This window comes from Streptococcus sp. 210928-DFI.4.42 (assembly GCF_020554365.1).
GTDB classification, from domain to species: Bacteria; Bacillota; Bacilli; order Lactobacillales; family Streptococcaceae; genus Streptococcus; species Streptococcus parasanguinis_S.
In genome coordinates, this window is the sequence record NZ_JAJCHF010000007.1 from 1 (window position 1) to 57671 (window position 57671).

The window sequence follows — 57671 nt, forward strand, 5'->3', positions numbered from 1 at the left end:
GACGACGAAATCGAATTCTAACGAATTACCGATTTCTGTCCCACTCTCTTTTTGAGGTTAAGATGACCTCAATCTATCTGTGCCTGATGATGTATTGATCATGGTAAAACAAATCTTCGTGAGAAAGCAAGTCTACTCATTTTTTTGAATGATTAGTTCTCCAGATCTAATTTCCCAGACCTGGTCAAAGTTCTTTAGTGCTTCATTCTGTCGGTGTAAAGTAATGATGACAGCACACGGTAAGTCTAGTACTTTTTTCAATTCTGCCTCGAACTGATGAGCATCCAAGGCTGAAAAAGGTTCATCCATAATAACTAATGGACTCTGGCGGTTTTTTTCTCGATTGAGGTACATACGTTGTTGTTGACCACCTGACAGGGATTGAGGAGGTGTTGCTTCGAATTCCGCATCCTTAAACTCTGCGGGGAAAGTATTGAATAGCGTAACATTATTTTCATAACTAGAGATGAAGCTATGCTCTTGTTGCAAGATCAGGCCAAATCTTCCCCAAAGCTGATTTAGGGGAAGATCATTCAGCAAGATCTCACCTTGGAAATCCTCATCCGTACCATTTAAAATATTGAGTAGGCTACTCTTACCTGATCCGTTCTCTCCTATGAGGGCAACCTTATCTCCTTTGTGAATGGTGGCAAAAGAAATCTTCAATGTTGATTCCCCAAGTTGTTTAGAAAGATTCTTCAATGTGATCGTTTCAAAGGAAGGCTGTGGTGACTGAATTGAAGATGGATGCTTAACAATAGTTTGAAAGCTTTTAATTACAGGTTTTACCGACTCCAACATTTGCAGATCGTAAAGGATTTCTTGAATTGGTTCTGAGAAGGCTGTAATATAACCAAAACTGGCCACCACCTCAGGGATACCAATTTGCTGATGATATAGAGAGTAAGCTAGATAAGAGAAGAGAATAAGGCTAATGAATTCAAAAGAAATACCCGTCAAGAGAATACCTGTAATTTTAGTCAAACCATACCCAAGATACTTATCCTGCAAGTTTTTGAGAGAACTTCTTTGTTGCTCTATAAAATGAGGTAGAGTGAGTTTGTTAACTAGGTGATGTCCTCGGAATAGATCCTCCAAGGTCCGATAATAATCAGCTTGCTTTTCAAGATAGGTTTGTCTACGCTTCGCAGTCAATTGACCAACGATCTTTGGAATTTGAATACTGATGGCTGTTGAAATCAGTAGGATCAGTGCCACTATAGGATTGATCGTTCTGGTAATAATGACGGTATAAATCAAAATTCGTAGAATCTGCTTAAAAAAACTCATCAGTGGAGGTAGATAATCTTTTTCCAGTGAATCAAGATCATTAGATTGATAAGAAATGTATTCTGCGACTGTTTTCTGCTTGAAATCATGGTGGGCAAGTCCTAAAAGAGATTGAAACCAATCGTTCTTTAGATTTGTCGAAAAGAGAATGGCCTGTTTCCAGTCAAGGCGCATTTGGATGTAGTTGCAAGTCAGGTAACCTATAACTGCGATGCAATAACCTGACAAAGCTATTTGATAGTGGCCACGAATTAATTCTTGTGTAAAGTATGGAAGAAGAGCAGTACAAATATTGGACAGTCCACTAAAGAGAAAATTAAAGAAAAGATACCAGCGCAGAGGCTTAAGGTATTGAAGCATAGACGAAACTCCTTGATAAAGCATAACATCAAACTGATAATGAAATAACAGCACCGTTGCATCAATGAGCAAATAGGGGCATTAGTTAGAAACTTTCATTTTTGTAAAATATAACTAAATTATAGCATATGATGAAGTCAGTTTATTAATTTAGAAGAAGTTTGTCTATGTATTTCTCAAAAAAATTTGATATTAGGATGATTCTGTAGGCGTGTTAATTTAAACAAAAGAACTGCTAGCGACAGGAGATGTTATCATCATCGAACATACGCAAAACGACGCTTACTGGGCTGATGGTGGAGATGGCTCTGGGAAGAACAAGCTAGGCCTTCTCTTAATGCAAGTGCGGGAAGAGTTGAAAAACCCAAACCCGTAACCTCTCTTCAAGCTATTCCATTTAACACCCTAAGTTTGGTATGAATGCCGCAATGATCAATAATATGGAACTCAAGTCAGTCGGCTTGAGTTTTTTTGCGTGAGCGAATGTGCTGGGAATACCACTAACTAGGCTTTTTTATAGCTGTGAAAGATGTTATAATATGAAAAAATTAAAAGGAGAAATGAATGGGAGATAAATACACAGTAAAAAGTGATCTTTCGGTGGCTGCTAAGCATGCTACTGCAATAGGATCTGCCAATGATCATCCGGCTATAACAGTCCAAAGAGATGAACAAACGACAGTTGCTGGTAATAATAGTGCAAAAAATGGTATTAGTCAATTTGAGAATCTTCAGACTCAACTATCGAATCATATTGTGAATATGATTCAAAATATCCATAGCTTAGCCGACCAATTTGAAGATAAGGATGCCATGATTCGTCAAAACTTAAATATTTTGAATACTATTCAGTCTAAGCCGTCATTCTCAAATGAAGCGAAATCAAAATACTTAGATGTATTAGAGGATTAGATATGAGTGCAGAAGAGACATGGAATAAGCTCCATGAGAAAGAACTACAACTTTCAGATAAGGAGTGGGACTTATATCAGCGAATAGAAAAATTAGATTCGAAGAAAATGGAAGTAATGGATCAGCTGTTGAATGATTCACATTGGTTAAATGATCTAGATTTTCTTTTCGAAGGTAGTAGATATCAAAGTCAAATGATGAATGACCAGTTAGAATTCCAGCATCAAGTGAGAATAATGGAATACAGTCTGGATGAAGAATTAGAAAAACTTCGGAAAGAACATAAATCTATTGAAATGAAGTTAGATTCGATTCACCAAGAAAAAAGACGATTAGTGACGGAGGAAATCACATGAGTATAGATATGTATCTAGAATCCGCCAGAAGTCAGGCAACTAGTTTATCTAGTATATCCGCCCAGTGCGTGCAACAGAATATTGAATTGATTAAAGTTCTTGAAAATTTTGTAGCTGAAGAAGAGTTAAAAGGGCATGCTTACGACTCAGCAAAGGCGCATATTACAAGTACTGTAATTCCATTAATTCAAGGGATTGTCTTATACCAAGAATCACTGGCGGAGGAGTGTCAAAAATTTGTCAGTCAATATACCTCTGACGTAGATAGTAAAAGTTGGCGTCAAGTTGATTTAGAAGAAAAAATTAGGGAAGCAGATCAAAAGATTTCTAATCTACGACAGTTAATGGAAACAAAATCGGATGATAAGATTTCAGCTTTTCTAAATCTTTCGCTATCTATAGCCGTATTAGAAGGAGCAAAACAAAAATTACAGAAAATATTAATTAGCCTGCTTACTTTTAATGCAGTCTCTCCAACTATCTTTTTAAATTCAGAGCAGTATTTATTGGCCGTTCAAAATGGTTTTGCCCAAGCTGCACAATCATGGGATGCTGCCAGTGGAACCTACTTGCCCCCAAGTAATGGAGCTGATCTATCATGGAAGCAAACAATCTCTTTAGGATGGCAAAAACGACAAGCAGTCCTGAACAAAGTGAAGAACCCGAAGGTTGAAACGTTAGAGGAAAAACTCTCAAAAATGTCACGTGCAGAACTGGAGGAAGAGTATGGTTCTGTGATTCAATCATATAAAAGGTTTCTTACAATGGGACAAGGCGATAATGTGACTGCTACTATGGATTATGAGGATGTGAAACTAATTTGGAAGCGATATAATGAAGTGAAGAATGATCACTTAGGATTATTACCTTCAGAATTAGCCAAGGTGGACCCGAAATTTAAGAAACGTATCGATGCAATGGATCAAGAAGCGTTAGAAGAGGCCTACCCAGAACTTAAAACATTGATCTCCATGGCCCATGTGAATCCCTATGCACAACTATTTAAATCTGAAACAGAACGCGCTAATTATGATTACCTACTAGATCGCTATTTCCTTTTAGATAGTCAAAAAATGCTTAGTTGGCGAGATCCCGCCTTTCAAACTAAATATGATTATTATATAATTGAAGAAGGAATTGATCCTTTTACAGGCAAACCTGCTACACAGGAAGAAATCAATCGGGCAAAAGATATCAAAAAGGTGAGAACTGTTACTGAGAGCTTCCAACTAGCAAGTACCTTGTATACCTCTTATGTTGGCTATAATCAGTACTACAATAAACCCTATACAACGTTCTCGGATGTATTTAGTAAGGTAAAAGGAAAGATTCCTTTCTCCAATAGGAAAATTGAAAGTTGGAATCGGAATGTTTCTGAATTCAAAATGTACAATTTGGATGACTTAGCAAATCTCAAACATACAGAGAATTTTACTGAGAAGTCTTTGAGCCACATTTTTGAAGGTGATATAAATAGGAGAGGACAAGCAGGTGGCTATCATTATGATATGGTTGAAGGGACTTCTGGAAAAATTATCGAAGGTACGAAAGGACCCGCCTTAAATGATGCCGGGGTTTATGAAGCGAAAGTTGAAGTAAATGGAACTCTTAAGAAAGCCAATGGAGGGAACTCCACCTTCTTCCCTGACCATATGAGCCCTCAGGAGGTTGTAGATACCATTAATGAGGCATATGAAGCAAGGGTATTTGACACTAACTCAAGAAACATTTATGAAGGTATAAGTAAGAATGGAATGAAAATTACGATGTATTTAGACTCTAATGAAAAGATTATTTCAGCTTTTCCTAGCAGTAAATAAATAGAAAGATATAGGACGTAACAAATGTTAAAAAGACAATATGGAATATTTAAATATCCTAACGGTGATATTAGATTATCGATAAAATTTTTGGATGAAAACTATCAAACTTTAGGTGAGTTTTTTATTATTGAGGTTAATACTTTTTACCCTCACATTTATAAAGAATTAGAGGCGGTTGTTACTGGTCAAAAAGAAGCGTCTGATTTTGGTGGTAATATGCTCAATATTGATATAGGTAAAGAAGAAACAGAAGTATATTATCAAATGGATGATGAAAGTCTTGGGGAACCTTGCTTTATCTCAACGGATGAACTATATAAATTAGTTATTGAGTGGAAAGAAATGGAAGATAAAATGTACAGTGGCGCAGATATTTTTCCGGTGACTTTAGAGGATTGACGTTGAAATAATTCCCCAAATAATGGAGAAGTGATGAACAATAAAGAATTAGAAGATTTGTTTTATAAAGTCCCTGAAGGGGTTGATTATGCAGATATATTGGAAGATGTTGATCTAGAGGATGTTCCTGAAGAAACGATTCAAAAGTTGACTTCATTATTGGACAGTGATGATGACCATTTACGCTATCAAGCCTCTAGATTGTTGACCATTTGGGGTATCAGAGAAGGCTTTGATGTCTTGACTCAGATGTACAGTCAAGGGCAATTAGAAGGAATGATTTCGCATCGTCTGCATGGCTATGATGATACCAATCGGATTTTTCTATATGATATCGTATATTATTGGGCGAGTCGGTATGATTTGAGCGAAGAGAAGATAGCTAGAGGGGAAATTTATCCTTATGTTTGTAAAATCATCGAACAGGCTGAGGCCGGATATTATGATATTTCAAAAATATATCGACTGGTTAGCGAGGAACATTATACGGAATACATCCCCTACCTGAAACACTTCCTTTCAACCATTATGGACAAACCTGAGGATAATTATTGGCGAATTCATGATACCTTGAAGCTATTCTTAAAGGTAGAGCCTGATTATGTGACACAGTTATTAAAAGAAAAGCAAAAATCATTAGGAGATTTTGGAATCGAGGATAAAGGTGAAAGAAATTAAATTTTATAAAGTAAATGATGAGTATGGTTTTATGTCCAATTTTGCTCCCTACCCTTTTTCAGATGATAGCAAAATCTGGCCAACTTCAGAGCATTATTTTCAAGCACAAAAGTTTTTAGTACCCGAAATTCAAGAGAAAATTCGTCAGATAGCCTCTCCAATGGATGCTGCCTTAGAGGGACGCAATCGTCAAAATCCCTTGAGATCAGATTGGGAAGAGGTCAAAGATGAGGTGATGCATCAAGCCCTTCGAATGAAATTTAGACAAAATCCAGATATCGCTAAAGAATTGCTGGCGACAGGAGATGCCATCATCATCGAACATACGCAAAACGACGCTTACTGGGCTGATGGGGGAGATGGCTCTGGGAAGAACAAGCTAGGCCTTCTCTTAATGCAAGTGTGGCAGGAGTTAAAAAACTCTACCTTGTAACCTCTCCTCTAGCTATTCTCCCCATTTCATGCTAGAATAAAGAAAAACACATTTGGAGGCATTATGAATCAGACAGTGACTTATTTGCAGGAATTGACAGCCATTCCTTCCCCGACCGGTTTTACACGAGAGATTGCAGACTATTTGGTCAAAACCATTGAAGGCTTTGGATACGAAGTAACCCGGACTGCTAAGGGCGGCGTGAATGTGACCGTTCCTGGTGTGATCACAGACAAGCAACGCTATGTCACAGCCCATGTGGATACCTTGGGAGCTATTGTCCGCGCGGTGAAAGAAGATGGCCGCCTCAAACTGGACCGAATCGGTGGTTTCCCTTGGAATATGATTGAAGGGGAAAATTGTACAGTCCATGTAGCCAATACAGGAAAGACCCATTCGGGTACGATTTTGGTCCATCAGACTTCTTGCCATGTCTACAAGGATGCGGGTACTGTCGAGCGGACCCAGGACAATATGGAAGTCCGTCTGGATGAAAAAGTAACCAATGAAAAAGAAACCCGTGCCCTTGGCATTGAAGTGGGTGATTTTGTCAGCTTTGATCCCCGAACAATTGTGACAGATACTGGCTTTATCAAATCTCGCCACTTAGATGACAAGGTGAGTGCAGCGATTCTCTTGAATCTTCTGCGCGTGTACAAAGAAGAACAGATCCAATTGCCAGTAACGACCACCTTTGCCTTTTCAGTCTTTGAAGAAGTGGGGCATGGGGCTAATTCTAGTATTCCAGCTGAAGTGGTCGAATACTTGGCAGTGGATATGGGGGCTATGGGAGATGACCAAGCGACGGATGAATACACGGTATCCATCTGTGTCAAAGACGCTTCTGGACCATACCACTACGAATTCCGTCAGCATTTGGTAGCTCTTGCAAAAGCTCAAGAAATCCCTTATAAGTTGGATATCTATCCTTTCTATGGATCAGATGCCTCTGCAGCCATGAGCGCAGGAGCAGAAGTCAAACATGCCCTCCTCGGAGCAGGGATCGAATCTAGCCACTCATATGAGCGGACTCACTTGGATTCTGTAGTCGCAACAGAGCGCATGGTCGATGCCTACCTCAAGAGCGACTTAGTAGAGTAAAAAATGGAACTACTCTCCGGAGTAGTTTTTTTTCATAATACAAAAATTTTCTGAAAATTCCTTTTCTTCTGAAAACCTTTGTGGTATAATCTTAAAATAAACTTAAAATTTCTTGAGGAGTTTTACATGAAAAAAAGAAATGTCATTGCACTTGCGGGGGTTGCCCTCCTTTCAGCAGGTATCCTAGCAGCTTGTTCGGGTGGTTCTAAATCATCTAGCTCAAGTAAAGGTCAAAAATTCTCATATGTCTATGAGACTGAGCCAGAAAACCTAAACTATATCACATCTGGTAAAGCAGCAACCCACGATATCACTGGAAACTTGATTGATGGTTTGTTTGAAAATGATAAATACGGGAACTTGATTCCATCTCTTGCAAAAGATTGGACAGTTTCGCAAGATGGCTTGACTTATACTTATAAACTTCGTGACGATGCTAAATGGTATGATTCAGAAGGCGAAGAGTATGCGGATGTAACAGCTAAAGATTTCGTCACAGGGATCAAATATGCGGCTGATAACAAATCAGAAATGCTCTACATCATCCAGGATTCTATCAAAGGCTTGAATGACTACGTCAGTGGTAAAAATAAAGATTTCTCAGCTGTAGGAGTAAAAGCAGTTGATGATCATACCCTTCAAATCACTTTGAACCAACCAGAATCTTACTGGAACTCTAAATTGACTCTTGGGATCACTTTCCCTGTCAACGAAAAATTCGTGAAATCAAAAGGGGATAAATTCGCTCAAGCAAGTGACACTAGCTCCCTTCTTTACAATGGTCCTTACATCTTGAAGAGCTTTACTTCAAAATCTTCTATCGAAATGACCAAGAATGAAAACTACTGGGATAAAGACAAGGTCTACATCTCAGATGTGAAATTGGAATTCTACGATGGACAAGACCAAAGTAAATTGGCCAAATCATTCGGTGAAAATGCTCTTAGCTTGGCAAAACTCTTCCCAACTGGATCTGGTTACTCAGAGCAAGCCAAAGAATTCAAAGACGAAATCACCTACACTCCTCAAGACGCTGCTTCTTATGTTATTGGTACCAACATCGACCGTCAATCTTACAAACACACTGCTAAGAAGACCGATGAAGAAAAACAATCTACTAAGAAAGCTCTCTTGAACAAGGACTTCCGTCAAGCGATCAGCTTTGCCTTCAACCGTGAAGCGTATGCTGCTCAATTGAACGGAAAAGACGGAGCAAGCAAGATCATCCGTAACCTCTACATTCCACCAACATTTGTCCAAGCTAATGGCAAGACCTTTGGTGAAATGGTGAAAACTCAATTGGATACCTACGGAGATGAGTGGAAATCTACTAAACTAGACGATGGTCAAAATGGTCTCTTCGATGCTAAGAAAGCGAAGGAAGAGTTTGCAAAAGCGAAGACTGCCTTGGAAGCAGAAGGTGTGAAATTCCCAATTCACATCGATATGCCTGTAGACCAAACCACACCATCAAGAGTTCAACGGGTACAATCATTCAAACAATCAGTTGAAGAAGCACTTGGTAAAGAAAATATCGTCATCGATATCCAAATGCTTTCGAAAGAAGACCTTCAAAATGTGACCCTCTTTGCGCCAAATGCGGCCGGCGAAGACTGGGATCTCTCTGATAATGTTGGATGGAGCCCTGACTACCAAGACCCATCAACTTACATGGATATCTTGAAAGCTTCATCTGGTGAAAATACTAAGACTTTCCTTGGATTTGACCCAAGTGAAAACAATGAAGCAGCTAAAAAAGTTGGTCTGTACGACTTTGAAAAGATGATCAAAGATGCTGGTGCAGAAACACAAGACGTCAACAAACGCTATGAAAAATATGCGGCAGCGCAAGCTTGGTTGACTGATAGCGCCCTTGTTATGCCAACTTCTTCATCAACTGGACGTCCATTCTTGACACGTATCGAACCATTCTCAGCTCCATTTGCATGGACTGGTGGTAAAGGAAAAGACCACGTGATCTACAAAGGAATGAAACTCCAAGATAAAGCTGTGACAACTGCTGACTACAACAAAGCCCTTGAAAAATGGCAAAAAGAACAAGCAGAGTCAAACAAAAAAGCACAAGAAGATCTTAAGAAACACGTCAAATAAGGATCGATAACCGAGGCTGATGCCTCGGTTTTTTTTGGATCAGATGAACATCTGTTTGATATAAAAACGCTTACATAGTATAATAGGAGTGTTGATTACAAAAAGTGAGGAGATTGACATGAAAAAGAAAACAATGGTTTCCATTGTCGCATCAAGTTTATTGATCGCGCCGATGGTCTTGCATCAAGTAGCAGCAGCAGATGAGCAGACAGAAGAGCTAGCCCCATCGACAGAAGTGGTCCATGCTCCATCTACTGAAGCAAGACCGACAACAAGTGACGCAAGCACTGCCACTAGTGAAGAAGCTGCAAGCTTGAGTGAGGTATCGCTGGATCGGACGGCAGGTGCCAATCAAGTAGCCCCTGCAACAGAAGCGCGCGCAGCACAAAGTGAGCCTACGGTTCCAGTAGCAAGTCCAGCAACAACAAACAGGGAAGCTGCACCTCAATCTGCTCCTCCTTCAGAAGCTCCGGCAACAAGTCAGGATTTGGCAAAGGTTACAGGTTCAACCCATGCAGCGGATCAGGCCTCTAAAGAGTTGACGGTCCAAGATGCTGTTAATGGCTTGCTTCAATGGGCAGCAACAGATCCTAGCCAATTGGGCAAAAGTCAAGCAGATCGCGAACGCTTTGCCAAGAGTTTAGGCTTGATTGAAAAATCTGATGATCTGACTCGTAAGGTTAGTCATCCAGAATTGGCCAAGATGTATGAAACAGCTAAGAAACTCTACGATGCCTATCGTGCTGAAAAGAAAAGCCCGCTCTTTTTAAATGGTCGTGCCCAGCCTATTTTCCCTTATACGACGGGAGAAAAAGCAGACCAAGACTACAAATATGAGGACAGCCAAATTGTGCGCTTCCCAGTCTATGTCGAAACGGACTACGATACCGATGCAGATGGCAAACCAGACTTAGTCAAAGCCATTGTTCAATTACCAAAAGCCGTAGCGCAAGGTGATTTTAAGGCAGCCACTATTCTCGAAGCGCGTCCTTACGTAGCGGGGACGCTCGATGAAAACTATGTGACTCTTGAAAGTTTGGGGCTTCCAACGGACGGTAGCTACGATATGAAGAAACTGCACAGTCAACCTGCAAAGAGACAGCCAGTAAGCAGTGAAACAACAGTAGAAGCAGCCAAAAAAGCCAAGGCGTCGGATTGGTATTACTACAGTCCCTACGAGTATATCTATGACTACGAAGATCTGAACTGGTACGACTATTTCTTGGTCAGAGGCTATGCCTTTATCTCCAGCGCTGGACTTGGTACCAAGGGATCAGAAGGATTTAACACGACGGGATCCGATCTCGAAATCAATGCCTTCAAGAATATTATCGAATGGGTCAATGGCAAGCGCAAGGCCTACACCGATAAGACTAGCAATGTCGAAATCAAGGCAGACTGGGCAACAGGCAATGTCGCTATGACCGGTCTCTCCTGGGCTGGAACCACGACCTTTGGTGTGGCGGCAACAGGCGTAGAAGGCTTAAAGACCATCGTTCCGGCAGCAGGAATTGCCTCTTGGTATGATTATTTCAATAGCCAAGGAACCCAATTTGGCAATGCACCTTATAGTGACCTTTCATGGCTCTCCCTCTACGTTAGCACACGGATGCTGGACCAAGACGACTGGGCAGGGATTTGGCAAAACTATTCCAACTACATCAATCAATTGAACAAGGACCAGTACGCTCATGATCGCAACTACAGTGATGTCTGGAAGGAGCGGGATTATACCCTTCATCCAGAAAATCTCAAGACCAGCGCCCTGATCGTCCATGGCTTGAATGATGACAATGTCAAGACCAAACACTTTGAACTCATGTACGATGCCCTCAAGAAAGCAGGACAAGATGTTAAGCTCTATCTCCACCAAGGAGATCACGTCTATCCAGCGGCTATGTCACGGGGATACGGCATCACCGCCAATGGTCAGGACTTTTATGACCTGCTCAATACCTGGCTGACCCATTACCTCTACGGAGTGAACAATCACGTCGAAAGTTTGCCAGCGGTTCTAGCTCAAAATAACTATGATCCAAGCAAATGGACCAGCTATGATAACTGGAAGAGCAGTCAACGTCTCTTCTTGAATGCAAGCTCGAAACGCCTAGAAGAAACCATTTCTAGTGATTATGCGGCTGCAGGTGTTGAGATCGCTAACCGTAATGAAACAGTCAGCAAATCCTCCTCTAAGGCCAATCTGACCTTCGTTTCTGATGTTACTGAGGACACTACGATCAAGGGCCACATCCCCGTTCATTTCAAGGCAGCTCTTGCCAAAGGTCAAGGAAAGAATTTCCAAATCAACGCCCTCTTGGTAGATGTGGCAGATGAGGATTTTGACGTGGTGGGAAATGGTAGCGTCAAGCAAGATAAAACAGCAGACGGTTTCTGGATGGGAAGCAATTTAAGCAACCTATCTGTTGCCGAATACGAAACCATCAAGACCAAGTACAAGGTGATCGCAAAAGGGTGGATCAATCTTGCGAACCCTGAGTCTGGCTACGATTCAGCAAGCTCACGAGCTAGCATCGAGCCAAAAGTTGGGGAATACCACGATTACACGGTTTATCTCCAACCAAATCTCTATACGGTTAAGAAAGGTCACAAGTTAGCTCTAGTCTTTAACACCTATGACCCGTCTGATTTAACGGTGGAGCATCCATATGAAGTGACCTTCAAGACAGATTCTATCCAGGCTGCGATTCCAATTGTTGAAAAGACCCGCGCCCAAAAGGCAGCCTATGTACCAAGTGCAACAGATACTGACTATGCGAAATTGCCAGAAATAGAAGGAACTGCTCTAGTCGCTCCAGAAGTGCACTACAAGGAAGAATATACGCTTCCAACTCCAGAACACCTTGTCCAACCAAGCCAAACTCTTCCTGAAAAAGATGAACAGATGCAAACAGGATCAGCAAGACAAGAGCAATCTCATCTTACACTAGCTGTATCTTATGGACCTCAATTTGTTTCACAAGGATTTGTAGAAGATCCTCAAGAAGTGACTCCTGCAGTAGGAGGAGAGCAGGTAGACCATACCCTTCCTCAAACAGGGAGCAAAGACCATGCTCTGGGTCTCTTAGGTATGATCAGTCTAACAGCTTCTAGCCTCATCTTTTGGCGCAAAAAGAGAGAAGATGCCTAAGGAGTCCCCGTAGCAAATATTTCTAAAATGACATCTTTTAGTGTAAAATAAAAGTAGAAATGCAGAATCAGTAGTCACTACTGAAAAAGGAGGAAATATGGCACACGTAATCACAGATGCAACTTTTGAACAAGAAACCAGCCAAGGCCTTGTCTTGATTGACTTTTGGGCAACTTGGTGCGGTCCATGCCGCATGCAAGCTCCAATCTTGGATCAGTTGGCAGAAGAAGTACATGAAGATGATTTGAAAATCTGTAAGATGGATGTAGATGAAAATCCAAATACAGCACGTCAATTCGGTATCATGTCGATCCCAACTCTTCTCTTTAAAAAAGATGGACAAGTTGTCAAACAAGTAGCTGGAGTTCATACGAAAGCGCAATTGAAAGAAATCATTGCAGAATTGAGCTAAAATGAAAACTCGTTTTCCATATTGGAAAACGAGTTTTTTGATGCTCTTTATTTCTTTTAAATAGACGCGACACCCATTGACAGCGCTTTCTTATAGTGCTAAAATGAAACTGTATTTCCTATAAAATTTTTACAGGAAAAAATTCTCCTAGGAAGATGTCGATCCTAGGAGAAAATTACATATAAAGGTTATTGGCCCTCTGTATCTTGGGCTACCCAGACACTGACGGAGCGCTCTGCCACTGGGAATTCAGCAGTACCGTCTTCTTGAACTTGGACAGTTTCGCTACAATTTTCTAGGACATCATAGTAGGTGAGACCTGCGTAGGATGAGCCGATCTCCATGACTTTTGTATCAGCTTGGTTATTGGAAATCAAGCAGGCGATTGGTGCTGATTCTTCTGTACCTGAACGTGTCCAACCGATGCAATTAGGATCATCGAAGTAGTCCGTCTGTTCCCCATAGGCCAGATCTTTACGAACCCATAAGAGACGATCGAGAACCTCTTGGAAACTTTCTTGCGCAAATTTGCCCTCGATACCGTAGTAGTCTCCAAAGAAAACACAAGGCAAACCAGCTTCACGAAGTAAGATCAAAGCATAGGCTGCAGGCTTAAACCATTCTTCAATGGTAGATTCCAAGGCTTGCCCTCGTTGGGTATCGTGGTTGTCCACAAAGGTCACGGCCTCTTCAGGATGATTGAGCGCTAGTGTTCCATCAAAAATAGTTCGAAGGTCGAAATTTTCACCCTCTTGACTAGCTCTGAAGAGATTTTGGTGGAGGGCTACATCGATCAGGTCATACAAGTAGTCAATGCTTTCCAAGTACTCATCGTTGGTTTCTGTGTCGCCATTCCAAAATTCACCAAAGACGTAGAAATCTTCACCATATTTTTTGGTGATATTGTGGATGAAATTCTTCATAAAGAAGGAGTCAATGTGCTTGACGGCATCTAGACGGAAGCCCTCAACCCCTGTCGTTTCGATAAACCATTCAGCCCATTGGTCGAGATTTTCTACAACTTCGGGATGTTTGAAATCGATATCGGCATACATGAGGTAATCGTAGTTTCCGTTTTCCTTGTCAACCAGATCTCCATGAGCCCAACCTTTGTTGTCCCCTTGGATTTGGTAGATCCCATTCTTATTACGTGAAGCATCGTAGTCCGTACCGGTAAAGTGGTACCAATGCCAGTGGAAGTCATTATAGGCGCCATTTCGGCCATCAAAGGTGAATTTGGTCCATCCTTGAATGGTGAAGGGTTCAGTGAGAACCTTGTTTCGATCCATAGGATCGACCTCAACGACCTCGAATTCCTCTAAGCCATCAGCAGCAGCCTTATGGTTGAGCACGACATCGGCCGTTGGTTGAATCCCTGCATCTTTGAGGGCTTGAATGGCTTGAAGATAATCATCTTTGAAACCGTATTTGGTACGAACTGTTCCTTTTTGATCGAACTCGCCCAAATCAAAGAGGTCATAGACTCCGTACCCAACGTCATTGTTAGAAGTAGCTTTAAAGGCAGGCGGCATCCAGACCTTGCGAATACCCAAGTCTGCTAAGTGTTGCGCATCCTCAGCAAGACGCGTCCAGTGGTTCCCATCAGCGGGCAAATACCACTCAAAATATTGCATTAAGGTTTGATTTTCCATTTTTATTTCTTCTTTCATGTGAATGTCCCTATTTTACCAAAAATAGTTGGATGCCACAAACGTTTGCGCTGGAAGCAAGCCCTTTCTAAAAAAGAAATCGCATACATGAAAGAAATGAAGTGAGAATATAAAAAGTAGTATTTTATTTACGTAGAAATATCAGTCTGATACATATATTTCTATTCATTTTATAGTTTGATCATATCAAAGGAGGATTGGTTTGAAAGTGAAAACCACCAATAGAGAGAGCATCGAAAAGATTTTTACCGAAGCCTTGGCGATTCCGAGCTTCACCAATACTGAGACCGAGCAAGGGATCGAAGCCTACCTGGATCAACGGATTGCCCAGATCCCTTATTTCAAGGAACATCCGGACCATTTTGGGCGCTACCAGGTGCCACAGGATCACTTGCATCGGTCGGTCAATTGGGCCTTGGTTGATAAGGGCAAGAAAAAAACAGTGATCCTTTTCCACCACCATGATACAGTCGATTTAGAAGACTATGGAAACTTGTCGGAAATCGCACTCGATTCTGATCAAGTAGCAGAAGCTTTGAAAAGACTGGATAGACGTCCAGATATGCAGGAAGATTTAGCTTCTGGGGATTGGAAATTTGGCAGAGGATCTTGCGATATGAAAGCAGCCCTAGCCCTTCAATTGGGGGTTCTGGAAGCCTATGCAGCAGACCCCTCAGAAGGTCAGGTCAATCTGCTCTATCTCTCTGTTGGAGATGAGGAATCCTATTCACGTGGGATGCGAGGAGCCTTGGGCCTCCTCACAGATTTGCAGGAAACCTTTGATCTGAATTATGTATTGGCAGTGGATTCAGAGCCCTTTGAATCAGAGGTAGGAAAAGAAAAGGTCCTTCACATTGGCACAGTCGGCAAACTCATGCCGGTCGTTGTGGCGCAAGGTGTCTTGTCCCATATGAAGGAGCCCCTCAAAGGGATCAATGCCTTGTCGCTCCTAGTAGCCATCGCAAGCCAGCTAGATCTTCATCCCGATCTGGCAGATCAGGCCTTGGGAGAAACGTCTCCCCTTCCTTCTTGGTCCTATCTCAGAGATTTGAAGGAGCAGTACGATGTATCGACCGTGCTGTATGCGGCTGGTTATTTCAGTGTGTTGCATTTGAAGAAAACACCCCAAGAGCTCTTGCAACGAATCTATGAGCATAGTCAAGAGGCCTTGGACGCCTTTTACAAGAAGTACGAGCATTTGCAGGATCAGGCAGGACAAGACCACATTATTGCAAGGCCAAGAGTCATCACCTATCAAGAACTAGAGGAACGTTGCCAAGCCTTAGAGGGCTACCAAGCCTTTAGAGAAGCTTCTAATAAAAAAGCGGAGCAAGATTTTCGTAATGGGACTAGCTACCAAAGCCTTGCGATTCAGCAAATCCAGCGACTCCTTGAGTTTCTCGGAGATAAGGATCCTATGGTGGTCATCGGTTTTGCGCCCCCATATTATCCTTCCATGAATTGCCGCTTTTTAGACAATACCGATTTCAATATCGTGTCCCTCATCACTGATTACCGCGAGTATCTGGACACAAGAGGTTACCGCTTAAAAGTCGAAGAATACTTTATGGGGATTAACGACACCAGTTATTGTGCCTTGGAAAAGGATGTGGCCTCTTATCAAGTTGTCTTGGATAGCCTAGCCACACCAGCACAGGTCTATGATTTGGATCTGGAAAAAATTGCCCACATTCAGGTCCCAGCAGTCAATCTAGGCCCTTGGGGAAAAGAATTGCACAAGCGAGGAGAACGAGTCTACAAAGAAGACTTTTTGGAGACCATTCCAAACTATCTGTTAGAATTGCTCTACCATTTCGATGATCGCTTATCAACAAAATAAGAAAAACAGGTCCCAATGAGGATCAACTAGGGAGTTAACATGATTACATTTCACGGAGTTACGAAAGATTACGATGGGCACATTGCCCTCAACCACCTGGATCTGACCATCGAAGATGGGCAAATTGTCGGCCTGATTGGCCACAACGGAGCTGGAAAGTCCACAACCATCAAGAGCCTGGTCAGTGTCATCACCCCAACCACTGGATCAATTGAAGTGGATGGTCAGGACCTCTATAGCCATCGGCTGGCGATCAAAAAGAAAATCGGTTATGTGGCGGATTCGCCAGATCTTTTCTTGCGTCTCACAGCCAATGAATTCTGGGAGTTGGTTGCGACCTCTTATGATATGAGTCAGAAAGACTGTGATCAACGCTTGGAAGAGCTTCTTAGGATCTTTGATTTTCAGAGCCACCGCTATGAAGTGATTGAATCCTTTTCACATGGAATGCGCCAGAAGGTCTTCGTCATTGCAGCCCTCTTGTCAGATCCAGATATCTGGGTCTTGGACGAACCGATGACCGGTTTGGATCCACAAGCTTCTTACGATTTAAAACAAATGATGCGCCAGCATGCGGATCGCGGCAAGACGGTCATTTTCTCTACTCACGTCTTAGAAGTGGCCGAACAACTCTGTGATAAAATCGCCATTCTTAAAAAAGGTAATCTCATTTTCTATGGGACGATCGAGGAATTAAAGGGCCAGCACCCCGAACAAAGTCTGGAAAGTATCTATCTCAGCCTAGCGGGTCGGAAGGAAGAAGGTGGCGATCATGCGTCTTAAGATTATCCAGCAACTGGTCAATGTTAATATCATCTATGCCAGTCAGCCGGCCCAGATCGCAAAATTACGTGCCAAACAGGCCAAAAAACCGGACGTCAAACTCAATGTCGCCCGCAAATCGGTGCTCAACTACCTCTTTTTAGGATTGGTCTATTTCCTCATATTTGGCTTGCTCTTTAGCATCTATGATTTTGTCCATCAGCCAGCCTTCTTTGTCAATATGGTGGCCCTCTTTTCCTTGATGACTATTTCCCAAGGCTTTATGAGTTTTTACAATGTCTTTTATGAAAGCAAGGACCTCCAGTTTTACCGGCCCTATGCCTTCTCAGATGCGGAAGTCATTGCTGGAAAGAGTATCTCGGTCATCCTGACCCTCCTCATGGCTATCCTTCCCTTGGTCAGCTATTTTCTGATCCTGCCTGTCCAAGCAGGCGGCTTCAATCCGTTAGGGATCCTGCTAGGCCTCTTTTGTGCCTTAATTCTCTTAGGCGTTCTCTTTTTAGCGACGATCTTACTAGCTCATTTGATCACCAAGACCCTCTTTTTCAAAAAACACACGACCCTGGTCTCTAACATCATGGTCGGAATTGGTTCTCTTCTGAGTCTAGGAGCTTATCTCTATCTGAATCTAGTCCAGACCCATCGGGTAGAAGTGACGGGTGGCGCTGATATTCCCATTCTATTTCCACCTTTTACGGCCTTTCATCAGTTCATTCTCCATCCTTTTGATGGAGAAGCGATCCTAGGCCTCTTGGGCTGGATCCTGGTCCTTCTGATCTTGATCGTCCTGGTTCGTAAAATTGTGATACCGCAGTTCTATGATGCGGCCCTTGCAGTTGCGACCAACCAAACCGTTAAAGAGCGCGTGAAAGCCATCCATGTGGGCCAGAAAGACTCCTTTAGACAGTTTGTCATTCAGTATCATCGTAGACTCTTGAGCGATGGAACACTTATGGTGCAAGTCCTCTTGATGATGAGTATTCTGCCATATATTTTCCTCCTCAGTGGAGCAGCAGGAGCATCGAAAAATATAGGAGGCCTCAGTCCTTACCTGACGCCCCAGTATCTGGTGCCACTGACCCTTGTTGCCATCTTGATCGGTGTTTTCAATAGTTTTGGAGGCTTGACCAGTATTGGTATTTCGCTAGAGCGCGAAAACTTTGAGTACTTGAGATCGCTCCCTATTGATTTCAAACGCTATCTCTTCATGAAGTTTTGGTTGCTCTATCTGGTGCAATCCATCCTTCCTGTCATTCTTCTAGTTGGCGTTTGTCTCTATTTTGGCATCCATCCCTTGGCTATCCTTGCCATGTTGCTGATCTGGGTTGTAACGACCATTCCGATCTGCATCCGAGACTATGTCAAAGATTTTCAGAACTTTAGCACCAATTGGACCAATATCACGGAGTTAATGACCCGTCATCGTGGGAATGCAGTCCTTCAGTCTATTCTCTTGATTGTCTTTCTCTTTGTGATGTTTCTTTTGATTATTGTCAGCTTTATTTGGACCTATCATTCCGTCAGCACCCTACTTGCTGTGATCCTTTATAGTATCATCCTGTTAATCGGAGCAGCAATCAGCTACACCATCTACCGCAAAAAAATCCGCACTCTCTACCAAGAGATCGGAGAATAAAAAGAGAGAGTGGGACAGAAATCGGTAATTCCTTAGAATTCGATTTCGTCGTCCCACCTCCGAACAGTTGAGTAGGGCTGTAAAGCTGATGAAATCAGCGTAGTAGAGCCCACTCAACCACTGCGTCTTGCTCGACAATCCAAAAATAATTGAGAGGCTAGGACTTTTGTCCTAGCCTCTTTTTAGTGGTGATTAAATTTCATAGCCCATGAGGAGCCCGCCTTCTTCGGCATAGAAACTACAAAGTCCAGAAGTAGGAAGGACTTCAATCATTGCATGGGCAAATTTTTCTCGAATCAATGCAGAGAATTGCTCGATAAATTTTTCATTGTTGCGGTGGGCGATGGTGATATGTCCACCATTATAGCCTGCCTTGATTAATTCATCAAAAGCTGCCTTGATCGCTTTCTTTTGGCCCCGTGCTTTTTGAAGCAACTCAAGGGTACCCGTCTTACTAGCTTCCCCGACCATACGGATATTGAGGAGCCCGACAACAGTCCCGATCAATTTGCTGAGACGCCCATTTTTGACCAGATTATCAACCTTGGCCAAAACAAAGAGCAACTTCGTCTTAGACTGATAGGTGGTGATCACATCGACCACTTGATCAAAATCGAGGCCTTCAGCGACCAACTGATTGAGCTTGCGAACGATCAGGTCTACCTCACCCCCAGCTGATAAGCTATTAATGACATGGATATTGGTATTCGGATGCTCTTCTAGATAAATCTTCTTGGCCACCTCAGCACTATTGTAGCTACCTGAAAGGGTTCCAGTGATGGTCACAACGACGATATTTTCAGCTCCTTCAAAGGACTTCATATAATCATCGGGACTCGGACAGGCAGACTTAGAAGCAGTCGTAGTCGCATACATCTCTTCCATCATCTGATCGATATTGAGTTGGACATCATCTGTGTAGATGGTATCACCCACTTGGATGGTCAATGGGACACTGACAAACTCCGTATCCGGTGCCAGATTGTCCAAAGAGCGGTAGTCACAGCCTGAATCCGCAATAATTTTCCATTTCATCAGTTCATACCTCATAATTGTATAAAAATGTACATTGACAAGTAGTATGTCTTCTTTTACAATTATATCATAAAGTACAATGCTATCCAAGCAGATATCATCAGGTGAGACAGATAGAAAGTAAATGTTATGGCAGAAAGAAAAATATCCGAGAAATCCTTGGAAAATCTCAAACGATTTAACCGAGAAAACAATGCGATTACACGAGAATCCATCGAAATCTCTCTCCTGCAATTGTTGGAGAAAAAAGATCTGAAAAAGATCACCATCTCTGAGCTGGTTCAGCGTGCCGGTGTCTCTCGAGCAGCCTTTTACCGTAATTATGACTCCAAAGAAGAGATTCTAGAGTCCATCTTTCAATCTAGTATCGCAAAGATTACCAAGTCTTTAGATGGCTACAATCTCAAGACAGACCTCTACCAAGTCTGGGTCTACCTCTTTAAGGAAGTCAAGAAAGAAGCCAAGATCATTAGCCTGGCTATTGATTACAATTTCGAGCGGCTCTTGACCAAGGCAGTCTATGATTTTCTAGAAAAACGAAATGGTAGCTCCTCGAATGGCGCTGGCAGCTACCTCAATTCCTTCTGGAGCTCAGCCATTGTCTCTGTCATCTCCAAATGGATCAAGGATGGCATGAAGATTCCCGCTGAGAAGATCGCTACGTTAGGCCTACCCCTCTTTCCACAAAAGAAAAAGTAATCACCACCGAGAGGTGGTTTTAAAGTAAACTGCACATCTCCATAACTAGTTCAAATGAATAGATAAAACTGAGCAGAGATTAAACAAAGGACAAGAACGATGATCGAAGAACGAATCCAAGCTACTAAGCAGTATGTTAAAACCTTATTTGCTGATCGAGCGGATGGTCATGATGTGGAGCATACCCTCCGCGTTTATACCAATGCTATGAGAATCGCACAAGCAGAAGGTCCATGTGATCTGGAGATAGTGGGCTTGTCAGCTCTTCTTCACGATGCTGATGATGATAAATTGTTTCATACAGAGAATAATGCGAATGCTCGCATGTTTCTAGAAGAGATCGGTATTCCTCAAGACCAAATCGACCAGATTTGTCGAGTTATCAATGCTGTTTCTTTCAGCAAAAATCGTGGGAAACATCCAGAAACCTTAGAAGGCAAGGTTGTCCAGGATGCAGATCGCCTGGATGCGATAGGAGCTGTAGGAATTGCGCGAACTTTTTCCTATGGTGGCCACAAAGGGAGACCCCTTACAGATACCGTCCAACATTTCCATGACAAGTTGCTCCTCTTAAAAGATGAAATGAACACGGAGACTGCCAAACAAATGGCAGAAAGTCGCCATCAATTTTTAATCACCTTTCTAAATGAACTAGAGAAGGAACTCTAACAAAAACCCCTGTCTGAAATCATTTCAGACAGGGGTCTTTCTTTATTCTTGGATCATGGCTAGGAGATCCTCTCCTGTAGTGGTTGGAAGGATCCGAACTCGTTTGAGGGAATAGGGGCCATCAGCGGAGCTGGCTAGTCCATTTTTAGTGGTGAGGCCTAGTTTGTAGTCAGCTTTCTTGGCTTGGTCGATCGTGATTTGGCTGTAGCGACCAGATGGGTAGACGATAACGCTGGTATTTTGATCTAGTACCTTATCTAGCAGGCGTTTAGAAGCGACGAGCTCATTCTTTTGAGTCTCGAGACTGGAATTGGCTAGGTCTGGATGATTGACTGTATGGCTTTCAAAGGTCAAGCCAGCATGTTTCATCTCTTTGATTTGGTCAAAGGTCAGGACATTTTCTTTTTCCTTTTGGGTAAAGTCTGTGATGATATTGTTGGTGGCCGTCATCTTGTATTTCTTAAGAAGCGGATAGACGATGGTATAGAAATCCTCGACGCCATCATCAAAGGTCAGCCAGACATATTTCTTACCTTTTGGCACTTCGTTCTTAGCGAGGATGCGATAGGCTTCCTCTGGTGTCAATGTGTAGTAACCCGCTTTTTTCAGGGCCTTTAGTTGGCTCTCAAAGGTTTCTGGATCGACAATCAGATTGGCATTGGCAGCTTCGGACTCAGCCATATTGTGCACGGAGTGGTACATGAGGATGGGCAGTTTGACCGGCTTTTTCACTCGGGTCCACTCGATAGAGGAACTGTGTTCATCTAGCGAGCGCGTCATGGCAGTGCCGCTGGTATTTCCATCACTCGGCTGAGTGATCCGCTTGATTAGAAGAAAGCTACAAATAAAGATACAGACCAAGAGGAGTGCATTGATTCCAAGTAGGACTTTGATTTTTTTAGGTACTCTTCGTTTACTCATAGTGTCACCGTTTTCATTATTTTCTTTATTGTACCACAAATTCTATGTTCTTTTCCAGAACTTGCTACAGGCAGATCCTGTCATGAAAATTCAGAATTTTTAAGGCAATTGGCTGTCAAACGCTCAAGTTTTTGTTATAATGGAGCTACTATAGAAAATTCAAGGAGTCAATAGGATGTCTGTTAAGATTGCCTTACTAGGATTTGGTACTGTTGCAAGTGGCGTACCATTTTTATTAAAAGAAAACCATGAAAAAATCACCCAGGCAGCTCAAGATGAAATCGAGATCGCCAAGGTCTTGGTTCGAGATGATGCGGAAAAGGAAAAATTACAAGCGGCGGGTCACAACTACAACTTTGTGACCAATGTCGATGAGATCATTGAAGATAAGGACATTGCCATCATTGTGGAATTGATGGGTCGTATTGAGCCAGCTAAGACCTTTATCACCCGTGCGCTGGAAGCAGGCAAGCACGTGGTTTCTGCTAACAAAGACCTTCTTGCCGTTCATGGAAGCGAGTTGCTAGAGATTGCTCAAAAACACCAAGTGGCCCTTTATTATGAAGCTGCCGTAGCTGGTGGGATCCCAATCCTTCGGACCTTGGTGAATTCCCTTGCTTCCGACAAGGTGACCAAAGTGCTCGGTGTGGTCAATGGAACCTCTAACTTCATGATGACCAAAATGGTCGAAGAAGGCTGGACTTATGAGGATGCTCTAGCAGAAGCGCAACGCCTTGGCTACGCTGAAAGTGATCCAACCAACGACGTTGAAGGAATTGATGCTGCTTACAAGATGGTGATCTTAAGCCAGTTTGCTTTTGGAATGAATATCCAATTTGACCAAGTAGGTCACAAAGGAATCAGCCAAATCACTCCTCAAGATGTCTCAGTTGCTCAAAGCCTTGGCTATGTCATCAAGCTTGTCGGCTCTATCGTTGAAACAGAGTCAGGGATCGCAGCAGAAGTGACACCAACCTTCCTTCCAAAACAGCATCCACTCGCAGGGGTGAACGACGTTATGAATGCGGTCTATGTGGAATCCATCGGTATTGGTGAGTCTATGTACTACGGCCCAGGTGCTGGTCAAAAACCAACTGCGACAAGTGTCGTAGCCGACCTCGTTCGCATTGTCCGTAGACTAAAAGAAGGAACGATTGGTAAAGCCTTCAATGAATACAGCCGCCCTCTTCAATTGGCTAAACCAGAAGATGTGAAGAACAATTATTACTTCTCAATCAAGGCACCAGATGCGACTGGTCAAATCTTGCGTCTTGCGGAGATCTTTAATGCAGAAGGAGCTTCCTTCAAGCAAATCCTCCAAGAAGACTCAGATGGTCAATTTGCAAGTGTCGTCATCATTACCCACCAAGTCAACCAAACACAATTCAAGAACTTGGTTGAAAAATTGGATTCAGAGGCGAATTTCGAACTCTTGAATACCTTTAAAGTCTTGGGAGAATAAGCATGAAAATTATTGTTCCAGCAACCAGTGCCAATGTAGGGCCAGGATTTGATTCTGTTGGGATTGCCGTGACTCGCTATTTGACCATTGAAGTCCTTGAACCAGCAGATGCTTGGTTCATTGAGCATGATCTTGGAGCAGGGATTCCGACAGATGAGAAAAACCTCCTGCTCTCAACAGCCCTTTCTATCTCAACCGATATGCAGCCCCATCGGATCAAGATGGCCAGTCAAGTGCCCTTGGCGCGTGGTCTTGGATCTTCTAGCTCGGTCATTGTCGCAGGGATTGAATTGGCCAACCAATTAGCCAAGCTCCAGCTATCAGACGCTGAGAAATTACGCATCGCGACCGAGATCGAAGGTCATCCGGATAATGTAGCTCCAGCTATCTTTGGGAATATGGTCATTGCGAGCTACATCGGTGAAGATGTCCAATATGTCACGGCTGACTTCCCAAGCTGTGACCTTGTGGCCTTTGTACCGAGCTACCAATTGAAGACCAGTGATAGTCGGAATGTCCTACCGAAAGAATGGTCTTATAAGGAAGCTGTCGCAGCCAGTAGCGTAGCTAATGTCGCTATCGCAGCTCTCCTCAAGGGAGATTTGCTGACGGCTGGTCGCTCCATCGAGTCAGATCATTTCCACGAACGCTACCGTCAATCTCTTGTCAAAGAGTTCCCTCAGGTCAAAGAAGTAGCACATGCTCATGGGGCCTACGCTACCTATCTGTCAGGAGCAGGCCCAACAATCATGAACCTCTTAGCGCCAGAGCATACAGCAGCCTTTGTCGCAGCTCTTGAAAAACTCGGACTAGAAGGTCAGATTTTCCAACTTAAAATCGACACTTTTGGCGTTCGTGTTGAGAAATAAACCTCAATGTAACACAAATGAAAGAAGGATGTATACGAATGTATATGTCCTTTTTGCTTCTCCTATGGTAGAATGGGAACTGTACGGGGAAAAGCTCAAGCTTTCCCGAAAGTTTAGGGGGAAACATGAAACCAGAATATTTATATAGTATTGCTACCGATCTTGGGCTGCAATTTGATGGCGAAGCCCGTGTGATGTATGGAGAGCGTGAAGGCTTCTTGTTAGTCATTGAAGGCGCTCAAACCAAGAATGTATTTACCATTTCACTCAGTGTGAAACAAGGTTCCGAAGGAGACTTGATCGAAGATAGTGAAATTCTTTGGAATGAATTAAAAGAACAATCAAAAGCCATTAATGCCATCTCTTCTGATGGTTACTTGACCTCGATCGTAGTCAAAGGTGGAATGACCAAAGGGAAGGCTGTCGAAACCTTATGGACAGCTATCCAAGATATTGTTGATTTCTTGCTCAACCACCAATTTGTGCAAGTGAATGCGCAAACGGGTGAGGAAGGGCCAATCGGTCTGTATCAAATTGGAGATGCGATCTTTTTAATCGACGATGAAACCTTTAGAGCCTACCAAGCCGAAGTGCAAGATACAGTTGAGGCTTATGAAGCGCGGGAAGAAAACTTCCTTTTAGGGATTGTAGGGGCTGTGATCGGTGTAATCATCGGTGGAGCAGTTGCCCTCTTGGTAGCGCGTCTTGGCTATGTATCTGTTTTAGCAGGGGCTGCCCTCGGTTATTGTACTATCAAAGGTTATGAGATTCTTGGTAAGAAATTGACTAAAAAAGGTGTGGTAGTTTCAGCTATTTTGATGGTCTTGACCGTCTTTTTGGTCAACCAATTAGATTATACTTTGGCGCTTATGAGTGAACTGGATTTGCCATTTGATATGTCCTGGACGCTTCTCAATGAAGCGACATTTTCAGGGGACGTCCCAGATAAATTTTACTTGAATCTAGGCTTGCTAGCTGTCTTTACTCTTGGTGGTGCTTGGATTTCGGTCAAATCAGCTCTGGATGGACAAAAGAATCGTGCTATCGCACGTAAAATTGCATAATAAATGGTAAAAGGAAGGCCTGAATATTATAGGCCTTCTTTTGTTTTTTAGGGTCGAAAAATAGTCAAAAATTTGGTATAATAGTTTGTATTTTTATAGAGAGAGAACAGACAGAAAGATGAATGAAAAAATGAATCAAATTCTTGAAGGGATTGATATCCGTTTTCAAGAACCTTTAAAACATTATACCTTCACAAAGGTAGGTGGGAATGCTGAATTTTTAGCTTTCCCTCGCAACCAATACGAATTAAAACGCATCGTCCAATTTGCCAACCAAGAGCAAATTCCATGGATGGTCCTGGGCAATGCGTCCAATATCATTGTCCGTGATGGGGGCATTCCGGGATTTGTCATTATGTTTGATCGCTTGCGAGATATCAGTGTGGATGGTTATGTGATCGAAGCAGAGGCAGGAGCTAAACTCATCGACACCACTCATGTGGCATTGCACCATAGTTTGAAAGGCTTCGAGTTTGCTAGTGGCATTCCAGGCAGTGTCGGTGGTGCTGTCTTTATGAATGCGGGAGCCTATGGGGGAGAGATCGCGCATGTCCTTGTATCCTGTAAGGTCTTGACCAAAGACGGAGAGATCGAAACTCTGTCAGCGAGTGAACTAGCTTTTGGCTACCGTCATTCTAAGATTCAAGAGACAGGCGCTGTTGTCATCTCTGCCAAATTTGCTTTGTCACCAGGCAATCACGAAGCGATCAAGCAGGAGATGGATCGGTTGACCCATCTTCGTCAGTTGAAACAACCCCTTGAATACCCTTCTTGTGGATCTGTCTTTAAGCGTCCTGTCGGTCATTTTGCAGGTCAATTGATCAGTGAAGCAGGTCTGAAAGGCTATCGAATCGGTGGTGTGGAAGTTTCTGAAAAGCATGCCGGCTTTATGGTCAATGTCGACAATGGAACAGCTAAGGACTACGAAGACCTGATCGCCCATGTCATTGAGGCAGTAGAAGCTCACTCAGGCGTCCGTTTAGAACCAGAAGTTCGCATTATCGGCCAAGACTAAGAACTTTAGTAGTGAAGAACAATTGATAGTGAATCATCGATAGCATCAGTCGGAGAGGGGGTGAGTGCCTATCGATACCGTAAATAGGTGGGGCAGTCTAGTAAGTCCCCGAGAGGTATTGGTGGTCTGACAGGTCTTCCTGTCAGCCGCTGCATTTTCGTTTGAAAAGCAGTTTGGTAATCGCAGTAAAGAAGGAATTTATGTGAATTGAAAAAACCAATTATTGAGTTTAAAAATGTTTCAAAGGTCTTTGAAGATAGCGGAACCGTTGTCCTAAAGGATATCAATTTTGAATTGGAAGAAGGGAAGTTCTATACCCTGCTTGGTGCATCTGGATCAGGAAAATCAACTATCCTTAATATTATTGCTGGTCTTTTGGATGCTAGCTCTGGAGATGTCTACCTTGATGGGGAACGGATCAATGATGTCCCTACCAACAAGCGGGATGTCCACACCGTCTTTCAGTCCTATGCCCTGTTTCCGCATATGACGGTCTTTGAAAATGTGGCTTTCCCCCTTCGTTTGAAAAAGGTGGACAAGGCTGAGATTGAACGCCGTGTTTCAGAAGTCTTGAAAATGGTCCAGTTAGCAGGATTTGAAAAACGTTCAATCCAAAAATTATCGGGTGGTCAACGTCAGCGGGTAGCTATTGCACGGGCTATTATCAATGAACCACGAGTGGTCCTTTTAGATGAGCCTTTGTCTGCACTTGACTTGAAACTTCGGACAGACATGCAGTATGAGTTGCGGGAATTGCAACAACGTTTGGGGATTACCTTTGTCTTTGTTACCCATGACCAAGAAGAAGCCCTTGCCATGAGTGACTGGATCTTTGTCATGAACGAAGGAGAGATCGTCCAATCTGGTACTCCTGTGGATATCTATGATGAGCCGATCAACCACTTTGTAGCCACCTTTATCGGAGAGTCCAACATTCTAGATGGTCGCATGATCGAGGACTACTTGGTTGAGTTCAATGGCAAACGCTTTGAAGCCGTCGATGGGGGGATGCGTCCAAATGAACCAGTTGAAGTCGTCATTCGTCCTGAAGACTTACAAATCACTCTTCCTGAAGAAGGCAAGCTCCAAGTGAAGGTGGACACCCAGCTCTTCCGTGGTGTGCATTATGAGATCATCGCCTATGATGATTTGGGAAATGAGTGGATGATTCACTCCACTCGGAAGGCCATCGTGGGAGAAGTTATCGGGCTAGACTTTGAACCAGAAGATATCCACGTTATGCGTCTCAACGAAACCGAAGAAGAATTCGATGCGCGGATCGAAGAGTACGTTGAAGTGGAAGAGCAAGAAGCTGGTTTGATTAATGCCATTGAGGAGGAAAGAGATGAAGAAAACAACCTCTAATCTATTTATCCTCCCCTATTTCTTGTGGATTTTTCTCTTTGTCCTAGCTCCTGTAGTCATGATCATCTTTCAATCGTTTTTCAACGTTGAAGGGCAGTTTTCACTTGAAAACTACAAAGAGTTCTTCACTTCGCAAAATTTGACCTATTTAAAGATGAGCTTTAATTCGGTTCTTTATGCTGGAATTGTCACCCTGGTGACGCTCTTGATCTCCTACCCGACTGCTTACTTTTTGACGCTTCTCAAACACCGGCAGTTGTGGTTGATGTTGATTGTCTTGCCAACCTGGGTCAATCTCTTGCTCAAGGCCTATGCATTTATCGGAATCTTTGGGCAAAACGGCTCCATCAATAGCTTTTTAAGCTTTCTCGGAGTCGCTCCCCAGCAGATCCTCTTTACTGATTTCTCCTTTATCTTTGTAGCCAGCTACATCGAGTTGCCTTTTATGATCTTGCCGATCTTTAATGTCTTAGATGACTTAGATCCAAACTTGATCAATGCCAGCTATGATTTGGGAGCCAATCGTTGGGATACCTTCCGTCATGTGGTCTTCCCCTTGTCCATGAATGGAGTCCGCTCAGGTGTGCAGTCTGTCTTTATTCCTAGTCTGAGCCTCTTCATGTTGACACGGATGATCGGTGGAAACCGAGTCATTACCTTAGGGACTGCGATTGAACAGCACTTCCTGACAACACAAAACTGGGGAATGGGTTCTACCATCGGAGTTGTTCTGATCCTTGCTATGCTCCTTACCATGTGGGCAACGAGAGAAAGGAGAGAACGATGAAAAAAGTATCTCATTTCTATCTAGGCTTCGTCTTTCTGATCCTCTATCTTCCCATCTTCTATTTGATCTTTTATGCCTTCAATAAAGGGGGAGATATGAATGCCTTCACAGGCTTCACGCTTGAGCATTTCAATGAATTGTTCGCAGATAGTCGCCTGATGCTGATCTTATCAGAGACTTTTCTGTTGGCCTTCTTGTCAGCCTTGATTGCGACGGTGATCGGAACCTTTGGAGCCATTTATATCTACCAATCGAAGAAGAAGTTAGAAGGTCCTTTGCTTTCCATCAACAACATTCTCATGGTAGCGCCAGACGTTATGATCGGGGCCAGCTTCTTGATTCTCTTTACGACGGTGAAGTACCAGCTAGGTTTCCTATCTGTTCTGGCTAGCCACGTGGCCTTCTCGATTCCCATTGTGGTCTTGATGGTCTTGCCACGACTCAAGGAAATGAACCGGGATATGGTCAATGCTGCCTATGACCTGGGAGCTACTCAAGTGCAAATGCTCAAAGAGATCATGTTGCCGTATCTGACACCAGCCATTATCGCCGGTTACTTTATGGCCTTTACCTATTCTCTTGATGACTTTGCCGTGACCTTCTTTGTAACCGGAAATGGCTTTACAACCTTGTCTGTAGAGATCTACTCACGTGCGCGTCAAGGAATTTCCCTCAGTATCAATGCCTTGTCCGCCCTTGTCTTTCTCTTTAGTGTGCTTTTGGTCATCGGTTATTACTTTATTACCCGTGAAAAGGAGGAAGCAGCATGAAAAAACTTTATTCATTCCTAACTGGGATTGTCCTTGTCATTCTGGTCCTCTGGGGAATTAGCCACCAGATCGAAGCCAGCATGAATACCAAGAATAGTGACAAGCTGGTCATCTACAACTGGGGAGATTATATCGATCCGGAATTGCTCAAGGAATTTACAAAAGAGACAGGGATTCAGGTGCAATATGATACCTTTGATTCCAACGAGGCCATGTACACTAAGATCAAGCAAGGTGGAACCACTTACGATATTGCGATTCCTAGTGAATACATGATTGCTAAGATGATGGATGAGCATCTGGTTGAAAAGTTGGACCAATCCAAGATCAAAGGGATGGAAAATATCGATCCAAAACTCTTGAACCAATCGTTTGATCCAGGCAATCAATATTCAGTACCGTATTTCTGGGGGACCTTGGGAATCGTCTACAATACCAAGATGGTTAAAAATGCTCCTGAACATTGGTCAGATCTCTGGCGTGAAGAGTACAGAAATGACATCATGATGTACGATGGTGCGCGTGAGGTCATGGGAATTGGTCTCAATACCTTGGGCTATAGCCTCAATGAAAAGGATCCAAAGAAATTGCAAGAGGCAGTAGATAAACTCTACACCTTGACGCCAAACATCAAAGCTTTGGTGGCCGATGAGATGAAAGGCTATATGATCCAAAACAATGCGGCTATTGGGGTTACCTTCTCAGGAGAGGCTAGCCAAATGCTCGAAGCCAATAAGGATCTTCGCTATGTCGTCCCAACTGAAGCCAGCAACCTTTGGTTTGATAACATTGTCATTCCAAAAACCGTGAAAAATAAAGAAGCAGCATATGCCTTTATTAACTTCATGCTTCGTCCTAAAAATGCTTTGAAAAATGCTCTTTATGTCGGCTACTCTACGCCAAATAAAAAAGCCAAAGCCATGTTGCCAAAAGAAATCCAAGATGACCAATCCTTCTATCCAAGCGATGAAACACTGGACCATTTGGAAGTCTATCAACAATTAGGCAAGAAATTGCTTGGAGTCTATAACGATCTTTACCTCCAGGTCAAGATGTATCGAAAATAACACAAAAGGAACTTCCGGGTTCCTTTTTGATTACCTTTAAAAAGCTCTAACTAGTGACTTAGATTGAGATTCAAATGAAAGATGCTATAATAGTAAGGAAAGTGACCGCCTATTTAGTCATGAAAGGAAGGATTGGAGAAAAAAAATGAAGAGACGAGTGGAATTATTTTTAATCATCCTGTTACCGATTCTAGGACTGGTTTTTCTTGGAGGAAAAATCATGACCCTGACCAAAAGGCCGGAGCAGAAGATAACAAGCACTTCTTCAAAGAAAGTTGTACAAAAATCAAAGGAAGAAATAAAAAAAGAGCAAATCGCTTATCTAAAAGAGCACGAGCAAGAAATCGTCGATTTTGTGAAATCCCAAAATCCAAAAGTCGAATCCGTTCAGGTTAATTGGAACAGTATGCAAATTGAAGAGTCTGGGAATGGAACGCCTCAGGGTGGTGGATACAATTTATCTATTTCTGGTAAAATTAATCAATTAGAAAACACAAAATTCTCCGTTGATTTTTACCTAGAAGATCAAAATAGCATACCAACTATCAAAAAAATGGGGATGCTAAATGATATCTATATCGAGGAAAATGGTGGCTGGAAAATTTTTTCCTAAGTAAATAGAAGTATTAGTGTTATTAGGAAACATGAAAAGTAAAATGAATTGTACACTTAAGTTAATATCTTTAATGCTAATTTTCACAATTATTGGAGGTTGTAGTGTAAAGCAAAAAGCTCATACGAAACAAGCACAAACTGCAACCTCTTCCTCCACTAAAGAAGATACAGCAACTGTTACTCAAAGGCAAGTCGACTTCTTAAAAAAACACGAGTCCGAAATTACGAACTACATAAAGTCGAATGATCCAGAAGTTGTTCGGGTCAAGTATGACTGGGATAGCGTGAAAGTAGGAGATAGTGGTTCTTTTACAGAATCTGGGTTTGACATTCGTTTAAAGGTCTATGGGGCAAATGATAAGGAACTCAATGGTTATTCATTTTTTATTGTCCCAAAACCAAATGTTGAGAATCTAACTTCAATTGATTCAATCTCTGGTTCGAATTTTCCTTAATAAAATCAACAGATCATTCTAGCTATGAAGAGGGAAGGATTCCAAAAATACTTAAGCTATGAGTTTATAATAGATCCAGAAATGATAGGTGGACATTTTAAAGAAAAATCTGTACAAAATGGTAGGAGGACTTATGAAAAGTCGAAAAATCATGATGATAGGTGTATCAATTGCGGTGGTGCTATGTATAGTTGGATGTACCGTGAAACAGAAGGAAGATACCAAGCAAGATAAAACGAATGTTTCATCGTCAATCAAAGTAGACAAAAAAGCCATTAAACAAAAACAGCTCGCTATTCTCAAGGAACATGAGCAAGAAATCGTCGATTTTGTGAAAGCCCAAAATCCGAAAGTTGAATCCGTTCAAATATATTGGGATGAAACTGAGTGGGGAGTAGCAGGAAATGGGACGCCACAAGGTGGTGACGAGATGATTCTCATTTTTGGCGGATTTAATCAAAATTCTGAATCGAGTTGGAGAGTTGATGTAGTTGTGGAAGATGGAAAAATAAAATTAAAGACAATGTCTTTGGGCCAATACTTAAGGATAGGTGGAAGAATTTTCGAATAAATAAGTTGATAGATCAATTTGAAGTGTATAGATTGGAGAAGATTAAATGAAGAGACAAATGGAACTATTTTTGATTATTTTGTTACCAATCCTAGGACTGGTTTTTCTTGGAGGAAAAATCATGCCCTTGACCAAAAGACCCGAACAGAAGATAACGACCTCATCTCCAAAGAAAGTCGTACAAAAACCAGAAGGAGACATAAAAAAAGAACAACTGGACTACCTAAAAGAACACGAACAGAAGGTTATTGATTTAGTCAAAGCACAAAATTCAAAAGTTGAATCCGTTCAGATTGATTGGGATCAGACACAATGGGGTGATGGTGGACTGACAACTCCTGAATATTATATGAGTGTTTATGGACGTATAAATAATATTGAAGAATCGGGTTGGGGAGTAGATATCCCAATTAATGATGACAATACATTGAATCTAGATGAGATGTATATAGGATCCGACATTAACATAGGGGGAAGATTATTTGAGTAATTTGAACTTAAAATGATAGGAAAAAACGTGCTATGTGTAAGTAATAGACCATTAGTCTAGATCGTAACCAACGTCATAACTCTTTAATTTAAAACTTTGATAATCAAAAGTAAAGAATTAATTAACTCATGTTTTAAAAAGCTCTATGTAGTGAGATAACTTGATTTTCAAACTATAAATGCTATAATAATTAAAATAATATTCATCTAGTTTTCAATCTTAGAATAGAAAATAGCAGATAAATAGTATGAGTTGAACAAATGACTATTACAATGAGTTTGTTAAGAGAAATGACAGGTGGAAATTTTAGAGAATAATCTGTACAGAATGATAGGAGGACTCATGAAAAGTCGAAAAATCATGATAATAGTTGCTTCAATTGCAGTGTTGCTAAGTATAGGAGGATGTACCGTGAAACATAAAGATGATACAAAACAAGGAAAAACGATTGCTGCTTCATCTACGAAAGACCTAAAGGAAGATGAAGAAACTATAAAGAAAAAACAACTGGACTATCTAAAAGAACACGAACAGGAAATTGTTGATTTAGTCAAAGCACAAAATTCAAAAGTTGAATCCGTTCAGATTGATTGGGATCAGACACAATGGGGTGATGGTGGACTGACAACTCCTGAATATTATATGAGTGTTTATGGACGTATAAATAATATTGAAGAATCGGGTTGGGGAGTAGATATCCCAATTAATGAGGATAATACATTAAATTTAGATGAGATGTATGTAGGATCCTACATTAGAGTAGGGGGGAAATTATTTGACTAATTGGAATTTAAAAAGTTTTGATAATCTATATGCTTCATTAGCAGAATCAGCTTACAGAGATAGACCAAATAAGTTTCCATATGAACAATTGGATCCGGAAAGTCGAAAAAAATTTGATTCAGGGAAATCCATTGAATTTAATTTCTCCATAGATGCAAAAGATAAGGATGGACAGATAACTAAAGGTGGCGGTACGGATCTACCGAATGGTGGCAATGTTTATCTTCAACCGGATAATAAAAAGTTGTTAGAGGATGAAGAAACTGGATACCACGCTTATTATGTCACAGATACTGATACGATCAACGCGAATACGCACCAGACTTATTTTTCGATTCGTGGAAGTGATGGTTTTGGAATTAATTTACCACAAATCAAAAAAGGTAATTTTAAGGAATTTAACTATCAAGATTGGATCAATAATGATGCAGCTTTTGCTCTTACGGATGCGATCGTCCCTCAAGCACAGTATGCTACAAAAGGGATGAAAGAAAAGATCGCTGAATTAGAGGAAAAAGCTGCACCGGATGCTAAAATGGATGTAACGGCTCATTCGCTTGGAACAATGGTATCCGTACAAGGTTTGGCAGGATTATCTGAATCAGAATTGAATCACGTTGGAAAAGCAGTTCTTTTTGATGGCCCAGATACAACAGCTAGTTTAAAAAAAGCTGGGTATAGTGATGAAAAACTGAAATTATTGGATAAAAAAATTGTTTATTATGTCAATCCTTTTGATCCAGTTAGTATGCTCAATCGTGATAAACCATGGGATCAACAACTTGGTCAAGTTAATGTAGTTGTCCCGATTAAGTATACTAGTATGATGGACAAGTATTCTTCCCATGATTTTGGTGCCTATCAAATAGATAGTTATGGGAATATCCTAACGGCATCGGAATCCTATCATCCAGAGTTGTTAGTTGCTGGCCAGAGACTTGCTAAGCTGAACAGAAGAACTATAGATAATCTGAAGAAGTATTTTCCTGAGGAAGCAATTGAACGCTTTGTGACAATGAAACCAGAGGTATTTCAAAAACTTGCTTCATTGTTACATGAAGCATTAAAAGATCCTTGGAATCATAAGACAGAAATTTATTTAATATTTCGTGACGGATTTGGTATTGGTATCACTGATGCCACGAAAATAATTGCTAATATACCTTCAATTGCTTCAGGACTTTCAGAATATTTACAAGAATATGCTAAAATTATAAAAGATGCCCAGAAAGCTTCTTTGGAATGGGATCGAAAAAATTTAGACCTCAAGAATCCCAATAATTTGCACAACAAAATTAAAAGTGCTGGGAGCTATGCGGAGCGAATCTTACTTCGCACAGAATTGTTATATGCAGCAGTTCAATTGGCAGATGCAGATATTGAGCAGAAGGTGTCAGAAACAGAGAAAATGATCACGACTGCGGAAGAAAACATAAAAATAGAGGTTGAATTATCTAGAAATGTTATTTTTGGATTGGGATGGGCATTGTCAGCAAGTGAAAGAGAAAGTTTAATGACTGACTTGACTTTTGAACATTTGTGGGATAGCGGAATTGCGGAGACCGATAAAAGTAATTTAAAGAACTACAAAGAAAAAATGAGTGGCTTCTCAAAGAGTATGATTCAATGTGCGCAGAAACTTGTAGAGGTTGATGAACAAGGCGCAGCTGATATTTTTGGATCCCTATCATAAAAGAAGGAGGAAACGATGCCAATAAGTTTACCGTTTATGAATGAAAAAATACTGGAAGGACTGAAAGCACAACAGAGATTGGCAATAAAAGCGGCTGTTGTAGTAGCAGTGAACACTATAAAGCTAAAGAATATATCTCTCCAAGCAAGACTGCATATAAAAGCAGAGGAATTAGAAAACTATGCAAAAAAGACTTACAGTGAAAATATCACAGATGGTCTTGAAGGACAAGCCGCAACTGCGGCAAAAAACTATTTGTCTAAAGTGAGCAAACCAGAACTTACTAGTCCGCTAAGAAATTGAGAATTGACAGAAGATGAAGGAAGATCTTTATAAATTAGAACTTGAATTTGATAGCAAAATGAAACAGTTAAAGAAAAAAGAGGAATCTCTTGAAGAAGATCTCTCTTATTTTCTACAGCAAACGGACCAGTTGAAAGAAGAAGTCTATCGCATGGCAGAAGGTGAGTTACCTGCAGAAGTTCATACTTATTTTTTCCAAATGGATGAAAATAGTGAACGATTTCGACGTGACGTCTTTGAACAATTGGATCAAATCCAGGAAGAGCGCTCAAAGCTCAAATGGGAGTATGACAATGAAATAGATGCATTCTATAAAAATCAGAAAAAGCTGGAATCGAAATCCAAAAAAAATCAGTAAGGTTGTCCTTACTGATTTTTTAGTTGGATCCAGATGATGCTGTATCTGCGCCACTGTCTGTTGCGGTGGAACCTTGATCTTGCGCTGCAGATGAACTAGTTTCTGTAGCAGATGAGTTATTGGTTTCTTTCTGAGAACTTGTCTCTGTATTGCTTGAATCGGTTTGCGTGTTGGTATTTGTGTTGGTATCTGTCGCGGTGGAGTCAGAACTTTTATCGTGAACCACGACGACGCTGGTGCTACTAGATGGTTTGTCTTCTGTCTTTTGATTGTCTTTATTGAGCAGGCTCATAATGGTAAAGGAAGTGACGATAATCCCTAAAAGACTAGCAATTGTAGCTACAACCGTTTGAAATACGGATAGGCCTTGTTTGACTTTTTCACCACGTGAGGGTCTAGAATCTGTAGTATCCTCAGGTTTTTGGTTTTTGTTGCTTCTTGAATATTGTGACATGTTCATTCTCTTTCTATCAAAAATTGTTTTTTAACACTTTCCTATTATAAGTCATTTTCTGAAAAATGTCTAAAAAGAACTGAATTTTATGGAGTGATTTTACCTCATCTCTCTTTATCAAATCCTTGTCCCAAGCGGTTAGAAATGATAAAATAGAAGTTACGTAAAAAGAAAGTGATGGATGTGTAGGACATGATTTATTTTGACAATTCAGCAACGACCAAACCTTATCCAGAGGCCCTTGCGACCTATACAGAAGTAGTGACACGGATCTGGGGCAACCCTTCTAGTTTGCACAATCTAGGTAGTCAAGCGACTCGTATTTTAGAGGCTTCTAGAAAACAGATTGCAGAGTTAATTGGCAAGAAAGCTGAGGAAATTTACTTCACGTCTGGTGGGACCGAAGGGGACAACTGGATCCTTAAGGGTGTCGCCTTTGAGAAAGCTCCTTATGGCAAGCATATCATTGTCTCTGACATCGAGCATCCCGCTATCAAGGAGTCCGCTGCTTGGTTAAAGACGCAAGGATTCCAAGTGGATTATGCTCCAGTGGATGCGCGTGGCTTTGTCAAAGTGGATGCCTTGTCTAGTCTTCTCCGTCCAGATACGACCTTGGTCTCTGTCATGGCCGTCAACAATGAGATTGGCTCCATCCAGCCCATCCATGAAATTGCGGCTCTCCTTGAGGATCGCCCAACGATTAGTTTCCATGTCGATGCTGTTCAAGCTTTAGCCAAGGTAGCAACAGAAGTTTATCTACCAGAGCGCGTGGACTTTGCGACCTTCTCTAGTCACAAATTCCATGGTCTTCGTGGAGTTGGCTTTGTCTACATCAAAGAAGGCAAAAAGATCACCCCTCTCTTAACGGGTGGAGGTCAAGAAAAAGAAATGCGCTCGACAACTGAGAACGTGGCAGGTATCGCAGCAACCGCAAAAGCCCTACGCTTAGCTATGGAAAACCAAGAAGTTTTTGCCAGCAAGACCCAGCAGATGAAAGAAGTCATCCGCAAAGAATTGGCCAACTATCCAGATGTCACTGTCTTTTCTGGTGAGGATCACTTTGCCCCTCACATCTTGACTTTCGGGATCAAGGGAGTTCGTGGTGAAGTAGTGGTCCATGCCTTTGAAGAGTTTGATATTTACATCTCGACCACCAGTGCCTGCTCGTCCAAGGCTGGAAAACCAGCTGGTACCTTGATTGCCATGGGAGTGGACAAGAGCATCGCTCAGACAGCAGTTCGCCTCAGTCTCGATATTGAAAATGACATGAGCCAAGTCGAGCAATTCTTGACCAAGTTCAAACTGATTTACGAACAAACACGAAAAGTACGTTAAATATAGAAGGAAATCAATATGACCTTAACCTATTCAGAAATTATGATTCGCTATGGAGAACTTTCTACTAAAGGGAAAAACCGCATGCGTTTCATCAATAAACTTCGCAATAATATCCAAGATGTTTTATCTATTTATCCGGCTGTCAAAGTGACAGCGGACCGCGATCGGGCCCATGCTTATCTACATGGGACGGATTATGAGCCGGTGGCAGAATCCCTCAAGCAAGTTTTTGGGATCCAAAATTTTTCACCTGTTTACAAGATTGAAAAATCAGTCCCAGCCTTGAAAGCTGCGGTGCAAGGGATTATGAAGGAGATTTACAAGGACGGCTTGACCTTTAAAATCTCAAGTAAGCGTAGCGATCACACTTTTGAACTCGATAGCCGTGAACTCAATCAAACCTTGGGTGGTGCTGTCTTTGAAGCCATTCCAACCATTCAGGCCCAAATGAAAAAACCAGATATCAACCTGCAAGTCGAAATCCGAGAAGAAGCAGCCTACATCTCTTATGAAACCATTAAGGGAGCAGGTGGCCTTCCTGTTGGTACGTCTGGCAAAGGGATGCTCATGCTTTCTGGTGGGATCGACTCTCCAGTAGCTGGCTACTTAGCCTTGAAGCGTGGGGTGGATATCGAGGCGGTTCACTTTGCGAGCCCCCCTTATACCAGCCCAGGTGCCTTGAAAAAAGCTCATGACTTAACACGGAAGTTGACCAAGTTTGGGGGCAATATCCAATTTATCGAGGTGCCCTTCACAGAGATCCAAGAGGAGATCAAGGCTAAAGCGCCAGAAGCTTACCTCATGACCCTGACCCGTCGCTTTATGATGCGCATTACAGACCGCATTCGCGAGGTTCGCGGTGGTTTGGTGATTATCAATGGTGAAAGCTTAGGACAAGTGGCTAGTCAAACCTTAGAGAGTATGCAGGCCATCAATGCGGTAACCAATACACCAGTTATCCGTCCGGTGGTGACCATGGACAAGTTGGAAATCATCGATATTGCCCAAGAGATTGATACCTTTGAAATCTCTATCCAACCGTTTGAAGACTGTTGTACCATCTTTGCACCAGATCGTCCAAAGACTAATCCGAAACTCAAAAATGCGGAGCAGTATGAGCAACGAATGGATGTGGAAGCTTTGGTCGAGCGAGCTGTAGCAGGCATCATCGTAACAGAGATCACACCAAAAGTAGAAAAAGACGAGGTTGATGACCTGATTGAGGATTTGCTATAGGAGAGACTGGGCGTATCCAGCCTCTTTTTCTAACCAACTTAAAGGAGACAAGATGAAAAAAATTATCGTATTAATGACAAGTTTGCTTCTGTTGACAGGCTGTGTCAAAGTATCGTTTACTGGCCCGAAAAAAGAAGAGAAGACTAGCCAATCAAGCAATAGAAAAAAAGAACCCCTCACATTTGTCAGGGCCGAGCAGTATAAAGACCAGGACAACGAAGTCTTGGAAGCGTCTGAGAAATTTATCAAGGAACATCCAACGCTTGGAGAAGCTGGAAAATTATTTGTCTTTTTTCCAGGATATACCTTTGGAAATGAGGAAAATCGCTTCGCCTTATTCTTTATTGTGAATCGTACCACCACAACCATCGATCGTGATGGATCCTTTGTCCTGAATTTGGAATATGATGGAGAGCCACTTTTTAAAGATGTCACAGTTGACTATGAAGTGAGCGAATCGGGTGTGTTAAAACCCAATACTGCTGCAGCGATTCCGATAAAAATTACTAAGGAACAAGAAGAAAAAATGAAGGGGATGAACGATTCGTCTAAAGCCAAAATGAGCTTCAATGACTTTAAATTTAAGGATAAGTAGATAAAGGCAGGTTTTGAATGCGATCTTAAACTACAAGATACAAAAAATAGATTTTTCAAAGAAAATTCGCTTTCAAAGCGCAAAAATACTTGTCTTTGTCTGATAGAAGTGATATACTTAGAGAGTTGACTATGCACATGCCTGTGCAACCGCTCGAACATCGTCGCTCATTTCTATGAGAGTAAGTGGTTCGTCCCACGATGCTAGGCGAGTCTTCACAAAAATACGGGGAAACCCAAAAATACATAGGAGGTGCATAATGAGCACATACGCAATCATTAAAACTGGCGGAAAACAAGTTAAAGTTGAAGTTGGTCAAGCAGTCTACGTTGAAAAATTGAACGTTGAAGCTGGTCAAGAAGTTACATTTAACGAAGTTGTTCTTGTTGGTGGTGAAAACACTGTTGTCGGAACTCCACTTGTTTCAGGAGCTACTGTTGTTGGAACTGTTGAAAAACAAGGAAAACAAAAGAAAGTTGTTACTTACAAGTACAAACCTAAAAAAGGTAGCCACCGTAAACAAGGTCACCGTCAACCTTACACTAAAGTTGTCATCAACGCTATCAACGCTTAATTTTTAGGAGAACACATGATACAAGCAGTCTTTGAACGAGCCGAAGATGGCGAGCTGAGGAGTGCAGAAATCACTGGGCACGCTGGAAGCGGTGAATATGGCTTTGATGTCGTGTGTGCATCGGTTTCGACTCTAGCCATTAACTTTGTCAACTCCGTTGAGAAATTTGCAGGCTACGAACCGGATCTAGAATTAAACGAAGAAGAAGGTGGCTTCCTTCGGGTCACAATCCCGACAGATATTCCACCACATCAAAGAGAAATGACCCAACTATTCTTTGAATCATTTTTCTTAGGGATGGCAAACTTATCGGAGAACTCTTCAGAGTTCGTCCAAACAAGAGTTATCACAGAAAACTAACATGGAGGAAAACAATTATGTTGAAATTGAATCTTGCTAACTTGCAACTTTTCGCCCACAAAAAAGGTGGAGGTTCTACATCAAACGGACGTGATTCACAAGCAAAACGTCTTGGAGCTAAAGCAGCTGATGGACAAACTGTAACAGGTGGATCTATCCTTTACCGTCAACGCGGAACACACATCTACCCAGGTGTGAACGTTGGACGTGGTGGAGACGATACTTTGTTCGCAAAAGTTGAAGGCGTAGTACGCTTCGAACGTAAAGGTCGCGATAAAAAACAAGTTTCTGTTTACCCAATCGCAAAATAAAAAGGTTTTCTAAACCTTTTTGTCCCGAGCCTTGATCCAAAGGTGAGGAAGCTAGAAATAGCAAAATTAAAGCTTTCTGATTTATCAGAAGGCTTTTTTCTTTTATTTATTTAAAAATATCATGTTTACCCTTGTTAATATAATGTTTGAATTTGTGTTTTTTGAAAAATATAGTATAATAGAGACAAATATAGTAGGAATGGAAGTAGTACCATGAAAGATAGCAGACATGTTGAAATTCTTCAGGAACTGGATCGAAAAAGTGTGGTATCAGTCAAAGAACTCAAGGAACTCTTTGGGGTGACAGACATGACCATTCGTCGCGATCTGATCGATCTTGAAAAACAAGGTCTTTTAGTTCGTGTACATGGTGGAGCCCACAAAAAGGTAAAAGATAGCTTGTTAGAGGCTTCTCACAGTGAGAAAAATCTCATCAATATTGATGAGAAACGAACCATAGCAAAAAAATGTGCAGAGTTGATCGAAAATGGGGATACCGTCTTTATTGGGTCTGGTACGACAACAGATTTTATCGGCGACTATTTAGAAGGAAAGGAAATCAGTATTGTCACCAATTCCCTCCCCATTTTTGAAAAGCTAAAAGATTTTCCAAATTATGACTTGATCTTAGTTGGAGGTCGCTACCGGGTGAAGACACAAACTTTTGTCGGTCAATTTGCCAATAAACTCTTGAAAGAAATCAAGGTTTCTAAAGCTTTCATCGGGGTCAATGGCATCGATGGGCATCATGTTTCCACAGCCAATGAAGAAGAGGGAAATGGTAATGCTATTATTCTAAACAACGCAATTGAGAAATATGTGGTTGCTGATAACAGTAAGTTTGATAGCTATTCTTTCTATAGTTTCTATCGAGTGGAAGACCTGAATGCCATTATTACTGATGATAGTATTCCAAAGAAGATCAAAGACAAATATGCCTTGTATACGAAAATCATATAAAATGAGAGGCTGGGACAAAAGTCCTAGCCTCTCAATTGTCTTTGGATTGTCGAGCAAGACGCAGTGGTTGAGTGGGCTCTACTACGCTGATTTTATCAGCTTTTACAGCCCTACTCAACTGTGCGGAGGTGGGACGACGAAATCGAATTCTAACGAATTACCGATTTCTGTCCCACTCTCTTTTTACTGATTTAATGATGTTGGAAAATGACGGATAGAAAGCGCTTTAGAGTAATATATAAACAAAAATAAACAAATCTAGACAAAAAAAGATTGACAATCAATCAATATAGTGATATACTGAAGCTATAAATAAATAGTTAGATAAGGAGGTGGCAACAATGGGATTAAATCAACTCTTTAACAAAGATCTTGTGTTTTGCCTACATGCCAAGGATCAAACAGATCTCTTTGAGCAGGTAGCAAGCTTATTGGAAGAGCGACAGATTGTGACACCAACCTATCGTTCCGCTTTGATTGAGCGTGAAAAGTCTTTCCCGACTGGATTAGACATGGAATTTCTTGGTAAGGACTTACCAAATGTGGCGATCCCGCACACAGACATTGTCCATAATCTCACTGAGAATGTGGTTGTGGTTCGTTTGGATCAACCCGTAACTTTCCATAATATGATTGCTCCAGATAAGGAAGTTCAAGTTTCACTCTTATTCTTTATTATCAATAATACGAGCTCAAGCCAAACCAATATTTTGGCCCAACTGATGGATTTCTTTACATCCAATGGAAATCTCGAAGCTCTATCAAAATTAGATAGTGAAGATAAGCTTTATCAATACATTACGGAAACTATTTCCTAAAACATTCGTAAATATTTATAATGGAGGACATCCAAATGATTAAAATTTTAGCTGCCTGTGGTGCAGGTGTTAACTCTAGCCACCAAATTAAGAATGCGTTGGAAGAAGAGTTGTCAAACCGTGGTTATGATGTGCGTTGTGACGCTGTCATGGTCAAAGACGTCAATGAAGATTTGATTTCTGGTTATGACATCTTTACTCCAATTGCTGCAACTGATTTGGGATTCGATCCTGGTATTCCAGTGGTAGAAGCAGGACCAATCTTGTTCCGTATTCCAGCGATGAGTGCGCCAGTCTTTGATAACATCGAAGCTGCCATTAAAGAACATGGATTAAGTTAATATTTTTTTAAACGTGATTGTAAGCGTTATCCAATTATAAAATTGGGAACACTTTCTGCTGTAAATTACAAAAAAATTCATAAATCGGGAGGATTTATTATGAATGGCATTATTGATTTTGCCAATAAATTTTTCAAACCCATCCTAGACATGGGTGCTCCGATCATCATGTTGATCGTCTTGACTTTATTGGCTCTCTTATTTGGAGTGAAATTCTCTAAAGCCCTTGAAGGTGGTATTAAACTTGCCATCGCCCTTACTGGTATCGGTGCTATCATCGGTATGTTGAATGGAGCTTTCTCAGCATCTCTTGCAAAATTCGTTGAGAATACTGGTATTCAATTGAATATCACAGACGTTGGTTGGGCGCCTCTTGCGACCATTACTTGGGGGTCTGCCTGGACACTTTACTTCTTGTTGATTATGTTGATCGTCAACGTTATCATGCTTGCGATCAAGAAAACTGATACACTTGACGTCGATATCTTCGATATCTGGCACTTGTCTATCACTGGTCTTTTGATCAAATGGTATGCTGACAACAACGGTGTCAGCCAAGGAGTTTCACTTTTCGTTGCAACTCTTGCCGTTGTCCTTGTAGGGGTTATGAAAATCATCAACTCAGACTTGATGAAACCAACATTTGATGATTTGTTGAATGCACCAAGTTCATCACCTATGACATCTACTCACATGAACTACATGATGAACCCAATCATCATGGTCTTGGATAAAATCTTTGACAAATTCTTCCCAGGTCTTGATAAATACGACTTCGACGCTGCTAAATTGAACAAGAAGATCGGTTTCTGGGGATCTAAATTCTTTATCGGTTTCCTTCTTGGTATCGTCATCGGTATCATGGGTACTCCACATCCAGTTGCTGGTGTGCAAGATGCTGACAAATGGGAATTGGTTATTAAAGGTTGGTTGAGCCTTGGTTTGACTGCCGGTGTCTGCTTGGAATTGTTCTCATTGATCGGTTCTTGGTTCATCGCAGCAGTAGAACCATTGTCACAAGGTATTACAAACGTTGCTACTAAACGTCTTCAAGGACGTAAATTCAACATCGGTTTGGACTGGCCATTTATCGCTGGTCGTGCTGAAATCTGGGCTTGTGCCAACGTACTTGCACCAATCATGTTGATCGAAGCAGTGCTTCTTTCTAAAGTCGGAAATGGTATCTTGCCACTTGCAGGGATCATCGCTATGGGTGTAACTCCAGCCTTGTTGGTTGTAACACGCGGTAAATTGATCCGTATGATCATCTTCGGAAGCCTTCTCTTGCCACTCTTCCTTCTTTCAGGTACATTGATTGCACCATTTGCAACTCAATTGGCTAAGAGTGTTGATGCCTTCCCTAAAGGGGTAGCTTCTACTCAATTGATCACTCACTCAACTCTTGAAGGACCAGTTGAAAAATTGCTCGGTTGGACAATCGGTAACGCAACAACTGGTGATATCAAAGCTATCCTTGGTGTAGTTGTCTTCTTGGCATTCTATATCGGAATCTTCGCTTGGTACAGAAAACAAATGATCAAACGTAACGAAGAATATGCTGCAAATGCAAAATAATCGTTCCATGTAGTTTGAAAACTGACACCATATCTTTTCTAGATATGGTGTTTTTATTTTTAAAAAAATGTTCGAAAATAAACAATTTAATGTTGACTTTCGTTCGAAATAGGTGTAATATAATATCAAAAGTAAGAAAATGTTTCTTTGTGAAAAATTAACAACAGGAATATTTGCTGAAACAAACAAAAGGAGGACAGGACATGTCTATTGTAATTGGTGCAGATGCTGCAGGATTAAGATTAAAAGATCTCGTGAAAGAGTTTCTTGTAAAAGAAAACTTCGATGTTGTAGATGTAACCGCTGAAGGTCAAGATTTTGTAGATGTGACACTTGCAGTTGCGAGCGAAGTGAACAAAAACGATCAAAATCTTGGAATCGTGATTGATGCTTATGGAGCTGGTCCATTTATGGTTGCGACTAAAATCAAAGGAATGGTGGCAGCAGAAGTTTCAGATGAACGTTCTGCTTATATGACACGTGGACACAACAATTCTCGAATGATTACCATGGGAGCTGAAATTGTTGGAGATGAATTGGCGAAAAACATTGCCAAAGGCTTCGTCAATGGTAAATACGACGGCGGCCGTCACCAAATCCGTGTTGATATGTTGAATAAGATGTGCTAATGAGAGGAGAATTCAAATGAGAATTGCAATTGGTTGTGATCACATTGTGACAAATGAAAAAATGGCTGTTTCTGATTTTTTGAAATCAAAAGGATACGAAGTGCTCGACTTTGGGACTTATGACCATACACGTACCCACTATCCAATCTTTGGTAAGAAAGTCGGTGAAGCCGTAGCAAGTGGCCAAGCAGATCTTGGTGTTTGTATCTGTGGTACTGGTGTTGGGATTAACAATGCTGTTAACAAAGTACCTGGTATCCGTTCTGCCTTGGTACGCGATATGACAACTGCTCTTTATGCAAAAGAAGAATTGAACGCGAATGTCATCGGGTTTGGGGGTAAAATTACTGGTGAATTGCTCATGTGCGATATCATTGAAGCATTCATCCACGCTGAATACAAACCAACTGAAGAAAATAAAAAATTGATCGCTAAGATCCAACATGTGGAAACCCATAATGCTCATCAAGCGGATGCTGATTTCTTTACAGAATTCCTTGAAAAATGGGACCGTGGTGAATACCACGACTAAGAGGTGACGTATGATATTAACGGTCACGATGAACCCTTCGATTGATATTTCTTATCCTTTGGATGTACTCCAGTTGGATACAGTCAATCGTGTAGCTGAGGTGAGTAAGACAGCTGGTGGAAAAGGTCTCAATGTTACCCGTGTACTTTCTGAGATAAAGGATCCAGTGGCAACGACTGGCCTACTTGGTGGTCGGACGGGGCAATTCATTCTCGATCATTTAGGAGAAGGGATAGAGGAACGTTTCTTTGAAATTGCTGGAGATACACGTAATTGTATCGCCATCCTTCACGAAGGCAAGCAAACAGAAATCTTAGAAAAAGGTCCAACCATTTCTGAGAAAGAAGGCCAAGACTTTCTCGACCATTATCGTCACTTGGTTGAACAAGTAGAGGTTGTTGCCATCTCTGGAAGTCTTCCTGCTGGTTTACCAGTGGACTACTATGCTAGCCTTGTTAAGATTGCAAGGGAAGCTGGGAAACCAGTCGTACTTGATTGCTCGGGAGCTTCTTTAGAAGCTGCCATTCAAGCAGCTGTCAAGCCTACGGTCATTAAACCAAACAATGAAGAATTATCACAGTTGTTAGGAAAAGAAGTGAGTAAGAATGTGGAAGACTTAAAAGAAGTTCTTCAGGATTCTCTCTTTGATGGCATCGAATGGGTGATTGTCTCCCTTGGTGCAAATGGCGCTTTCGCTAAGCATGGGGATGTCTTCTATAAGGTAGATATTCCTAAGATCGATGTCGTCAATCCAGTCGGATCTGGTGATTCGACTGTTGCAGGGATTGCATCTGGTCTCTATCATCATGAGAGTGACGCAGACTTGCTCAAGAAAGCAAATGTTCTTGGAATGTTAAATGCACAAGAAGCACAAACAGGACATGTCAACATGGGGCACTATGATGCCTTGTATCAACAATTAATCGTAAAAGAGGTATAAAATGGTATTAACAGAACAAAAACGCAACTATTTGGAACGTCTTAGTACAAAAGACGGTGTCATTTCAGCTTTGGCCTTCGACCAACGTGGGGCTTTGAAACGCTTGATGGCCAAATACCAAGACACAGAACCAACAGTAGCACAAATGGAAGAATTAAAAGTCCTTGTAGCTGATGAATTGACAAAATATGCTTCATCTATGTTATTGGACCCAGAATATGGTCTACCTGCTACAAAAGCCTTGGACAAAGATGCAGGACTCTTGCTCGCATACGAAAAGACAGGCTACGATACGTCTAGCACCAAACGCTTGCCTGACTGCTTGAACCTTTGGTCAGCAAAACGCATCAAAGAACAAGGCGCAGATGCTGTGAAATTCTTGCTCTACTATGATGTAGATAGTGCAGATGAACTCAACCAAGAAAAACAAGCTTATATCGAACGCATCGGTTCTGAATGCGCTGCTGAAGATATTCCATTCTTCCTTGAAATCTTGGCTTATGATGAAGGAATTGCAGATGCAACCTCTGCTGAATATGCGAAAGTGAAACCTCGTAAGGTGATTGAGGCTATGAAAGTCTTTTCAGATCCTCGTTTCAATATCGATGTCTTGAAAGTGGAAGTTCCAGTTAATGTGAACTTCGTGGAAGGATTTGGAGAAGGAGAAGTTGTCTATAGTCGTGAAGAAGCAGCTGCTTTCTTCAAAGAACAAGAAGAAGCAACCAACCTTCCATACATCTACCTCAGTGCAGGTGTATCAGCTAAGCTCTTCCAAGAAACCTTGGAATTTGCTCATGCATCTGGTGCAAACTTCAACGGTGTTCTTTGTGGACGTGCGACATGGGCAGGTTCAGTAGAAGCTTACATCAAAGATGGAGAAGCAGCTGCTCGTGAATGGCTTCGTACAGAAGGTCGACAAAATATTGAAGAATTGAACGCAGTCTTAGCTAAAGTAGCAACACCTTGGACAGAACGCGTATAAGTTTCAAATGATGATTGCCTCCTAAAGCAACAGTTAGAGAGTGGGACAGAAATCGGTCATTCGTTAGAATTCGATTTCGTCGTCCCACCTCCGCACAGTTGAGTAGGGCTGTAAAAGCTGATGAAATCAGCGTAGTAGAGCCCACTCAACCACTGCGTCTTGCTCGACAATCCAAAGATGATTGAGAGGCTAGGACTTTTGTCCCAGCCTCTTCATTATTTTAAGGTCTTGTTTATTTTTTATAAAAAAATGTTTAAAAATTTTCGCTGTAAGGGTTTACAAAACAAAAAGCTTATGATAGAATAAGTTCATAAGTTGAATAGCAGTGAGCGTTACTAAGTTAGATTAGGCGTGACCACAAGTAGACTGAACAATTAGTGTAGGCTAGTTTTTTCGGTTGCTTCGTGGTCATTTTTATTTGCTTTTAACAAATTTTACAAAGGAGAGCCTCATGTATCGTATTATCCATCCAATGAACAATAATGTTGCTTTGGTTCAAAATGAACTACAACAAGAGTTGATTGTTATTGGGAGTGGGATTGCATTTGGGAAAAAGAAAAATGATCTAGTAGCTGATGATAAGGTCGAAAAAGTATTTCGTTTAAATACGGATGAGTCAAGAGAAAACTTTATGGCCCTTCTAAAGGATGTTCCTCTTGATTTCATTACAACCACTTATGAAGTGATTGATACCTTGTCTAAGAAATATGCCTATCCTGTTCAAGAATATATCTATGTGACATTAACAGATCACATCTTTTGTTCTTACCAGGCAGTTCAACAGGGAAGATATAAATACAGTGACCTTCCTGATGTGTCTGCTATGCACCCGATTCCCTATAAAATCGCAAAAGAAGCGATTGAGATCTTTCGAAAGCGGCTCTTGGATCAATTTCCTGACGATGAAGTGAATCGCATCGCTTATCATTTCATTAATGCACAAGGGGAAATGATTCATGAGCAAGATCCAGATGTCCAGGACCGACAAGTTATTTTGAAAGCTGTAGAAGAAAAACTAGCTCAAAATGGATTGAAACGGAAAGAAGAAAACAGTCATTTCTATGATCGCTTTATGATCCATCTCAATTATTTCCTAGATTCGCTAGATAAGGGAAGAGAAGATCCAGAAGGTTTGAGCGAGATGGAACAACTGATTCAGCTAAGTTATCCAAAGGCTTATGAGATTAGTCATCAAATCTACCAAACCATCGCTGAACAGACAGGAGCCAAGATATCTCCTAATGAAAAAGTCTATTTAGCCCTTCATATTCAACGTCTATTATAAAAATTTTCAAAAGGTATCATAAGGAGGAACCAACATGAATAAAGAAGAAGTCCAATTACTTGGCTTTGAAATTGTCGCTTATGCCGGTGACGCTCGATCAAAATTAGTGGAAGCCTTAAAAGCTGCTGAAAATGGTGATTTTGCTAAAGCAGAATCCTTAGTAGAAGAAGCAGGGTCTTGTATCGCTGAGGCTCACAAATCTCAAACGACCATGCTAGCGCATGAAGCAGCAGGAGAAGAAATCCCCTATAGCATTACCATGATGCATGGTCAAGACCATCTCATGACAACGATCCTATTAAAAGACGTGATTCACCATCTGATTGAACTATATAAAAGAGGAGCGAAATAATGAATAAACTGATTGAACTGATTGAAAAAGGGAAACCATTCTTTGAAAAAATTTCTCGAAACAAATATTTGCGAGCGATTCGGGATGGCTTTATTGCAGGGATGCCTGTTATCCTTTTCTCATCTATTTTCATCCTAATTGCGTATGTACCAAACGCTTGGGGATTCCATTGGTCTAAAGATATTGAAACTTTCTTGATGACTCCATATAGCTATTCTATGGGCATCTTGGCCTTCTTCGTTGGTGGGACAACGGCTAAGGCTTTGACTGATTCAATGAACCGTGACCTCCCAGCAACCAACCAAATCAACTTCATTTCTACAATGTTGGCTTCTATGGTTGGCTTCTTGCTCATGGCTGCTGAACCTGCTAAAGATGGCGGATTCTTAACAGCATTCATGGGGACTAAAGGGTTGCTAACAGCCTTTATTGCAGCCTTTGTTACCGTTAATGTTTACAAGGTCTGCGTGAAAAACAATGTGACGATTCGCATGCCAGACGAAGTTCCACCAAATATCTCTCAAGTATTTAAAGACTTGATTCCATTCACTGTATCAGTGGTTCTCCTTTATGGACTTGAATTGATTGTTAAGGGCGGTCTCGGTGTAACAGTAGCTGAATCTATCGGTACGCTTCTTGCTCCTCTCTTCTCAGCAGCAGATGGTTATGTTGGAATTACGATCATTTTCGGTGCTTTTGCATTCTTCTGGTTTATTGGTATTCACGGCCCATCTATCGTTGAGCCTGCGATTGCAGCGATCACTTATGCAAATGCCGAAGTCAACTTGAACCTCCTTCAACAAGGTATGCACGCTGATAAGATCCTTACATCTGGTACACAAATGTTCATCGTCACTATGGGTGGTACTGGTGCAACTCTTGTTGTTCCGTTCATGTTTATGTGGTTATGTAAATCGAAACGAAATCGTGCTATTGGACGCGCTTCAGTAGTTCCTACATTCTTTGGTGTAAACGAACCAATCTTGTTTGGTGCACCACTTGTTTTGAACCCAATCTTCTTTATCCCATTCATCTTTGCACCAATTGCAAACGTATGGATCTTTAAGTTCTTTATTGAAACACTTGGCATGAACTCATTTACTGCCAACCTTCCATGGACTACACCAGGACCTCTTGGTATTGTTCTTGGTACAAACTTCCAGTTCTTATCATTCGCTCTTGCAGCATTGTTAATTGTAGTAGATATTGTTATCTACTATCCATTCCTCAAGGTTTATGATGAACAAATTCTTGAAGAAGAACGTTCAGGTAAAACTAATGATGAATTAAAAGAAAAGGTAGCTGCAAACTTTAACACTGCAAAAGCAGATGCTATTCTTGAAAAAGCTGGAGTAGATTCAGCACAAAATACAATTACTGAAGAAACAAACGTCCTCGTTCTTTGTGCTGGTGGAGGAACAAGTGGTCTTCTTGCCAATGCTTTGAATAAAGCCGCAGAAGAGTATAAAGTTCCAGTTAAAGCTGCAGCAGGTGGCTATGGAGCCCACCGTGAAATGTTGCCAGAATTTGACCTTGTTATCTTGGCGCCTCAGGTTGCTTCAAACTATGAAGATATGAAGGCTGAAACAGATAAACTTGGAATCAAATTGGCTAAGACTGAAGGAGCTCAATACATCAAGTTGACTCGTGATGGTAAAGGCGCTCTTGCATTCGTTCAAGCTCAATTCGATTAACGATAGGGACTGTGAAACAGTCTCCTATCGTAACGGAAATCGCTATGGCGATTTTCCTAATCGACTTGTTAATTCGTCGGTAAAAATATATCGTTTTTACCTCCTCATGTCACAATTCGGTGGCTTGGTACAAGAAGTGAGATGGAGATGGATGGCTCACTAACTCCTCTCCATCTTGCTTTATTTTTATTTTATGATTGAGAAGGGGAAACTTATGTCAAAAACATTACCTAAAGATTTTATTTTCGGTGGGGCAACAGCGGCATATCAGGCTGAAGGTGCAACTCATACAGATGGTAAAGGACCAGTTGCATGGGACAAATACTTAGCAGACAACTATTGGTATACTGCTGAACCAGCGAGTGATTTCTACCATAAATATCCAGTAGACTTACAGTTGGCGGAAGAATATGGCGTAAACGGAATTCGTATTTCTATTGCTTGGTCACGTATTTTCCCAACTGGCTATGGTGAAGTCAATCCAAAAGGGGTAGAATTCTATCATAAGTTATTTGCAGAATGCCATAAACGTCATGTAGAACCATTCGTAACTCTTCACCACTTTGATACTCCTGAAGCTCTTCACTCAAATGGAGACTTCTTGAATCGTGAAAATATCGAACACTTTGTAGATTATGCTGCTTTCTGTTTTGAAGAATTCCCAGAAGTCAACTACTGGACAACCTTCAATGAAATTGGCCCAATCGGTGATGGTCAATACTTGGTTGGTAAATTCCCACCAGGTATTCAATATGACCTTGCCAAAGTCTTCCAATCTCACCACAATATGATGGTTTCTCATGCACGTGCTGTGAAATTGTACAAAGACAAAGGTTATAAAGGTGAAATCGGGGTTGTTCACGCACTTCCAACTAAGTATCCATTGGATCCAGAAAATCCAGCAGACGTTCGGGCGGCTGAATTGGAAGATATCATCCACAACAAATTTATCTTGGATGCTACTTACCTTGGACACTATTCAGATGCAACCATGGAAGGGGTCAATCACATCTTATCTGTCAATGGTGGTAGCTTGGATCTTCGTGACGAAGACTTTGCAGCGCTTGAAGCAGCAAAAGATTTGAACGACTTCCTTGGAATTAACTACTACATGAGTGATTGGATGGAAGCATTTGATGGTGAAACTGAAATCATCCACAACGGTAAAGGGGAAAAAGGAAGCTCTAAGTACCAAATCAAAGGTGTTGGACGTCGTGTAGCTCCTGACTATGTCCCTCGTACAGACTGGGACTGGATCATCTACCCTCAAGGTTTGTATGATCAAATAATGCGTGTCAAGAAAGATTATCCAAACTACAAGAAGATCTACATCACTGAAAACGGACTGGGCTACAAAGATGAGTTTGTGGACAATACGGTTTATGACGATGGACGGATTGATTATGTGAAACAACACTTGGAAGTCTTGTCTGATGCGATTGCCGATGGTGCAAACGTCAAAGGTTACTTCATCTGGTCTCTCATGGACGTCTTCTCTTGGTCTAATGGTTACGAAAAACGCTATGGTCTCTTCTATGTAGACTTTGAAACCCAAGAGCGCTATCCGAAGAAATCGGCTCATTGGTACAAGAAAGTGGCAGAAAGTCAAGTGATTGAATAAGTAAAAGAGGCTGGGACAAAAGTTCTAGCCTCTCAATTATTTTTGGATTGTCGAGCAAGACGCAGTTGTTGAGTGGGCTCTATTGCGCTGATTTCATCAGCTTTTACAACCCTACTCAACTGTGCGGAGGTGGGACGACGAAATCGAATTCTAATGAATTACCGATTTCTGTCCCACTCTCTTTTTTATTTTCACTTGATGAAGGTCTCTTAAACGGATCTCTTCTTTCAGCCCCTAATTTATGGTATAATAGATCGATACTGTAATAAGGAAAATAGAATGAATATACAACAATTACGATATGTAGTGGCGATTGCCAATAGTGGTACTTTTCGTGAGGCTGCTGAAAAAATGTATGTGAGTCAGCCTAGCTTGTCCATTTCCGTCAGAGATCTGGAAAAGGAACTGGGGTTTAAGATTTTTCGTCGGACCAGTTCTGGGACTTTTTTGACCCGTCGGGGAATGGAATTTTATGAAAAAGCGCAGGACGTGGTCAAAGGGTTTGATATTTTTCAAAATCAATACGCCAGTCCTGAAGAAGAGAAGAAAGAATTCTCTATTTCTAGTCAACACTATGACTTCTTGCCACCTTTGATGACGGAATTCTCGATCCGCTATCCGGAAAATAAAAACTTCCGCATCTTTGAATCAACAACGGTCCAAATTTTGGACGAAGTGGCTCAAGGGCATAGTGAGTTGGGGATTATTTATCTCAACCGTCAAAATACCAAGGGAATTATGCAACGGGTCGATAAATTGGGGCTTGAAGTGGTGGATTTGATTCCTTTTCAGACTCATATTTACCTTCGCAAAGGACATCCTTTGGCTAAGAAGAAAAAACTGGTTATGGAAGATCTAGCTCAGTTGCCAACTGTTCGTTTTACCCAAGAAAAAGATGAGTACCTCTATTATTCAGAGAACTTTGTCGATACCAGCTCGAGCTCACAAATGTTCAATGTGACCGATCGGGCTACTTTGAATGGGATCTTGGAGCGGACAGATGCTTATGCGACGGGATCAGGCTTTTTAGATAGCCAGTCTGTGAATGGCATTACCGTGATTCCTTTAGAAGACAACTTGGACAATAAAATGGTCTATGTCAAACGTGAAGAGATGGATCTCTCTCCTGTAGCAGAGAAGTTTGTCGAGGTCATGGTAGAATATTTTGATCAAAAGAGGTAAGAAATGAAGAGAAAAACAATGGTCCCGGTAGCGATTGTCCTTTTGGTCCTACTGGATCAGCTGGTCAAATGGTATGTGGTGAAGAACATTCCACTGGGTGTCGTCAAGTCTTTTATTCCCCATGTGGTCAGTCTGACTTATCTTCAAAACACAGGTGCAGCTTTTTCGCTTCTTGAAAATCAGCAATGGTTCTTTACACTCATCACTCTAGTCGTGATGGTAGGGGCCTTTTACTATCTTTATAAGCACCTCAAAGGTTCGCTTTGGATGGTGACAGGCTTGACCTTGGTTATTGCAGGTGGCTTGGGGAATTTTATCGATCGCCTGCGTCAGGGATTTGTAGTCGATATGTTCCACCTGGACTTTATGAATTTTGCCATTTTTAATGTAGCAGATAGCTATTTGACAGTTGGAGTTTTCTTGCTCCTGATCCTGATGTTGAAAGAGGAAACGCATGGAAATTAAAATCGAAGTAGCCGGTGCGCGACTGGATAAAGCTTTGGCGGATTTGACCCCCTTGTCACGAGCTGTGGCTAATGAGCAGATCAAAGAAGGAAAAGTTCTGGTCAATGGGACTGTGAAAAAAGCCAAGTACACGGTCAAAGAAGGAGACGTCATCCAGTATGAAGTACCAGAAGTGGAAGAGGTCAGCTATGAAGCAGAAGATCTGCCCTTAGACATCGTTTATGAAGACCAGGATGTTGTGGTGGTTAATAAACCTCAAGGCATGGTTGTTCACCCTAGTGCGGGTCATACCAGTGGAACCTTGGTCAATGCGCTGTTATACCATGTCAAGGATCTTTCAGGGATCAATGGAGAATTGCGTCCAGGGATCGTTCATCGGATCGATAAAGACACGTCAGGCCTCTTGATGGTCGCAAAAAATGACCAAGCCCACGTCGCTTTAGCAGAGGAACTAAAAGACAAAAAATCTCTACGGAAGTATTGGGCCATTGTTCATGGCAACCTTCCCAACGATCGTGGGATGATTGAAGCACCAATTGGTCGCAGTGAAAAGGACCGGAAAAAACAGGCGGTGACGGCAAAAGGAAAACCTGCAGTGACCCGTTTTCAAGTTTTGGAACGCTTTGGGAATTACACCTTGGTAGAGTTGCAACTGGAGACTGGTCGGACCCACCAAATTCGGGTGCACATGGCCTATATTGGCCATCCCGTGGCTGGAGATCCTGCTTATGGTCCTAAGAAGACCCTTAAGGGACAAGGACAGTTTCTGCATGCACGGACACTAGGTTTTACCCACCCTCGTACAGGCGAGACCTTGGAATTTACAGCAGAAGTGCCAGCGATCTTTGAGAAAACGCTGGAAGACCTTCGAAAAGGATAATGAAGATGGCTGAATGGAGATTCAGTCACTTTCATTAGATACGAAATAAATAGTATTAGAAAGAATCATAGCGATGAAAGCAAAACGAATCGTCTTTAAAGTTGGGACCTCGTCTTTGACCAATCCCGATGGGAGTCTCTCTAGACAGAAGGTCAAGATCATTACCCAGCAGTTGGCTCTCTTACATGAATCAGGTCATGAGTTGATCTTGGTCTCATCAGGGGCAGTTGCTGCTGGATTTGGTGCCCTTGGTTTTAAGAAACGGCCGACCAAGGTGGCAGACAAGCAAGCTTCTGCGGCAGTTGGGCAAGGCTTACTGATGGAAGAATACACAGCTAACCTGCTCTTGCGCAACATTGTTTCTGCGCAGATTTTGTTGACCCAGGATGACTTTGCGGATCAACGCCGCTATAAGAATGCCCACCAGGCCCTTTCTGTCTTGCTCAATCGTGGGGCCATCCCGATTATCAATGAAAACGATACGGTCTCGATTGCCGAGTTAAAAGTAGGAGACAATGATACCTTGAGTGCGCAAGTTGCAGCTATGGTTCAAGCTGATCTTTTGGTGCTTTTAACAGATGTAGATGGTCTCTATACAGCCAATCCTTCTCAGGATCCAACAGCTAAGCGCTTGGATCGAATCGAACACATTTCTCGCGAGATGATCGAGATGGCGGGTGGTGCTGGCAGTAGCAACGGAACTGGCGGAATGCTGACCAAACTCAAGGCAGCGACCCTGGCGACCGAGTCTGGGGTTCCTGTCTATATTTGCTCATCTCTCAAGCCTGATGCATTGATCGAAGCGGCGCAAGAGCAATCAGATGGCAGTTACTTCCTAGCAGAGGACAAGGGGTTAAAAACCCAGAAGCAATGGCTAGCCTTTTATGCAGAAAGTAAAGGAGCTCTTTGGGTGGATGCTGGAGCGGCTGAGGCCTTGTTGCAATACGGAAAGAGTTTATTGATTTCTGGTGTGACCAAGGCAGAAGGGGATTTTTCTTATCAAGACATCGTCAGTGTCTATCATCAAGAGTCAGGACAATTACTAGGGAAAGGGAAAGTTCGTCTCGGCCAGTCAGCTGTGCGCGATATGCTCCAATCTAAAAAAGCCAAGGGAATCCTCATCCACCGGGATGATTGGATCTCGGTAACTCCTGAGATTGACTTACTCTTTACAGAATTCTAAAGGAAAATGTATGGAAACAACACAAGAACAATTAGTCTTAGCGAGATCGGCTAAGAAAAGCATCAATACGGCCAGTACTGCTCTTAAAAATCAGGCCTTAGAAGCTATGGCCAGCCAGCTTCTGAAAGCGACGGAAGCCATTTTAGCAGCCAATCAAATCGATATGGAAGCGGCACGCGGGAAGATCTCTGAAGTCATGCTAGATCGCCTATTTCTTGATAAAGAGCGGATTGTAGGGATGGCACAAGGTATCCGTGCTTTAATCGATCTGCCAGATCCGATTGGGGAAGTGCTGGATACTGAAGTTTTGGAAAATGGCCTTAAAATCCAGAAGATTCGAGTCGCTATGGGCGTCATTGGGATCATTTATGAAAGCCGTCCAAATGTAACGTCAGACGCTGCAGCGCTTGCTATCAAGAGTGGAAATGCAGTGGTTCTTCGTACTGGAAAGGATGCTTTTCATTCTGCCCAAGCGATCGTGACCGCACTCAAGGGTGGATTGGAAGAATCCGGACTCAATCCAGCCCTTCTCCAATTGATCCAAGATACGAGTCGAGCTTCCAGCCTTGCTATGATGAAGGCCAAGGGCTACCTGGACTTGCTTATTCCACGAGGTGGTGCTGGCTTGATCCAAGCAGTGGTTGAAAATGCCATTGTCCCCGTGATCGAGACAGGAACTGGAATTGTTCATGTCTATGTGGACAAGGAGGCTGATTTCCAGAAAGCCCTCGCCATTATTGAAAATGCTAAGACCAGTCGGCCGTCTGTCTGCAATGCTATGGAGGTCTTGTTGGTGGATCGAGCGATCGCGTCTGACTTCTTGCCTTTGGTCAAAGAGCGTTTAGTGGATGCACGGGAAAGATCCGTTGAGTTGCGCCTAGATGAGCAAGCACAGGCAATCATTTCGGGAACAGCGGCGCAGGAGCAGGATTTTGATACCGAATTTTTAGATTATATTTTAGCAGTCAAGGTCGTTGATGGAGTTGAGAAAGCGGTGGACCACATTGAAGCTCATAGCACCCATCATTCAGATGCCATTGTGACTGAAAATCCTGAGACAGCCGCTTATTTTACCAAGCAAGTAGATTCAGCAGCCGTTTATGTCAATGCATCTACACGCTTTACAGACGGGGGTCAATTTGGCCTAGGTTGTGAAATGGGGATCTCGACCCAAAAACTCCATGCGCGTGGACCAATGGGACTGCGGGAGATGACTAGTTACAAGTATATCGTCAGTGGAAATGGTCAAGTGAGGTAAGTCATGAAAGTAGCATTTATCGGTCTTGGAAATATGGGAGCTAGTCTGGCCAAAGCGGTCGCAAAAGAAGTGGCTAACACAGACCTGCTCTTGGTCAACCGTTCCCCTCAAAAGGTGGAAGAGTTTATCAGCCAGTATGGGGGAACGGCGTCTAATCTTGAA

61 protein-coding genes and 1 other annotated feature (1 of these 62 running past the window's edge) are annotated in these 57671 nt (G+C 41.9%); of the genes, 56 read left to right on the forward strand and 5 right to left on the reverse strand.

Annotated elements, in window-relative coordinates; translation table 11 throughout:
- Window positions 1-132: 132 nt before the first annotated feature.
- Window positions 133-1650, reverse strand: coding sequence for an ATP-binding cassette domain-containing protein (locus tag LIZ08_RS03850; protein ID WP_227038340.1), 1518 nt, complete (start codon window positions 1648-1650; stop codon window positions 133-135).
- A gap of 232 nt (window positions 1651-1882) precedes the next feature.
- Between LIZ08_RS03850 and LIZ08_RS03855 the strand changes: the two genes are divergently transcribed.
- From LIZ08_RS03855 to trxA, 11 genes are all read left to right on the forward strand, one after another.
- On the forward strand, window positions 1883-2026 hold the full coding sequence (locus LIZ08_RS03855) for an NADAR domain-containing protein (RefSeq protein WP_275450090.1): 144 nt from the start codon (window positions 1883-1885) through the stop codon (window positions 2024-2026).
- 188 nt (window positions 2027-2214) lie between these two features.
- Window positions 2215-2562 (forward strand): TIGR04197 family type VII secretion effector, encoded by a 348-nt coding sequence (locus LIZ08_RS03860; RefSeq protein WP_227038308.1) that lies wholly within the window; start codon window positions 2215-2217, stop codon window positions 2560-2562.
- 2 nt (window positions 2563-2564) lie between these two features.
- Window positions 2565-2918 (forward strand): hypothetical protein, encoded by a 354-nt coding sequence (locus LIZ08_RS03865; RefSeq protein WP_227038309.1) that lies wholly within the window; start codon window positions 2565-2567, stop codon window positions 2916-2918.
- The gene (locus tag LIZ08_RS03870; RefSeq protein ID WP_227038310.1) at window positions 2915-4738 is read left to right on the forward strand and encodes an EndoU domain-containing protein; all 1824 of its coding nucleotides are present in this window, start codon (window positions 2915-2917) and stop codon (window positions 4736-4738) included. Before LIZ08_RS03865 ends, LIZ08_RS03870 begins: the two co-directional genes overlap by 4 nt.
- A gap of 24 nt (window positions 4739-4762) precedes the next feature.
- Window positions 4763-5140: a hypothetical protein gene (locus LIZ08_RS03875; protein WP_227038311.1), complete on the forward strand. Its 378-nt coding sequence runs from the start codon at window positions 4763-4765 to the stop codon at window positions 5138-5140.
- Between the two features lie 33 nt (window positions 5141-5173).
- Window positions 5174-5818 (forward strand): hypothetical protein, encoded by a 645-nt coding sequence (locus tag LIZ08_RS03880; RefSeq protein ID WP_227038312.1) that lies wholly within the window; start codon window positions 5174-5176, stop codon window positions 5816-5818.
- Entirely contained in the window at window positions 5805-6251 is a 447-nt protein-coding gene (locus LIZ08_RS03885; protein WP_227038313.1) for an NADAR family protein, read from the forward strand. Before LIZ08_RS03880 ends, LIZ08_RS03885 begins: the two co-directional genes overlap by 14 nt.
- Before the next feature lie 63 nt (window positions 6252-6314).
- Complete coding sequence (locus LIZ08_RS03890) at window positions 6315-7352, forward strand: M42 family metallopeptidase (protein ID WP_227038314.1); 1038 nt, start codon at window positions 6315-6317, stop codon at window positions 7350-7352.
- Between the two features lie 126 nt (window positions 7353-7478).
- Entirely contained in the window at window positions 7479-9464 is a 1986-nt protein-coding gene (locus LIZ08_RS03895; RefSeq protein WP_227038315.1) for a peptide ABC transporter substrate-binding protein, read from the forward strand.
- Between the two features lie 118 nt (window positions 9465-9582).
- Window positions 9583-12612 (forward strand): CocE/NonD family hydrolase, encoded by a 3030-nt coding sequence (locus LIZ08_RS03900; protein WP_227038316.1) that lies wholly within the window; start codon window positions 9583-9585, stop codon window positions 12610-12612.
- 97 nt (window positions 12613-12709) lie between these two features.
- The gene (gene trxA, locus LIZ08_RS03905) at window positions 12710-13024 is read left to right on the forward strand and encodes a thioredoxin (RefSeq protein WP_003002728.1); all 315 of its coding nucleotides are present in this window, start codon (window positions 12710-12712) and stop codon (window positions 13022-13024) included.
- 188 nt (window positions 13025-13212) lie between these two features.
- On the opposite strand, the gene LIZ08_RS03910 is transcribed toward trxA, so the two are convergent.
- A complete protein-coding gene (locus LIZ08_RS03910) occupies window positions 13213-14694 on the reverse strand; it encodes an alpha-amylase (RefSeq protein ID WP_227038317.1) in 1482 nt (493 codons plus the stop codon).
- A gap of 208 nt (window positions 14695-14902) precedes the next feature.
- Between LIZ08_RS03910 and LIZ08_RS03915 the strand changes: the two genes are divergently transcribed.
- Genes LIZ08_RS03915 through LIZ08_RS03925 form a run of 3 tightly spaced genes read left to right on the forward strand, consistent with a single transcriptional unit; the run spans window position 14903 to window position 18953 of the window.
- The gene (locus LIZ08_RS03915; RefSeq protein ID WP_227038341.1) at window positions 14903-16534 is read left to right on the forward strand and encodes a M20/M25/M40 family metallo-hydrolase; all 1632 of its coding nucleotides are present in this window, start codon (window positions 14903-14905) and stop codon (window positions 16532-16534) included.
- A 39-nt stretch (window positions 16535-16573) separates the two neighbouring features.
- Complete coding sequence (locus tag LIZ08_RS03920) at window positions 16574-17317, forward strand: ABC transporter ATP-binding protein (protein ID WP_003010968.1); 744 nt, start codon at window positions 16574-16576, stop codon at window positions 17315-17317.
- Window positions 17307-18953: a hypothetical protein gene (locus LIZ08_RS03925; protein ID WP_227038318.1), complete on the forward strand. Its 1647-nt coding sequence runs from the start codon at window positions 17307-17309 to the stop codon at window positions 18951-18953. Before LIZ08_RS03920 ends, LIZ08_RS03925 begins: the two co-directional genes overlap by 11 nt.
- 192 nt (window positions 18954-19145) lie before the next feature.
- On the opposite strand, the gene LIZ08_RS03930 is transcribed toward LIZ08_RS03925, so the two are convergent.
- Window positions 19146-19988 carry a DegV family protein gene (locus tag LIZ08_RS03930; protein WP_227038319.1) on the reverse strand — a complete coding sequence of 281 codons (843 nt, stop codon included), beginning with the start codon at window positions 19986-19988 and terminating at the stop codon, window positions 19146-19148.
- Window positions 19989-20117: 129 nt separating this feature from the next.
- Here LIZ08_RS03930 and LIZ08_RS03935 point away from each other — a divergent pair, with 129 nt between their 5' ends.
- A complete protein-coding gene (locus tag LIZ08_RS03935) occupies window positions 20118-20687 on the forward strand; it encodes a TetR/AcrR family transcriptional regulator (protein WP_003010925.1) in 570 nt (189 codons plus the stop codon).
- A 99-nt stretch (window positions 20688-20786) separates the two neighbouring features.
- Window positions 20787-21356, forward strand: coding sequence for an HD domain-containing protein (locus LIZ08_RS03940; RefSeq protein WP_195189558.1), 570 nt, complete (start codon window positions 20787-20789; stop codon window positions 21354-21356).
- 42 nt (window positions 21357-21398) lie between these two features.
- Here the strand turns inward: LIZ08_RS03940 and LIZ08_RS03945 are convergent, their stop codons facing one another.
- On the reverse strand, window positions 21399-22277 hold the full coding sequence (locus tag LIZ08_RS03945; RefSeq protein WP_227038320.1) for a polysaccharide deacetylase family protein: 879 nt from the start codon (window positions 22275-22277) through the stop codon (window positions 21399-21401).
- A gap of 175 nt (window positions 22278-22452) precedes the next feature.
- On the opposite strand from LIZ08_RS03945, the gene LIZ08_RS03950 reads away from it, so the two are divergent.
- The 16 genes from LIZ08_RS03950 to LIZ08_RS04025 all read left to right on the forward strand — a co-directional run bounded on the left by LIZ08_RS03950 (window position 22453) and on the right by LIZ08_RS04025 (window position 35944).
- A complete protein-coding gene (locus LIZ08_RS03950; RefSeq protein WP_227038321.1) occupies window positions 22453-23739 on the forward strand; it encodes a homoserine dehydrogenase in 1287 nt (428 codons plus the stop codon).
- A 2-nt stretch (window positions 23740-23741) separates the two neighbouring features.
- The gene (thrB, locus tag LIZ08_RS03955) at window positions 23742-24608 is read left to right on the forward strand and encodes a homoserine kinase (RefSeq protein ID WP_195529659.1); all 867 of its coding nucleotides are present in this window, start codon (window positions 23742-23744) and stop codon (window positions 24606-24608) included.
- A 125-nt stretch (window positions 24609-24733) separates the two neighbouring features.
- Window positions 24734-25672, forward strand: a complete 939-nt coding sequence (locus LIZ08_RS03960; protein ID WP_024055527.1) for a hypothetical protein — start codon at window positions 24734-24736, stop codon at window positions 25670-25672.
- Between the two features lie 118 nt (window positions 25673-25790).
- Window positions 25791-26687, forward strand: coding sequence for a UDP-N-acetylmuramate dehydrogenase (gene murB / locus LIZ08_RS03965; protein WP_195326800.1), 897 nt, complete (start codon window positions 25791-25793; stop codon window positions 26685-26687).
- A gap of 207 nt (window positions 26688-26894) precedes the next feature.
- A complete protein-coding gene (locus LIZ08_RS03970; protein ID WP_201090004.1) occupies window positions 26895-28052 on the forward strand; it encodes an ABC transporter ATP-binding protein in 1158 nt (385 codons plus the stop codon).
- Window positions 28033-28839: an ABC transporter permease gene (locus LIZ08_RS03975; RefSeq protein ID WP_049475040.1), complete on the forward strand. Its 807-nt coding sequence runs from the start codon at window positions 28033-28035 to the stop codon at window positions 28837-28839. The genes LIZ08_RS03970 and LIZ08_RS03975 overlap by 20 nt, the downstream gene beginning before the upstream one ends.
- Window positions 28836-29609 carry an ABC transporter permease gene (locus LIZ08_RS03980; protein WP_003002847.1) on the forward strand — a complete coding sequence of 258 codons (774 nt, stop codon included), beginning with the start codon at window positions 28836-28838 and terminating at the stop codon, window positions 29607-29609. Before LIZ08_RS03975 ends, LIZ08_RS03980 begins: the two co-directional genes overlap by 4 nt.
- Window positions 29606-30676, forward strand: coding sequence for an ABC transporter substrate-binding protein (locus LIZ08_RS03985; RefSeq protein ID WP_045759569.1), 1071 nt, complete (start codon window positions 29606-29608; stop codon window positions 30674-30676). Before LIZ08_RS03980 ends, LIZ08_RS03985 begins: the two co-directional genes overlap by 4 nt.
- Before the next feature lie 145 nt (window positions 30677-30821).
- Complete coding sequence (locus LIZ08_RS03990; RefSeq protein ID WP_049507336.1) at window positions 30822-31289, forward strand: hypothetical protein; 468 nt, start codon at window positions 30822-30824, stop codon at window positions 31287-31289.
- A 31-nt stretch (window positions 31290-31320) separates the two neighbouring features.
- Complete coding sequence (locus LIZ08_RS03995) at window positions 31321-31746, forward strand: hypothetical protein (RefSeq protein WP_227038322.1); 426 nt, start codon at window positions 31321-31323, stop codon at window positions 31744-31746.
- Between the two features lie 133 nt (window positions 31747-31879).
- Window positions 31880-32317 carry a lipoprotein BUG3 gene (locus tag LIZ08_RS04000; protein ID WP_148130449.1) on the forward strand — a complete coding sequence of 146 codons (438 nt, stop codon included), beginning with the start codon at window positions 31880-31882 and terminating at the stop codon, window positions 32315-32317.
- Between the two features lie 46 nt (window positions 32318-32363).
- The gene (locus LIZ08_RS04005) at window positions 32364-32807 is read left to right on the forward strand and encodes a hypothetical protein (RefSeq protein WP_070466135.1); all 444 of its coding nucleotides are present in this window, start codon (window positions 32364-32366) and stop codon (window positions 32805-32807) included.
- A 342-nt stretch (window positions 32808-33149) separates the two neighbouring features.
- Complete coding sequence (locus LIZ08_RS04010) at window positions 33150-33590, forward strand: hypothetical protein (RefSeq protein ID WP_070466133.1); 441 nt, start codon at window positions 33150-33152, stop codon at window positions 33588-33590.
- Entirely contained in the window at window positions 33583-35283 is a 1701-nt protein-coding gene (locus tag LIZ08_RS04015; RefSeq protein ID WP_227038323.1) for a hypothetical protein, read from the forward strand. The genes LIZ08_RS04010 and LIZ08_RS04015 overlap by 8 nt, the downstream gene beginning before the upstream one ends.
- Window positions 35284-35298: 15 nt before the next feature.
- Window positions 35299-35586: a hypothetical protein gene (locus LIZ08_RS04020; RefSeq protein ID WP_024055917.1), complete on the forward strand. Its 288-nt coding sequence runs from the start codon at window positions 35299-35301 to the stop codon at window positions 35584-35586.
- Window positions 35587-35599: 13 nt separating this feature from the next.
- The gene (locus LIZ08_RS04025; protein WP_024055918.1) at window positions 35600-35944 is read left to right on the forward strand and encodes a hypothetical protein; all 345 of its coding nucleotides are present in this window, start codon (window positions 35600-35602) and stop codon (window positions 35942-35944) included.
- Window positions 35945-35963: 19 nt separating this feature from the next.
- On the opposite strand, the gene LIZ08_RS04030 is transcribed toward LIZ08_RS04025, so the two are convergent.
- Window positions 35964-36398, reverse strand: coding sequence for a DUF6556 family protein (locus LIZ08_RS04030; RefSeq protein WP_049507343.1), 435 nt, complete (start codon window positions 36396-36398; stop codon window positions 35964-35966).
- Window positions 36399-36590: 192 nt separating this feature from the next.
- On the opposite strand from LIZ08_RS04030, the gene LIZ08_RS04035 reads away from it, so the two are divergent.
- From LIZ08_RS04035 to proC, 24 genes are all read left to right on the forward strand, one after another.
- Window positions 36591-37733: a cysteine desulfurase family protein gene (locus tag LIZ08_RS04035; protein ID WP_227038324.1), complete on the forward strand. Its 1143-nt coding sequence runs from the start codon at window positions 36591-36593 to the stop codon at window positions 37731-37733.
- 18 nt (window positions 37734-37751) lie between these two features.
- Window positions 37752-38972, forward strand: coding sequence for a tRNA uracil 4-sulfurtransferase ThiI (gene thiI / locus LIZ08_RS04040; protein ID WP_227038325.1), 1221 nt, complete (start codon window positions 37752-37754; stop codon window positions 38970-38972).
- A gap of 52 nt (window positions 38973-39024) precedes the next feature.
- Complete coding sequence (locus LIZ08_RS04045) at window positions 39025-39567, forward strand: membrane lipoprotein lipid attachment site-containing protein (RefSeq protein ID WP_024055387.1); 543 nt, start codon at window positions 39025-39027, stop codon at window positions 39565-39567.
- A 137-nt stretch (window positions 39568-39704) separates the two neighbouring features.
- Window positions 39705-39792: a sequence feature (ribosomal protein L21 leader region), on the forward strand.
- 34 nt (window positions 39793-39826) lie between these two features.
- Entirely contained in the window at window positions 39827-40141 is a 315-nt protein-coding gene (gene rplU / locus LIZ08_RS04050) for a 50S ribosomal protein L21 (RefSeq protein ID WP_003007734.1), read from the forward strand.
- 15 nt (window positions 40142-40156) lie between these two features.
- Window positions 40157-40501, forward strand: a complete 345-nt coding sequence (locus LIZ08_RS04055; RefSeq protein ID WP_003002581.1) for a ribosomal-processing cysteine protease Prp — start codon at window positions 40157-40159, stop codon at window positions 40499-40501.
- A gap of 17 nt (window positions 40502-40518) precedes the next feature.
- Window positions 40519-40812 carry a 50S ribosomal protein L27 gene (gene rpmA / locus LIZ08_RS04060; protein ID WP_003002805.1) on the forward strand — a complete coding sequence of 98 codons (294 nt, stop codon included), beginning with the start codon at window positions 40519-40521 and terminating at the stop codon, window positions 40810-40812.
- A gap of 213 nt (window positions 40813-41025) precedes the next feature.
- Complete coding sequence (locus LIZ08_RS04065) at window positions 41026-41772, forward strand: DeoR/GlpR family DNA-binding transcription regulator (RefSeq protein ID WP_009731217.1); 747 nt, start codon at window positions 41026-41028, stop codon at window positions 41770-41772.
- Window positions 41773-42113: 341 nt separating this feature from the next.
- Complete coding sequence (locus LIZ08_RS04070) at window positions 42114-42590, forward strand: PTS sugar transporter subunit IIA (RefSeq protein ID WP_023918370.1); 477 nt, start codon at window positions 42114-42116, stop codon at window positions 42588-42590.
- Window positions 42591-42625: 35 nt separating this feature from the next.
- Window positions 42626-42931 (forward strand): PTS sugar transporter subunit IIB, encoded by a 306-nt coding sequence (locus LIZ08_RS04075; protein ID WP_003002828.1) that lies wholly within the window; start codon window positions 42626-42628, stop codon window positions 42929-42931.
- Window positions 42932-43030: 99 nt separating this feature from the next.
- Complete coding sequence (locus LIZ08_RS04080) at window positions 43031-44506, forward strand: PTS galactitol transporter subunit IIC (protein ID WP_049498245.1); 1476 nt, start codon at window positions 43031-43033, stop codon at window positions 44504-44506.
- Between the two features lie 203 nt (window positions 44507-44709).
- The gene (lacA, locus tag LIZ08_RS04085) at window positions 44710-45135 is read left to right on the forward strand and encodes a galactose-6-phosphate isomerase subunit LacA (protein ID WP_003007724.1); all 426 of its coding nucleotides are present in this window, start codon (window positions 44710-44712) and stop codon (window positions 45133-45135) included.
- Window positions 45136-45151: 16 nt separating this feature from the next.
- The gene (gene lacB / locus LIZ08_RS04090; protein ID WP_003002763.1) at window positions 45152-45667 is read left to right on the forward strand and encodes a galactose-6-phosphate isomerase subunit LacB; all 516 of its coding nucleotides are present in this window, start codon (window positions 45152-45154) and stop codon (window positions 45665-45667) included.
- A 10-nt stretch (window positions 45668-45677) separates the two neighbouring features.
- Window positions 45678-46607 (forward strand): tagatose-6-phosphate kinase, encoded by a 930-nt coding sequence (locus LIZ08_RS04095; RefSeq protein WP_227038326.1) that lies wholly within the window; start codon window positions 45678-45680, stop codon window positions 46605-46607.
- 1 nt (window position 46608) lies between these two features.
- Window positions 46609-47589 (forward strand): tagatose-bisphosphate aldolase, encoded by a 981-nt coding sequence (lacD, locus tag LIZ08_RS04100; protein ID WP_003007720.1) that lies wholly within the window; start codon window positions 46609-46611, stop codon window positions 47587-47589.
- A 451-nt stretch (window positions 47590-48040) separates the two neighbouring features.
- Entirely contained in the window at window positions 48041-48874 is an 834-nt protein-coding gene (locus LIZ08_RS04105) for a PRD domain-containing protein (protein WP_021153391.1), read from the forward strand.
- Window positions 48875-48908: 34 nt separating this feature from the next.
- Window positions 48909-49226 carry a PTS lactose/cellobiose transporter subunit IIA gene (locus LIZ08_RS04110; protein ID WP_003007713.1) on the forward strand — a complete coding sequence of 106 codons (318 nt, stop codon included), beginning with the start codon at window positions 48909-48911 and terminating at the stop codon, window positions 49224-49226.
- Window positions 49226-50920, forward strand: a complete 1695-nt coding sequence (locus tag LIZ08_RS04115) for a lactose-specific PTS transporter subunit EIIC (protein WP_227038327.1) — start codon at window positions 49226-49228, stop codon at window positions 50918-50920. The genes LIZ08_RS04110 and LIZ08_RS04115 overlap by 1 nt, the downstream gene beginning before the upstream one ends.
- 214 nt (window positions 50921-51134) lie before the next feature.
- Window positions 51135-52541: a 6-phospho-beta-galactosidase gene (lacG, locus tag LIZ08_RS04120; RefSeq protein ID WP_319637117.1), complete on the forward strand. Its 1407-nt coding sequence runs from the start codon at window positions 51135-51137 to the stop codon at window positions 52539-52541.
- A 279-nt stretch (window positions 52542-52820) separates the two neighbouring features.
- Window positions 52821-53723, forward strand: coding sequence for a LysR family transcriptional regulator (locus LIZ08_RS04125; RefSeq protein WP_003001728.1), 903 nt, complete (start codon window positions 52821-52823; stop codon window positions 53721-53723).
- 3 nt (window positions 53724-53726) lie between these two features.
- Window positions 53727-54188 carry a signal peptidase II gene (lspA, locus tag LIZ08_RS04130; protein WP_003001852.1) on the forward strand — a complete coding sequence of 154 codons (462 nt, stop codon included), beginning with the start codon at window positions 53727-53729 and terminating at the stop codon, window positions 54186-54188.
- Window positions 54178-55068 (forward strand): RluA family pseudouridine synthase, encoded by an 891-nt coding sequence (locus LIZ08_RS04135; RefSeq protein ID WP_118095288.1) that lies wholly within the window; start codon window positions 54178-54180, stop codon window positions 55066-55068. The genes lspA and LIZ08_RS04135 overlap by 11 nt, the downstream gene beginning before the upstream one ends.
- 73 nt (window positions 55069-55141) lie before the next feature.
- On the forward strand, window positions 55142-56251 hold the full coding sequence (gene proB, locus LIZ08_RS04140; protein ID WP_227038329.1) for a glutamate 5-kinase: 1110 nt from the start codon (window positions 55142-55144) through the stop codon (window positions 56249-56251).
- A gap of 10 nt (window positions 56252-56261) precedes the next feature.
- A complete protein-coding gene (locus tag LIZ08_RS04145) occupies window positions 56262-57509 on the forward strand; it encodes a glutamate-5-semialdehyde dehydrogenase (protein WP_070449087.1) in 1248 nt (415 codons plus the stop codon).
- 3 nt (window positions 57510-57512) lie between these two features.
- On the forward strand, window positions 57513-57671 hold the 5' portion of the coding sequence (gene proC / locus LIZ08_RS04150) for a pyrroline-5-carboxylate reductase (protein ID WP_070449085.1). The gene runs 657 nt beyond the window's last position; the window shows 159 of its 816 coding nt (coding positions 1-159); its start codon is at window positions 57513-57515; its stop codon lies off the right edge, out of view.

Excerpts from the sequence above, each read along its gene's own strand:
- LIZ08_RS03850 (WP_227038340.1), bottom strand. The coding sequence starts at position 1,650 with ATGCTTCAATACCTTAAGCCTCTGCGCTGGTATCTTTTCTTTAATTTT.
- LIZ08_RS03860 (WP_227038308.1), top strand. The coding sequence starts at position 2,215 with ATGGGAGATAAATACACAGTAAAAAGTGATCTTTCGGTGGCTGCTAAG.
- LIZ08_RS03865 (WP_227038309.1), top strand. The coding sequence starts at position 2,565 with ATGAGTGCAGAAGAGACATGGAATAAGCTCCATGAGAAAGAACTACAA.
- LIZ08_RS03870 (WP_227038310.1), top strand. The coding sequence starts at position 2,915 with ATGAGTATAGATATGTATCTAGAATCCGCCAGAAGTCAGGCAACTAGT.
- LIZ08_RS03875 (WP_227038311.1), top strand. The coding sequence starts at position 4,763 with ATGTTAAAAAGACAATATGGAATATTTAAATATCCTAACGGTGATATT.
- LIZ08_RS03880 (WP_227038312.1), top strand. The coding sequence starts at position 5,174 with ATGAACAATAAAGAATTAGAAGATTTGTTTTATAAAGTCCCTGAAGGG.
- LIZ08_RS03890 (WP_227038314.1), top strand. The coding sequence starts at position 6,315 with ATGAATCAGACAGTGACTTATTTGCAGGAATTGACAGCCATTCCTTCC.
- LIZ08_RS03895 (WP_227038315.1), top strand. The coding sequence starts at position 7,479 with ATGAAAAAAAGAAATGTCATTGCACTTGCGGGGGTTGCCCTCCTTTCA.
- LIZ08_RS03900 (WP_227038316.1), top strand. The coding sequence starts at position 9,583 with ATGAAAAAGAAAACAATGGTTTCCATTGTCGCATCAAGTTTATTGATC.
- trxA (WP_003002728.1), top strand. The coding sequence starts at position 12,710 with ATGGCACACGTAATCACAGATGCAACTTTTGAACAAGAAACCAGCCAA.
- LIZ08_RS03910 (WP_227038317.1), bottom strand. The coding sequence starts at position 14,694 with ATGAAAGAAGAAATAAAAATGGAAAATCAAACCTTAATGCAATATTTT.
- LIZ08_RS03920 (WP_003010968.1), top strand. The coding sequence starts at position 16,574 with ATGATTACATTTCACGGAGTTACGAAAGATTACGATGGGCACATTGCC.
- LIZ08_RS03925 (WP_227038318.1), top strand. The coding sequence starts at position 17,307 with ATGCGTCTTAAGATTATCCAGCAACTGGTCAATGTTAATATCATCTAT.
- LIZ08_RS03930 (WP_227038319.1), bottom strand. The coding sequence starts at position 19,988 with ATGAAATGGAAAATTATTGCGGATTCAGGCTGTGACTACCGCTCTTTG.
- LIZ08_RS03935 (WP_003010925.1), top strand. The coding sequence starts at position 20,118 with ATGGCAGAAAGAAAAATATCCGAGAAATCCTTGGAAAATCTCAAACGA.
- LIZ08_RS03940 (WP_195189558.1), top strand. The coding sequence starts at position 20,787 with ATGATCGAAGAACGAATCCAAGCTACTAAGCAGTATGTTAAAACCTTA.
- LIZ08_RS03945 (WP_227038320.1), bottom strand. The coding sequence starts at position 22,277 with ATGAGTAAACGAAGAGTACCTAAAAAAATCAAAGTCCTACTTGGAATC.
- LIZ08_RS03950 (WP_227038321.1), top strand. The coding sequence starts at position 22,453 with ATGTCTGTTAAGATTGCCTTACTAGGATTTGGTACTGTTGCAAGTGGC.
- thrB (WP_195529659.1), top strand. The coding sequence starts at position 23,742 with ATGAAAATTATTGTTCCAGCAACCAGTGCCAATGTAGGGCCAGGATTT.
- LIZ08_RS03960 (WP_024055527.1), top strand. The coding sequence starts at position 24,734 with ATGAAACCAGAATATTTATATAGTATTGCTACCGATCTTGGGCTGCAA.
- murB (WP_195326800.1), top strand. The coding sequence starts at position 25,791 with ATGAATGAAAAAATGAATCAAATTCTTGAAGGGATTGATATCCGTTTT.
- LIZ08_RS03975 (WP_049475040.1), top strand. The coding sequence starts at position 28,033 with ATGAAGAAAACAACCTCTAATCTATTTATCCTCCCCTATTTCTTGTGG.
- LIZ08_RS03980 (WP_003002847.1), top strand. The coding sequence starts at position 28,836 with ATGAAAAAAGTATCTCATTTCTATCTAGGCTTCGTCTTTCTGATCCTC.
- LIZ08_RS03985 (WP_045759569.1), top strand. The coding sequence starts at position 29,606 with ATGAAAAAACTTTATTCATTCCTAACTGGGATTGTCCTTGTCATTCTG.
- LIZ08_RS03990 (WP_049507336.1), top strand. The coding sequence starts at position 30,822 with ATGAAGAGACGAGTGGAATTATTTTTAATCATCCTGTTACCGATTCTA.
- LIZ08_RS03995 (WP_227038322.1), top strand. The coding sequence starts at position 31,321 with ATGAAAAGTAAAATGAATTGTACACTTAAGTTAATATCTTTAATGCTA.
- LIZ08_RS04000 (WP_148130449.1), top strand. The coding sequence starts at position 31,880 with ATGAAAAGTCGAAAAATCATGATGATAGGTGTATCAATTGCGGTGGTG.
- LIZ08_RS04005 (WP_070466135.1), top strand. The coding sequence starts at position 32,364 with ATGAAGAGACAAATGGAACTATTTTTGATTATTTTGTTACCAATCCTA.
- LIZ08_RS04010 (WP_070466133.1), top strand. The coding sequence starts at position 33,150 with ATGAAAAGTCGAAAAATCATGATAATAGTTGCTTCAATTGCAGTGTTG.
- LIZ08_RS04020 (WP_024055917.1), top strand. The coding sequence starts at position 35,299 with ATGCCAATAAGTTTACCGTTTATGAATGAAAAAATACTGGAAGGACTG.
- LIZ08_RS04025 (WP_024055918.1), top strand. The coding sequence starts at position 35,600 with ATGAAGGAAGATCTTTATAAATTAGAACTTGAATTTGATAGCAAAATG.
- LIZ08_RS04030 (WP_049507343.1), bottom strand. The coding sequence starts at position 36,398 with ATGTCACAATATTCAAGAAGCAACAAAAACCAAAAACCTGAGGATACT.
- LIZ08_RS04035 (WP_227038324.1), top strand. The coding sequence starts at position 36,591 with ATGATTTATTTTGACAATTCAGCAACGACCAAACCTTATCCAGAGGCC.
- thiI (WP_227038325.1), top strand. The coding sequence starts at position 37,752 with ATGACCTTAACCTATTCAGAAATTATGATTCGCTATGGAGAACTTTCT.
- LIZ08_RS04045 (WP_024055387.1), top strand. The coding sequence starts at position 39,025 with ATGAAAAAAATTATCGTATTAATGACAAGTTTGCTTCTGTTGACAGGC.
- rplU (WP_003007734.1), top strand. The coding sequence starts at position 39,827 with ATGAGCACATACGCAATCATTAAAACTGGCGGAAAACAAGTTAAAGTT.
- LIZ08_RS04055 (WP_003002581.1), top strand. The coding sequence starts at position 40,157 with ATGATACAAGCAGTCTTTGAACGAGCCGAAGATGGCGAGCTGAGGAGT.
- rpmA (WP_003002805.1), top strand. The coding sequence starts at position 40,519 with ATGTTGAAATTGAATCTTGCTAACTTGCAACTTTTCGCCCACAAAAAA.
- LIZ08_RS04065 (WP_009731217.1), top strand. The coding sequence starts at position 41,026 with ATGAAAGATAGCAGACATGTTGAAATTCTTCAGGAACTGGATCGAAAA.
- LIZ08_RS04070 (WP_023918370.1), top strand. The coding sequence starts at position 42,114 with ATGGGATTAAATCAACTCTTTAACAAAGATCTTGTGTTTTGCCTACAT.
- LIZ08_RS04075 (WP_003002828.1), top strand. The coding sequence starts at position 42,626 with ATGATTAAAATTTTAGCTGCCTGTGGTGCAGGTGTTAACTCTAGCCAC.
- LIZ08_RS04080 (WP_049498245.1), top strand. The coding sequence starts at position 43,031 with ATGAATGGCATTATTGATTTTGCCAATAAATTTTTCAAACCCATCCTA.
- lacA (WP_003007724.1), top strand. The coding sequence starts at position 44,710 with ATGTCTATTGTAATTGGTGCAGATGCTGCAGGATTAAGATTAAAAGAT.
- lacB (WP_003002763.1), top strand. The coding sequence starts at position 45,152 with ATGAGAATTGCAATTGGTTGTGATCACATTGTGACAAATGAAAAAATG.
- LIZ08_RS04095 (WP_227038326.1), top strand. The coding sequence starts at position 45,678 with ATGATATTAACGGTCACGATGAACCCTTCGATTGATATTTCTTATCCT.
- lacD (WP_003007720.1), top strand. The coding sequence starts at position 46,609 with ATGGTATTAACAGAACAAAAACGCAACTATTTGGAACGTCTTAGTACA.
- LIZ08_RS04105 (WP_021153391.1), top strand. The coding sequence starts at position 48,041 with ATGTATCGTATTATCCATCCAATGAACAATAATGTTGCTTTGGTTCAA.
- LIZ08_RS04110 (WP_003007713.1), top strand. The coding sequence starts at position 48,909 with ATGAATAAAGAAGAAGTCCAATTACTTGGCTTTGAAATTGTCGCTTAT.
- LIZ08_RS04115 (WP_227038327.1), top strand. The coding sequence starts at position 49,226 with ATGAATAAACTGATTGAACTGATTGAAAAAGGGAAACCATTCTTTGAA.
- lacG (WP_319637117.1), top strand. The coding sequence starts at position 51,135 with ATGTCAAAAACATTACCTAAAGATTTTATTTTCGGTGGGGCAACAGCG.
- LIZ08_RS04125 (WP_003001728.1), top strand. The coding sequence starts at position 52,821 with ATGAATATACAACAATTACGATATGTAGTGGCGATTGCCAATAGTGGT.
- lspA (WP_003001852.1), top strand. The coding sequence starts at position 53,727 with ATGAAGAGAAAAACAATGGTCCCGGTAGCGATTGTCCTTTTGGTCCTA.
- LIZ08_RS04135 (WP_118095288.1), top strand. The coding sequence starts at position 54,178 with ATGGAAATTAAAATCGAAGTAGCCGGTGCGCGACTGGATAAAGCTTTG.
- proB (WP_227038329.1), top strand. The coding sequence starts at position 55,142 with ATGAAAGCAAAACGAATCGTCTTTAAAGTTGGGACCTCGTCTTTGACC.
- LIZ08_RS04145 (WP_070449087.1), top strand. The coding sequence starts at position 56,262 with ATGGAAACAACACAAGAACAATTAGTCTTAGCGAGATCGGCTAAGAAA.